39 protein-coding genes and 3 pseudogenes (2 of these 42 running past the window's edge) are annotated in these 57,671 nt (G+C 44.3%); 5 read left to right on the top strand and 37 right to left on the bottom strand.

The features are described 5' to 3' along the window. A protein-coding gene (locus tag MKY19_RS15805; protein WP_339795942.1) for a putative immunity protein crosses the window boundary here: on the top strand, nt 1-201 show its 3' portion. 330 nt of this gene lie to the left of the window's left edge; 201 of the gene's 531 nt are visible here — the last part of the coding sequence; its start codon lies off the left edge, out of view; it ends in the stop codon at nt 199-201. A gap of 689 nt (nt 202-890) precedes the next feature. On the opposite strand, the gene MKY19_RS15800 is transcribed toward MKY19_RS15805, so the two are convergent. The 11 genes and pseudogenes from MKY19_RS15800 to MKY19_RS15750 all read right to left on the bottom strand — a co-directional run bounded on the left by MKY19_RS15800 (nt 891) and on the right by MKY19_RS15750 (nt 11,795). Then, nucleotides 891-1,031, bottom strand: coding sequence for a hypothetical protein (locus tag MKY19_RS15800; RefSeq protein WP_339795941.1), 141 nt, complete (start codon nt 1,029-1,031; stop codon nt 891-893). 43 nt (nt 1,032-1,074) lie between these two features. After that, the gene (locus tag MKY19_RS15795; RefSeq protein WP_076298629.1) at nt 1,075-1,773 is read right to left on the bottom strand and encodes an SDR family oxidoreductase; all 699 of its coding nucleotides are present in this window, start codon (nt 1,771-1,773) and stop codon (nt 1,075-1,077) included. 239 nt (nt 1,774-2,012) lie between these two features. Then, nucleotides 2,013-2,591, bottom strand: coding sequence for a TetR/AcrR family transcriptional regulator (locus MKY19_RS15790; RefSeq protein ID WP_339795940.1), 579 nt, complete (start codon nt 2,589-2,591; stop codon nt 2,013-2,015). A 465-nt stretch (nt 2,592-3,056) separates the two neighbouring features. After that, nucleotides 3,057-4,928 (bottom strand): M56 family metallopeptidase, encoded by a 1,872-nt coding sequence (locus MKY19_RS15785; RefSeq protein ID WP_339795938.1) that lies wholly within the window; start codon nt 4,926-4,928, stop codon nt 3,057-3,059. Further along, on the bottom strand, nt 4,925-5,338 hold the full coding sequence (locus MKY19_RS15780) for a BlaI/MecI/CopY family transcriptional regulator (RefSeq protein ID WP_339264886.1): 414 nt from the start codon (nt 5,336-5,338) through the stop codon (nt 4,925-4,927). Before MKY19_RS15780 ends, MKY19_RS15785 begins: the two co-directional genes overlap by 4 nt. A 75-nt stretch (nt 5,339-5,413) precedes the next feature. After that, complete coding sequence (locus MKY19_RS15775; RefSeq protein WP_339795936.1) at nt 5,414-6,145, bottom strand: hypothetical protein; 732 nt, start codon at nt 6,143-6,145, stop codon at nt 5,414-5,416. Nucleotides 6,146-6,555: 410 nt separating this feature from the next. Next, a complete protein-coding gene (locus tag MKY19_RS15770) occupies nt 6,556-6,951 on the bottom strand; it encodes a BlaI/MecI/CopY family transcriptional regulator (RefSeq protein WP_076283655.1) in 396 nt (131 codons plus the stop codon). A gap of 418 nt (nt 6,952-7,369) precedes the next feature. Beyond that, nucleotides 7,370-9,571 (bottom strand): M1 family metallopeptidase, encoded by a 2,202-nt coding sequence (locus MKY19_RS15765; protein WP_339795933.1) that lies wholly within the window; start codon nt 9,569-9,571, stop codon nt 7,370-7,372. Nucleotides 9,572-9,900: 329 nt separating this feature from the next. Further along, nucleotides 9,901-10,044: pseudogene (locus MKY19_RS15760) on the bottom strand (MFS transporter); the annotation flags it as partial. 26 nt (nt 10,045-10,070) lie between these two features. Then, a complete protein-coding gene (locus tag MKY19_RS15755) occupies nt 10,071-10,481 on the bottom strand; it encodes a hypothetical protein (protein ID WP_339795931.1) in 411 nt (136 codons plus the stop codon). A 234-nt stretch (nt 10,482-10,715) separates the two neighbouring features. Beyond that, a complete protein-coding gene (locus MKY19_RS15750; protein ID WP_339795929.1) occupies nt 10,716-11,795 on the bottom strand; it encodes a DUF418 domain-containing protein in 1,080 nt (359 codons plus the stop codon). 526 nt (nt 11,796-12,321) lie between these two features. Between MKY19_RS15750 and MKY19_RS15745 the strand changes: the two are divergent. Continuing rightward, nucleotides 12,322-12,607 (top strand): annotated as a pseudogene (locus MKY19_RS15745) (IS3 family transposase); the annotation flags it as partial. Between the two features lie 144 nt (nt 12,608-12,751). On the opposite strand, the gene MKY19_RS15740 reads toward MKY19_RS15745, so the two are convergent. From MKY19_RS15740 to MKY19_RS15640, 21 genes are all read right to left on the bottom strand, one after another. Then, nucleotides 12,752-12,907, bottom strand: a complete 156-nt coding sequence (locus MKY19_RS15740; protein WP_339795927.1) for a hypothetical protein — start codon at nt 12,905-12,907, stop codon at nt 12,752-12,754. A 22-nt stretch (nt 12,908-12,929) separates the two neighbouring features. Beyond that, the gene (locus MKY19_RS15735; protein WP_339795924.1) at nt 12,930-13,898 is read right to left on the bottom strand and encodes a glycoside hydrolase family protein; all 969 of its coding nucleotides are present in this window, start codon (nt 13,896-13,898) and stop codon (nt 12,930-12,932) included. Nucleotides 13,899-14,108: 210 nt separating this feature from the next. Continuing rightward, entirely contained in the window at nt 14,109-16,403 is a 2,295-nt protein-coding gene (locus MKY19_RS15730) for a chondroitinase-B domain-containing protein (protein ID WP_339795922.1), read from the bottom strand. Between the two features lie 142 nt (nt 16,404-16,545). Continuing rightward, nucleotides 16,546-17,598 (bottom strand): glycoside hydrolase family 88 protein, encoded by a 1,053-nt coding sequence (locus MKY19_RS15725; RefSeq protein ID WP_339804343.1) that lies wholly within the window; start codon nt 17,596-17,598, stop codon nt 16,546-16,548. 99 nt (nt 17,599-17,697) lie between these two features. Then, entirely contained in the window at nt 17,698-18,573 is an 876-nt protein-coding gene (locus MKY19_RS15720) for a carbohydrate ABC transporter permease (RefSeq protein WP_339264868.1), read from the bottom strand. A gap of 12 nt (nt 18,574-18,585) precedes the next feature. Continuing rightward, the gene (locus tag MKY19_RS15715; protein WP_042188470.1) at nt 18,586-19,539 is read right to left on the bottom strand and encodes an ABC transporter permease subunit; all 954 of its coding nucleotides are present in this window, start codon (nt 19,537-19,539) and stop codon (nt 18,586-18,588) included. A gap of 103 nt (nt 19,540-19,642) precedes the next feature. Continuing rightward, nucleotides 19,643-21,313: an extracellular solute-binding protein gene (locus MKY19_RS15710; protein ID WP_339795920.1), complete on the bottom strand. Its 1,671-nt coding sequence runs from the start codon at nt 21,311-21,313 to the stop codon at nt 19,643-19,645. 173 nt (nt 21,314-21,486) lie between these two features. Next, on the bottom strand, nt 21,487-23,841 hold the full coding sequence (locus MKY19_RS15705) for an AraC family transcriptional regulator (RefSeq protein WP_339795919.1): 2,355 nt from the start codon (nt 23,839-23,841) through the stop codon (nt 21,487-21,489). Between the two features lie 21 nt (nt 23,842-23,862). Further along, nucleotides 23,863-25,044 (bottom strand): polysaccharide lyase 6 family protein, encoded by a 1,182-nt coding sequence (locus MKY19_RS15700; RefSeq protein WP_339795917.1) that lies wholly within the window; start codon nt 25,042-25,044, stop codon nt 23,863-23,865. 282 nt (nt 25,045-25,326) lie between these two features. Continuing rightward, nucleotides 25,327-26,037, bottom strand: coding sequence for a metallophosphoesterase family protein (locus MKY19_RS15695; RefSeq protein ID WP_339264859.1), 711 nt, complete (start codon nt 26,035-26,037; stop codon nt 25,327-25,329). A 973-nt stretch (nt 26,038-27,010) separates the two neighbouring features. Then, complete coding sequence (locus MKY19_RS15690) at nt 27,011-27,937, bottom strand: VanZ family protein (protein WP_339795915.1); 927 nt, start codon at nt 27,935-27,937, stop codon at nt 27,011-27,013. 817 nt (nt 27,938-28,754) lie between these two features. Next, nucleotides 28,755-30,503: a S41 family peptidase gene (locus MKY19_RS15685; RefSeq protein WP_339264855.1), complete on the bottom strand. Its 1,749-nt coding sequence runs from the start codon at nt 30,501-30,503 to the stop codon at nt 28,755-28,757. Between the two features lie 1,031 nt (nt 30,504-31,534). Next, nucleotides 31,535-32,089 (bottom strand): CPBP family intramembrane glutamic endopeptidase, encoded by a 555-nt coding sequence (locus MKY19_RS15680; RefSeq protein ID WP_339804340.1) that lies wholly within the window; start codon nt 32,087-32,089, stop codon nt 31,535-31,537. 172 nt (nt 32,090-32,261) lie between these two features. Next, nucleotides 32,262-33,029: an ABC transporter permease gene (locus MKY19_RS15675; RefSeq protein WP_339795912.1), complete on the bottom strand. Its 768-nt coding sequence runs from the start codon at nt 33,027-33,029 to the stop codon at nt 32,262-32,264. Beyond that, the gene (locus tag MKY19_RS15670; RefSeq protein ID WP_339264851.1) at nt 33,026-33,799 is read right to left on the bottom strand and encodes an ABC transporter permease; all 774 of its coding nucleotides are present in this window, start codon (nt 33,797-33,799) and stop codon (nt 33,026-33,028) included. Before MKY19_RS15670 ends, MKY19_RS15675 begins: the two co-directional genes overlap by 4 nt. After that, the gene (locus MKY19_RS15665; RefSeq protein WP_339795909.1) at nt 33,796-34,509 is read right to left on the bottom strand and encodes an ATP-binding cassette domain-containing protein; all 714 of its coding nucleotides are present in this window, start codon (nt 34,507-34,509) and stop codon (nt 33,796-33,798) included. Before MKY19_RS15665 ends, MKY19_RS15670 begins: the two co-directional genes overlap by 4 nt. 92 nt (nt 34,510-34,601) lie before the next feature. Continuing rightward, nucleotides 34,602-35,609, bottom strand: a complete 1,008-nt coding sequence (locus tag MKY19_RS15660) for a HAMP domain-containing sensor histidine kinase (RefSeq protein WP_339795907.1) — start codon at nt 35,607-35,609, stop codon at nt 34,602-34,604. Further along, the gene (locus MKY19_RS15655; RefSeq protein ID WP_339795905.1) at nt 35,606-36,283 is read right to left on the bottom strand and encodes a response regulator transcription factor; all 678 of its coding nucleotides are present in this window, start codon (nt 36,281-36,283) and stop codon (nt 35,606-35,608) included. Before MKY19_RS15655 ends, MKY19_RS15660 begins: the two co-directional genes overlap by 4 nt. 107 nt (nt 36,284-36,390) lie before the next feature. Beyond that, a complete protein-coding gene (locus tag MKY19_RS15650; RefSeq protein ID WP_339795903.1) occupies nt 36,391-36,519 on the bottom strand; it encodes a hypothetical protein in 129 nt (42 codons plus the stop codon). A gap of 14 nt (nt 36,520-36,533) precedes the next feature. Then, nucleotides 36,534-38,414 (bottom strand): penicillin-binding transpeptidase domain-containing protein, encoded by a 1,881-nt coding sequence (locus MKY19_RS15645; RefSeq protein ID WP_339795901.1) that lies wholly within the window; start codon nt 38,412-38,414, stop codon nt 36,534-36,536. Then, nucleotides 38,408-38,650: a hypothetical protein gene (locus tag MKY19_RS15640; RefSeq protein ID WP_339795899.1), complete on the bottom strand. Its 243-nt coding sequence runs from the start codon at nt 38,648-38,650 to the stop codon at nt 38,408-38,410. The genes MKY19_RS15645 and MKY19_RS15640 overlap by 7 nt, the downstream gene beginning before the upstream one ends. A 306-nt stretch (nt 38,651-38,956) precedes the next feature. Here MKY19_RS15640 and MKY19_RS15635 point away from each other — a divergent pair, with 306 nt between their 5' ends. From MKY19_RS15635 to MKY19_RS15625, 3 genes and pseudogenes are all read left to right on the top strand, one after another. After that, nucleotides 38,957-39,088 carry a hypothetical protein gene (locus MKY19_RS15635; RefSeq protein ID WP_339795897.1) on the top strand — a complete coding sequence of 44 codons (132 nt, stop codon included), beginning with the start codon at nt 38,957-38,959 and terminating at the stop codon, nt 39,086-39,088. A gap of 554 nt (nt 39,089-39,642) precedes the next feature. Further along, nucleotides 39,643-40,809, top strand: a pseudogene (locus MKY19_RS15630) (glycosyl hydrolase family 8); the annotation flags it as partial. Then, nucleotides 40,786-41,502, top strand: coding sequence for a discoidin domain-containing protein (locus MKY19_RS15625; protein WP_339804338.1), 717 nt, complete (start codon nt 40,786-40,788; stop codon nt 41,500-41,502). The pseudogene MKY19_RS15630 and the gene MKY19_RS15625, both read left to right, overlap by 24 nt. 374 nt (nt 41,503-41,876) lie before the next feature. Here the strand turns inward: MKY19_RS15625 and MKY19_RS15620 are convergent, their stop codons facing one another. From MKY19_RS15620 to MKY19_RS15600, 5 genes are all read right to left on the bottom strand, one after another. Then, nucleotides 41,877-48,650 (bottom strand): putative Ig domain-containing protein, encoded by a 6,774-nt coding sequence (locus MKY19_RS15620; RefSeq protein ID WP_339795895.1) that lies wholly within the window; start codon nt 48,648-48,650, stop codon nt 41,877-41,879. A gap of 109 nt (nt 48,651-48,759) precedes the next feature. After that, nucleotides 48,760-49,701, bottom strand: coding sequence for a hypothetical protein (locus MKY19_RS15615; protein WP_339795893.1), 942 nt, complete (start codon nt 49,699-49,701; stop codon nt 48,760-48,762). A 344-nt stretch (nt 49,702-50,045) separates the two neighbouring features. Next, the gene (locus tag MKY19_RS15610; protein WP_339795891.1) at nt 50,046-55,652 is read right to left on the bottom strand and encodes a hypothetical protein; all 5,607 of its coding nucleotides are present in this window, start codon (nt 55,650-55,652) and stop codon (nt 50,046-50,048) included. A 297-nt stretch (nt 55,653-55,949) separates the two neighbouring features. After that, nucleotides 55,950-57,158, bottom strand: a complete 1,209-nt coding sequence (locus MKY19_RS15605; protein ID WP_339795889.1) for a GDSL-type esterase/lipase family protein — start codon at nt 57,156-57,158, stop codon at nt 55,950-55,952. 17 nt (nt 57,159-57,175) lie between these two features. Further along, a protein-coding gene (locus MKY19_RS15600) for an FAD-dependent oxidoreductase (protein WP_339795887.1) crosses the window boundary here: on the bottom strand, nt 57,176-57,671 show its 3' portion. Its footprint extends 1,721 nt past the window's final position; 496 of the gene's 2,217 nt are visible here — the last part of the coding sequence; its start codon lies beyond the right edge, outside the window; the stop codon is at nt 57,176-57,178.

The following is a 57,671-nucleotide window of genomic DNA, read 5'->3' as shown; positions in this document are numbered from 1 at the left end:
TCCACAACCGAAGCAAGTAAGTATGCTGCTCGTTCTTTTGCACAAGCCATTGCAACTGGACATATGAGAGGACACGCTATGGTAAGCAGTGACTATGCTGTTAAAATGATAAACATATCCAATAATTCCTCAGTGGCCGAGTCTGCCACTAAAGAACGGGAAAGACAATTAAGGATAGCTAAAGAAATGTTTTATAATTGAAGCTATAAGACTGAACGGTATGAAGATACTGATATAAGTTAATTAATGGTAATGATTAGCTTTTTTATTTAAGAGGTACGTAAAGAACAATCAGCAATAAACATATAAATATAACTACACAAAGTTTAATCCGAGATTCTGATACACTTTAAAGTTTAATACTCGTTAGAGACAAATCAATATCTAAAAAGAGATTCAATTGTTCATGAAAGGGAAGCTAGTATGAACAATTTTGAATATTGTATAGATATCAATTATGGACAGCTAATTGGCATTAGTATGGTTTAAATTGGCTTGTTCCATTAATTTATGTACTACTTTCTCACAAAACCCGTATTTTGTACATATGTCTTTGAGTTGGAATAAGCCCTGTTTACATCTAGGATGTTGTACATGTACAATGACAAAAAGTTACCTACATAAATATAAATGTCACCCTCCCTATAATGATAACAAAAAATCTATCATCAAAAAAATTTTTCTTCAATCAAAAAGACTATCTCCATTAGGTAATAGCCTTCGGTATTTAGAAATCATGATTTTGCCAGGAAAAACCCTATCTAACATATCACGCATTTCTTAATGGATATTCTCTTATGTAGCGGTACTTTAATGTTGTTCTAATTCAGTCAATTTATCTTCGAGATACAAGTACGAGTCAATCCCTCGATGGAATTTTTTACGAACCGTTACACGCTAGATTTTAGGGTCCGAGCCGTACTCTCGTCTAGTAAAGGTTGTGGCTGATTGGGATCCAATTCGCTGGGTAACCTTGTTTTGTTCTCCCCCATTCGAATCCGCCATCTCTTGAAATGGACGAATTTGTTCATTTTGTAGTCTCCTCTATAAATTAAGTTAGAAATGAAATTGTTATTAAGAAAGATGAGGGTACAGTGCAGGAACGCCACCTGCAAGTCCACCTTGTATCATTCGGCTGTTATCATCAGCAATAATTTCAAAACTGCCAGATTCTATGCCATCAATAGCTATTTTTGCGATATCTGCAGGGCTTACTTTGGGAACTTCTAAGCTGGATGTCATGTCTGTCTCCATAAAGCCAACATGTAATCCTGCTACTCTCACATTATGTGGATACAAGTTTATACGTAAATCGTTCGTCAATGCCCATGCTGCAGCCTTCGCGGCTGTATAAGCACCCGCAGTTCCGGAACTAAACCAAGATAATGCGGAAAGAATATTTAAAACCGATCCTCCCCCGTTTTTCTCAATGATCGGTGCAAAAGCACGAACCATGTATAGCGTACCGAAGAAGTGCGTATCAAACTCCAACTGTATTTTGTCCACATCACCTTCCAGCAATGAAGCGCCAGTAGATGATCCTGCATTGTTGATTAAAAGCGTAACGTCCTTAGCGAGGATAGCAGCTGCTTCAACTTCTTGAGTGTTGGTAATATCAAGCTTTACAGGTATAACGCCTGGAATATCAATGGTTTCCGGATTTCTTGCACCTGCATAAACCTTAGCCCCTCTGGATAAAAGTTCAAGGGTGAGATGGCGGCCAAAACCTCGGTTTGCTCCAGTTACAAATGCCACTTGTTCAGAAATTATCATTTTATTTACTCCTTTTATTCATCTTTTAACTACTATACGGGAATGATCATTCTAAAATGAACACAAGAATAGATCATTCATGAAAGAAAACTAAAGCAAGGAAAGAAACATATTTTGAGAACGATCATTCTAAAAAATATTCAAGAAGGTTCGTTTAAAGAGATCTATAAACGAGACAACACTCAGTTATGAGAACAATCATTCTAGAATATGTATAAGCAATTATTTTTAAATAATAATTACTTATGTACAAGTTTAATTGATAAATCGGCTATTCGATGTAATTTTTCTTTAGGCACTGAGGTCCTTGTCATTACCCTTAACCCCACACAAACAGAATGCAGATGTTCCGCTAGATCGTCGGCATTGTAATCCGAGCTAAATTCTTCATCCTGCTGCCCCCACAAAATAATATCTTTGAGCAGCTTCTCTGATAATGTGAACGATTCAGTGGACTTCAAATCCACATTGGCATCGCGCATTGCTAGTTCCACCGCTGAATTCACCATCAAACAGCCTGAGGGCGAATCTTCTTCACCATTTATTATGAAACTAAAGATAAGCTGAAGTGCCTCAGTTGCAGTCTTGGAACGTTTAACTTCCCTCGTAAGCTCAGCATTCACTTTATCGCGAAAACGGTCCATGGCTTTCAAAAACAGCGTATGCTTGTCGCCAAATGTGTCATATAAACTTCTTCGATGAACTCCCATATGCTCTACAAGATCTGTCAAAGATGTCTTCTCGTAACCCTGTTCCCAAAAAAGCTTCATCGCCTTATCTAATACTTCGTTCTCTTCGAATTCTTTGCTTCTTGCCATTCGATCCCCTCCCTAATAGTAAATGTAACATATTGAGAACGATCGGTAAAGAATAGATTTTCTAATCACTGTTAACGATGTGCTCTCTTAGCTTTCTTCTTTACTCCTTCCGACTGGTCTGTGGTGCCTTACCTCCGAGCGGATCCCTTCCCTGTCCTTTTTATTTATCTTAGACTTTTCATACAGGACATTTCTTAGTGCATAAATCATCATAGCGCGACTATGTAAGTAACTTTAAGTCAATAAACCACAATGTAGGCACTTTTCTGTCATTGGACAGTAATAGTTCGTAACTTCATCCATCGAAGCAAACCGCAGTGTTGCCGTCCACTGCCCATCACTCACCTCACTTTTTATATGATAAGCATTTTACTAAGATAATCATTCACTTATATCAATTGTTCCAACATAAAAAGCCCATATCGACCCTAGTTCTAGGGTGATATGGGCGCCTGCCTTGAGATGTTATTTTTTAATTGCAGCTTTCAGAATTTCGATCTTCTCTTGTCGTGATAGATCCGATGAGGTTGAAATGCTATATCCAAATTTACCGCCATCTTGCCAAAAAACGTATTTCGGGAAAACATTTTCCGGTAAATCATCGTCAAAAAATCCATTATTCTTAGTTCCATCGGCGTCCACAGTATACTTCGTAATCGCAAGCGTATCTTTCCCGTTCGTGTATTCCAGGCGAATATCGTTGGCTTCTTTCCAGTCCATTTTTTTCGTGAAGACCGGTTTGCCGCTCTTCTTCCCTTCAGCTCTCAAATCATCGATGAACTTGTCTCCCAAGGGTCCTCCGATTCTCGCTTTGGAGAAAGTGTAGCCTTCTGGCAGGTTGGAAGGCTCTTGCAAGACAGCGCCTTTTAAGGTTGCTGCTTTCTGAAGATATTCATCAAAGGAAGCATATTCCTTCGTCAGCCCCCAATAGCTAAGATCAAGTCCGCTGTTCAACGCGTTATATTTATGATAGATGACATACGTGTCTCCCGTCTCTTTAACCAATTCCTTCACGCGATTGATTTCATCGTCGATATATTTTTTATCCTCTGCAGGAAGTGCCTTAGCTGCATCCGCCGCTAGTTTATTCATTTTATCCATTTCTTGCTTATACAACGCACGGTCTACCTTAGACCCATTGAATTCCTCAGGATAGGTGATATCTAATTGACGATCCCCAGCTTCTGATTGTACTGAAACAGCTATCGTTGCGTTCCCATCATCTTTTTCCTTGGCATTGACCAGCGTCACGCTGCCAAGCGCGAGAATGATTGTCATCCCTAAGATAGAAATGCGATATGATTTTTTATTGAATTGTTTGATCATGATAAGTCTCCTTTTCATTTGTTTATGTGTCGCAGATAGGCCGGCAAGTCCCGGCAGGCGATGGTCTCCTGAGAAATGTTCCAACACTTGGATGATCGTCTGCCCATACGCATTATTTTGCTGTGGTCTCATCCGATCCAGCACGAAGGCATCACAGGCCATCTCTTGATCTTGTCGCGCTCTGTTCACTGCAAGCCATACAAGTGGGTTGAACCAATGGAGAATCAGAACCAGGTGCATGATCCAATTCACGGCTACATCCCTGCGACGGACATGAGCGAATTCATGCGCCAAGATATACTGAAGCTGTCCTTCATGCAGCGACATCAGTAGACTTGGAGAGATGACGACTGTCGGCTTACAAAACCCAACGACGGCCGGACCGGGAATACGCTCGCTGGCAACAAATTCAACTTTGCGCTTCACGCCGAGCTGCTGCCGTGTATCATGGAACAAGGCCAATAACAAAGGCGTTTCTATACGGCTACCAGCACGCAGGGCATGTTGCAATCGCAGCTGATCGTATATGGTTTTCGCGACGAGAAGCAGTACACCCGTAAGCCAGATCAGTACCAAGACTGGAACAACGCCCATGGCTGTAATTTCATTCCACCAGAAATGGTTCTCCGGCTTGCTTCCCGATGTATCCGTGGGTGCGGTTAATTCCGTTATCCTAACGACAATTCCATATTTCTCCGCCACAGAACCCTTTACTTGTTCTCCTGTCTCGCTTGCACTTATCGATGGATCTTGCATTTGCTGGTGAATGCCAGGCATGAAGGATTCCAGAGACAATACATTATAAAGGCTAAGAGAAGACTCTGGTGCCCAAGGAAGCAGCAAGCGGATCGCCACTGGTATCCAGAGCAAATATTTCCATCTGGCTTCCAGTTTGTTTTGGAATAAGAATTGCAGAATCAAGATCAGCATGACCAGAATGCCTGCCATGAACGATCCCTGGATCACCCAGCCGAAGAATGACACAACAGTTTCGTATAAGCTTGGACTCATTTAGATTCTCTCTTTTCTAGTTCCCCAATTCTGCCGCTATTGTCGAATAACGTCTTCAAATCCTCAATTTCCTGCGTATTCAGCTTCTCATCTTGGAGGAAATTAGCCAACATCGGCATAATGGAACCACCATACATCTTCTCCATGAAGGAAGTAGTCTCGGAACGCTGATATTCTTGCTCGCTGAACCGAGGATAAAATAATTGCATACGCCTCGAACTCTGCTCCAGCTTCACGCCCGCCGCTTCCTTCTGTACCAGTCGGCTAAGAAGCGTTCGGGTCGTATTCGGGCTCCAGCCCATTCGATCCGTCATTTGTTGAACAACTTCACTAGAATAGCAATCTGGATTTAGCCACAATACCCGCAAAATTTCGAGCTCTGCATCCGTTATGGATGGTATTCGGTTCATATATACAACCTCCAAATCTAACTTGCGCAGAATGCATAGGATGGGTGAACTGCTGCGCATGCTCAAGGCAACCTATCACTTCTTGACCGCCGCTTTTAGAATTTCAATCTTCTGTTCTCGGGTGATATCGGATGAAGTTGAAAGGCTGTATCCGAATTTGCCGCCATCTTGCCAATAAATGTATTTTGGGAAAATGTTTGCTGGAAGGTTATCGTCAAAATAACCTTTTTTCTTCCCTTCCTTCGCATCCACCACAAACTTCGTAATCGCAAGCGTATCTTCCCCGTTCGTGTATTCCAGGCGAATATCGTCGGCTTCTTTCCAGTCCATTTTTTTCGTGAAGACCGGTTTGCCGCTCTTCTTCCCTTCGGCTCTTAAATCATCGATGAACTTGCCTCCCAAGGGTCCTCCGATTCTCGCTTTGGAGAAAGTGTAACCTTCTGGCAGGTTGGAGGGCTTTTGCAAGACAACGCCTTTTAAGGTTGATGCTTTCTGGAGATATTCATCAAATGAAATGTATTCCTTCGTCAGCCCCCAGTAGTTAAGATCAAGTCCGCTGTTGAGTGCCTTGTACTTATAATACATGACATAGGTATCTCCAGTCTTGGCGGTCAAATCCTTCACTCTCTTAATTTCTGCGTCAACCACCTTTTTTTCCGCTGCCGTTGGAGCTTGGACGACTGCTTTTTTAGCCGTCGACTTCTGGGCTGACTTGGAAGAAGCCGCGTCTACCTCAAGGTTCATCGATGAACCCAATAGTAGAACACTGCTGAGGGTTGCGATGGCTAATTTTGATGCTGCTTTCATGTGAAAAACTCCTTTCTGTGATCCTGTTTTAAAACTACACGTGTAGTTATAATTCAATACTACAGTTGTAGTTATATTTTGTCAACACTATTTTATCGGACCCTTTTCTAGTATCCATGAAATAAAAAAAACTCCTCCGGAGAGCAGTTTGATCGTACGATGGATTCGTTATTGCTGTTTTTTTCCACCCCAAGGTTCCGGTTCCGGCGTATCTGGCGTTGGAAGCAGTCCTAGATCATGGAAGATTAAATCGGCGATGCCGATCTTTACATAAATTGGTTTTTAATTAGGGGTTGTTGCATCGTCTCAATTGTATGCTGAGTAATTTTGTGGAATTATACTAATAAAAAAACCGCGATTTACGCGGCGGTTCGACGTTAGGCTAAATGGTTCTACCTTTATCAATTTTCTTATCGATCATCGTTGTTGCGACTCTCGTCAAACAAAGCTTTCAAGTCATCAATTTCTTTCTCGTTCAGCTTCTTATCCTGCAAAAAATTAGCGAGCATGGGTTTCAAGGCGCCGCCATACAGTTTCTTCATGAACGATTTAGTCTCCGACTTCAAATATTCTTGTTCGCTGATGAGTGGATAGAACAAAAAGTTCCGTTTGGATCCCTCTTCCTGTGTTGTTCCCGCCGCTTCTTTCTGCACTAAACGGTTCAGGAGCGTCCTTGTCGTATTCGGGCTCCACCCCACTTGTTCCGCCAATTGCTTGACGACCTGGCTGGAAGGACAATTCGGACTGGCCCACAATACGCGCATCACCTCGAGCTCCGCATCCGTGATGGGTGGTATTTTTGTCATGCCTAAACCCTCCAAAATCAAGTTATGACTACATCTGTAGTCACACTTAAATAGTACAATTGTGGTCTGATCTTGTCAACCTGCATTGTGTTTCATTCTAAAAATAAAGTTTTGCCGAGCTATTATCAATTGATAAACCAGTCAAATGCAGGTTAATGGTTATATTCTCATCTTGTCCTCGCTTGTCCATGAAAACATAGCCTCCTCTTCTCCATTCTCTTGCTCAACATATTCCTCTATGTTTAGTGTCAATTAAAAGTCACAGAATTTTCTCCAATTTTAAAGCTCGTAAAAATAAAAAAGAACACCGGTTAACTTTGAGCAAGCCCAAATTAACCGGTGTTCTTGAAATTATCCAAGTTCGCTACGTTTTGGCTGCCATGGAACTCCCTCGGGACTAAGACTGCCCTGTGATTTATTATTCTGCAAATAATTTCGCATACGGATTTTCGATCTTTTGTTCGCTGCTGCTCTTACCTGTGTTATTCAGAACATAATATTGATAGAAATGGTTTGAAAAATTCAATGATTCCAATGCTTTAGCCATAAATGGATCTTCCGTCTGATCACTCAATTGGTCCCCTGTCCAAAAATGATGCAACATGAGACGATTCTGGTTATACGGATGTTTGATAATGTAGGCTCCGGATTGATTAGACTTATTCATGATTTCCTGCCATTTAAAACCGACTTTATCAGCACGCTTGATGATGCCGGACTTCAAGGCTTGTACAAACCCATTCGCATCCGGTTTGCCGATGACAATGATATTACTGTCCCCTAGCTCCTTCTTAAGTTTGTTTTTTAATACTTGACGTTCCGTTATAATCGTTGGCTTTATTCCTGCTATTTGGAAGAAGCCTTGAAACTGGTTGAGCAGTTGATCCTGTTGTTTTGTTGCTTTGTCCGATGTCAAACGGTCGCTCAAGATAATCGTTAGCGGCTCGCCCTGCAACGTTTTATCGATAATTCGGCTCATCGTTTCAGACGGAACCTCTGGAAACTGTACAAACACCGAATGGTAAATTGATTTAAATTGCTCGTACATATAAGCGGCTTCCTCGTCCGCTGTTAGACGATATTCAGACTTCAAAGAATAATTGGGCTGGCGCAAATCCGCTTCCCAATCATCTCTGATCTTTTTGCCCGCTTTGTTCTCAACAACCTGAAGCAGTCCTTCGATCGTCGCATTTTTGTATACATACTGGTCAAAATATGTCTGCATCAACTTATCAAACTTCTCTTCGCCAAGCGTACGATACAACTCATAGATGGCTTGACGGCCTTTTTTATAGAAAATGGCGTCGGGAGAATCGCCAACCTTATCATTGGTCGCATCAAGCGGACTATCTAACGATACTTCATTGAATTGAATCACCTTGAATCCATTTAACGGATTTCCTTGTTTCTCATAGAAATATACCATAGAGAAATCGGCAAATCCTTCATCTAGAAATGATTCCTTCTCGGAATTATTTCCAATTAATGCGTGGAACCATTGATGCGCAATTTCATGGACAAATGCTGAATGGTTTGAAATATCTGGCTGACCCTCGATCATACCCATCTGAATCATTCGCGAATATTCAACAGCGATCCCTTCAACGTACGATTCAACAATTCTGAACTCCGGATAAGGATATTTACCATATTTTTCGCTGAAGAAGTTAATGACTTTAAACGCTTGATCAATATATTGATCGATAATCTGTTTTTTGTCTTTCTGATTATCAAAGTAATAGTATTGTATGGTCAGACCATCTCGTGTAACACTTTCTACTTTAAAATCTGGACTCGTGAAGAAGACAAATTCTCTCGTATTATTCGCAGTGGCCGTTACCATCTTGCGGCCTGTTTCGGCATCCTGTACGTTCAGTGTTCCAGGCATGGAAACCTGATAATCGGCGGGTACATTCATGGTTACCTGATAATCCGCAGAATCATAATAATCGGATTCAAATGTAGTGCTGTAAGGAGTTTTGTCCCACGTATGATCTGCAGGGTTATAGACCGAAAGCACAGGGAACCAATGAGCACCATTGATGATATTCTTGTAATGGGACAACCGCTGTGAGCCATAAGGAATTTTTACGTCAAATTCAAGTTCCAGTGTGATAGATTGCCCGGGCTGCAATGCTTGTCCTAATGCAACCTTAAGTGCCTGATTCGTATTATCGAACTTCAAGGGTTGACCTAACGACTTCACATTGTTGATGTCAATGCCGCCCAGGAAATCTTCAGGTTTTTTATCCGGATTTTCCTTTGCCATTCGTTCATTTGAATTTTCGAACATACCCGACTGTGTTTCCTTTGAACGGTTTGCATCTGCAAAGGTGTGAAACACAATATTGTCCAGTGTATCCTTCGTGTTGTTTCGATAGGTCACAGTTTCTGTACCGTGAATTGTCATCTTCTTCTCATCAAGCCTTGCGTCTACTTGATAGCGCGCAAGCTGATGAACAGCCGCATCCGCTTCTAGCAACGAATCGTTCTGAATCGTTGGTTTCGCCGCCATCGCTATCCCCGTCCCGAAAACAGGGCCTGTACTTAATGCGACAACAAGACTGCCGGCAATCATGCACTTCGGTAGTTTAGTATTCCAATGTTTAAGTTTATTCATGTTGCTCCTCCTAATGATAAGTTCCTAATCATGATCGTAGATTCTCGAGTATGTACAAAGACTAGTATAAAGCTCTTACTTTACACGAGTTTTAAAGGAACCTTACATTAACCTTAAAAGGAATCACTTATAGTTTTTTAAAACTGATACTCTGCACAAGTGTATTGCACTAACACGACTGTTGAGAGAATAGAAAACGGCCCATGTATGAGTGGGTAAATCGATAAAATAGCGTTCCAAGGAGGTCCGCTCCCGCACTTGGCTTGACAATACATCTAGCCCAACAGGCTGCCGATACAGTAGCGCCTGTAGGGCTTCAAAAAAGGGTCTTATGTGGCTCTTGAACTAAAAGCTTTAATTTTTATCATAATTAACATGAAAGCAAGCAAAGCGAATATGATTCCACTCCATATGAGCGGATGTATTCCCCATTGATAGATAAACCAATCTCCAATGGAAGCTCCCAACGTAATGCTTTTAGCCTCACTGACACGGAACTCTATAAACGAAATGATGATCGATTTGAGCTGCTATATTTAAAGGAACGGGAAAAGGTACGCAATGACAATTTGGAATAATTCAGCTTCCATATATGCCAGGATTCGAACTCGGAGAAAGCCGCCTCATCTTGCTCGTTTAACCAGTGAAAGTCTCTTTTCAGGTTTTCTTGCAGCAAGACGTTCTCATCGGCTTCTGAAAAATAAAAAAGATAATCTCCACCATGCAGAGTGACTCCCGCTTCATTCGATTTTCGGCGAATGATCTTCACAGACAGGTCTTGTCGTTGATAAAGGCTTACCTTATCGGCCATCGCATGCATCAGGACCGCCATAACCAGACTGTGTTTATCCAGGTTCGTGTTGATGGCAACAGTAGCGACTTCATCGGTATAGAGGATGTCTCCGTTCAAAAATTGCGTCCTCCAAAAGTCAGTTATCGTTTGTGAGAATAAAGACATACTTCTTCCCCCCCCCTCGCTAACTTCATTTTACTACTATGGCCATTGTACCTTCTTTGCTAAAAAAGCCTCCTGTTGGACCGTCCAAGGGAGCGTAGCTAAAACGATAACAATGGACGGCATCTTCCCTCGACGTTCATTGAATAATAAGTTGTCACATGTTACTTTTCAAGCCTCTTACACCACTCAGCACCATTTTCTCATGATCAGCTCAATCGGACCTCTTTTCATCCACTTTCTCCACAGACTCGAAAAGATAATGGAGATAATGAAATAAACGGTTCCGTATGCCATTGCAAAAGAAAGACTTCCGTTTTCCAAATAACCCACTGTCATAAGAAAACCAATTCCGATCACTACGTGCCCGATATAATGGGTTAACGATAACTGTCCTGTATGGATCATCGCCTGTGTCAGAAGGGAATTTTCAAATTTATCGACCACATAAAGACAGATCGCAATGATGGCGACAGCTGAACAAATGCCAGAGAAAACATACAGCATTGTGGGCGGCATCGGTTTTGTTCCAAAAAGATAAGTTGCTGCTTCTTTACTCAATATTGGGGAGGTCCATTTAACCAAGAAGAAAGAAATCGATTCAAAAACAACCGTTCCTGACAACGAATATACTAGTAATTTCGAACGGTTTTCCTTATTCAGCCAACGCTTCCTGCCAATCCACATGCCGATGAGGAAGAAGCTCAGCCAAGGAAAAATGGGATGAAATCCGTTAAATAACAGATTGCGAGTAAACCCTTCTATCGTCCAAAAGCCCATGTATTCCTTAAAACTCGAGTCCCATCCCTTGCTGTAATCGAATACGACTAAAAACAACTGCGATGCTATCAGGATTATCGAAAACAAAACTAGTATTATATTATCGGATACGGTGATCAAGACTGCAGCTACAAGCATAAATACCGCATAATAATGCAAAATATCGGCACTCCAGCCTATTAGCAATAAAAGCACGCCAGAGATAAACAGAAAAGCAGCTCTCTTGTACAAGCTGTTCCGGATTTGAGGAATGAGTTCCCAGCTCATTGAGTTACGGGCTTTCGAGGTCATTAATGCCACCCCAATACCAGCCAACACGACAAACAAGGCGGATGCTCTCCCCTCAAAAAGGCCCGCTATCGCTTGCAACCATGCAGGTCCGCCACTCTCTGCCTGCATCGCTAGCTTATAGTTCACCATTACCATGCCGAAGATCGCCAATGCTCTTGCAAAATCAAAGGCAGTTATCCGCTCTTTCGCTTGACTCATGCCGCATCCTCTCCCTTAATACATTTCGCTTTATGACATGACATCGCTCAATAGATAGCAGCAGCTTTTCCCATAGTGAACCGAGTGAGTATCCTAATCCGATAAAACTAATACACCAAAATAAGGCACCTCTATAAGCATAGACTTCAATGGTTCAGAACGAAGAACCCAAAATGCCTGTGAAGTATCCGGTTAGCGTCACTCCTAAGGAATGCGTCTTGGAATACCTAAACAATAAACCCTAGGTCTGACCTAAGGTCAATTGTTTTGTTCAAAATTTCAAGAAGTATGTTCTAATTTCCTGATTTTCTGTATTGAACAACAGGCATGCAGGACGCCTCTAGATCACAAGCACGATGCAGCGGGGTTGTGGTGCATAGCTCAAATTAATGATGATTGAACTGAAGTTAAGGGATGGGGCAATTATTTTGGAAACAGACTTAGATTTGTCTAAATGGAAGCGTTTTGAAGCAGAGATCATCCTATTAAGCGTAGATGTTATTTAAAATATAGTTTAAGTTATCGTGATAGATTATCAGATGAAGATAAATCTCTTATTCATTCTGACCAAGGCTGGCACTATCAGATGAAACAGTATCGTCATGCTCTCGAAGAACGCGGCATCAAGCAAAGTATGTCCCGTAAAGGTAACTGCTACGACAATGCCGTCATCGAGAACTTCTTTGGTATCATTAAATCTGAATTTCTATATTTAAAGGAATTCGAAAGTATCGCACATTTTAAACAAGAGCTATTAAATAACATCGATTATTACAACAACAAGCGAATTAAAGCAAAACTAAAAGGCCTGAGTTCAGTACCGAACTCAGGCCCAACAAGTTGCCTAATTATATAACCTGTTTAACTTTAAGGGAAGTGTTTAGTGCTTGAACAGTCTGATTCAATCAGAAAAGCCATGATTATTTTAAATATTTCCCTGTGAAAGAATGTTTCGCTTAAATGAATTGTATGGGTTTCGCCTCAAATATAATTTGGCCACCCCTACTGCCGCCATCAGGCCCCATGTCGATAATCCAATCCGCCTGACTGATGACGTTAAGGTTATACTCGATAACGATAACTGTATTGCCCTTGTCCACGTGCCGGTTCATAATCTGCCACAGCCCCAGTGAATCATTGCTTCAAAGGTATAACCATGTTCCACGTATCGGAAGCGTCCTTAAAACCATCACTGCCGTCCGAGACGGCCGCGAACAAATGAGTCGGCTTGCCGTTCTGGAACAACAGGAACGGCCGCTCCAGATTGCCCAGCGTCTGCACCGTGCCGTCATCCCAACGCACCGTCCGGGAATAGCCTTGCGGCTGCCCATGCAAGCTCCATTTCAGTCCGTCCGGCGACTTGGCGTAGATGCCGCCGTATTTTTCTCCGCATAGATGCCCTTCCATATCTTTGGCGATCAAATGGTATCCTACGTTTGTTTGCCAGATAAAAGGGTCTTCGATATGGAACGACTCTGGAGGAAACACCGGCTCGTCACTCAGCACTCGGTACAGCCCCTCATAGTGATCCGCATACGCAACGCCAATCGTCATGCCGCCATGCAGGTTGCCTTCGTAGTGACGTGCCTTGTAGATCAGCAGCACGGAACCGTCCTCCCTGACACATGGAGCCGGATTGGAGGTCAGAAAGCTATCGAATCGGCCGGGACGTGTTGGCAATATCGGTTCGTCCGCTCTGCGCCACGGGCCCAAAACGCTGTCCGCTATAGCTAGACCTACCCGTTTGTTCGCCCGCGCCACGATGCATTGAGGATCTGTTAACCCGAAATTCCCGGGCGGCTCTGGATCGCTTAGCGGATGGGTCGAACCCGTATAATAAAGCAAATATTTGTTGTTGTGCTTGACGATATGGGGGTTGTGTGTGCAGCGTCCGTCCCAATATTCCGCTCCCCTCGCCGGAAGCGCCACCTCGCAGAATCGGTACGGTCCCTCGGGGGTATCCGAGTCTGCCCTGACAATCTCTGAAGCCGTCATCCAGCCGGGATGCATCGGCAGTGTCTTCGGCCAGCGCGAGGCAAACATATGGAATTTGCCGTCCTCGCCCTGCACGACGGAACCGCACCATACCCAATAACCTTCCATACGGAAGCCGCCGCCACGCGGAGCCGGCAACATTGTGCTAGTATGCATGTGCAGTCACCTCGTTTTTTCCCGCTGCTCCATAATTGCTGTGAAACATGGTCTCCCATCCTTCCAAATGAAGTGAATAACAGGACTGCTCCATACATCAATGGATCGACATAGTCATGCCGGCGAACCAACCGCCGGCACGCTTGCACATATATATCGATCCTAAGGCGTATTCAGCCCCACATCGTCGGCCGCTAGCGGGCGATTCAGTAGAGGCGCGTCGGAATATTCGTCCGCCCCCACATCTGCTGTCGCCCGCATTTGACCGTCCATATCCGCCAGCACGAACGCGTATGTCCCCACAGCTGCAGCAATTGCCGGGCTGCTCGCGGACAGTTTCTGAATGCCGTTCACCGCAGTCAGCAGAGGATTGATATTTAGGATCTGCTCCGAGCTGCGCGATATGTTGCTAATAGTGCTGCCAAACCCGATGTTACCTTGGAACAGCGTATTTGTTGTCGCCGCCTCGTAATAAAGCGTGCCGGTGTTGTTGTATACGATATTGTTCGCCACGACGGAATCCTGCGGAGCATACGTTTTACCCGAGCCGATGACGATACCGGTTTTGCTGTTTACAATCGTATTGTTGACGATAAGCGCCCGGTAAACTTTCCATTGTTTGCGCAATTGTTCGACCGTCGGATTTGGAGGTGAGCCTCCAGTACCGCCGTCGAAGTCTCCGTTAGGCAAGTAGATTGCTTCGCCAGTCAAATTCTCAAAGTAGTTGTTATAAATCTTATGGTCATTGCCGAACATCCGGATGCCTTCCTGATCCGACTCCACACCGTCCCCGAGGAAGAAGTTACCATATACGCTGTTGTTATGGCCATGCCGCAGCGTCAGGCTGCCCTTGGACGTGCGGAATGTATTGAAGCGCACCGAATTGCTGCTACTCTTGACCGATATGATTTCCGGCTCTCCATCGCAATTCTGAAATACATTGTATTGTATCGTATTATAGCCGTGGGAGAGCGTAAGACCCGACAAGCCGAGACGGATTGTCTCTTTGCCGTTAGCTACCCATGGGCCTACATCATGGAAATAGTTGTATTCGATAATATCGTATTGCGAAATTTGACCTGAGCCATCCTGTCCTTCGTAAGCGATCAGCGGTTCGGTGTCACTCTTCAGTCCGAAGTCGTTCCGGTCGATGCGGTTATGATGGCTGTTCGTGCCCCGCACTTGCAGCCACATCAAGCCGCTCCCCGAGCTGGGAAGCGCAAACGTATTACGGGTCAGCCGCGCATGGTGCGAGCCTTCCAACACCACTGCGCCATTGCTTGTGTTCGTAAACTTTAATCCGTCCAGCACCACATGCGAGGAGTTCTCGATGCGGAAGCCTGACGCTCCCGAGATGATAGCCTGACCGCGGTTTTTCGCTTTAATGACGATTGGCGCGTTGGGAGTGCCGTTTTTGTTTTGAACAGCAAACGGGCTTGTACGCGAATACGTGCCGTTTGCCAACACAATCGTTTTACCCGCCGTAGCGATTGCAAGCTCGGCAGCCAACTGCGTGGAAGTGCTAACTTCGACGACCGTCCCCTCGCTACCGCTGCCGCTTGAATCGCTACCATAAATTTCGACCTCGGCAAAGCTGTTCCAGGCGTTCACCGAGTTGCCATGGCCAACAATACGAACGTAGCGGACGGGGGCAACATCGGCAAAATCAAACGTCTGCAAGCTGTTGCTCAGACTGCTGACCGCTCCCGAAAGCACTGTACTGAAGTTGTAGCCATCATATGAAGTCTGGATATCAAAAGCGAAAGTTCGCTCCGCCCCGTTGGTGAAGGCGATCTTCACGTATTCCACCCGCTTGCTCGATCCAAGGTCGTATTGGACCCACTCCCCTTCGCCACTCGCTGACCAGCGTGTGTTAAGATCGCCGTCGATTGTATATGCGACGATATTGCCGTCATCTCCGCTGGCCATAAGTTGTGGCACGGTAATCGCCAACTTGCTTGCACCTGGCGGAGATCCGTTCGCGGTGCCGTAGAGTTCAACTTCAGAATAACTGTTCCACAGGTTGGAGGAATTGCCGTGCCCAACGATCCTCACATAGCGGGTAGAATCGACATCCGGAAAATCGAACGTTTGCAGACCTTCCACAAGGCTGCTCACAACTCCGCTGCTGACGGTCGTAAAGGTGGAACCGTCCATTGACGTCAAAATATCAAAAGTAGAAGTGCGGCTTGACCCATTCAGAAATGCAATTTTGATGAAAGACAATTTGCGATTTACGCCCAAATCGTACTGGATCCATTGCTTGTCGCCATTCGCCGACCAACGTGTTAAGAAATCGCCGTCCACCGTGTTGGCTGGAACGTTGCCGTCATCTCCGCTCGCCGTCACGTCGGAGCTGCCAATTGTGAACTTCGTATCAGCCGCACTTGCCGTTCCTGGTATTAACGCAACCAGCATACAGATCAAAATAATGAACGTCATACTTTTGGTTCCCATAATTCATTTTCATCCTTTCCATTATGAAATGATGGTTATTGAATCATTCCCTTCGTTCCGTCCGGCACCTCCTCTCAAGAATACGAAAGCCGGGAGGAGCTTCCTGTCCTCCCGGCTTCGTGATTACGGCCTTTGATCCCGCTTAAAAAACATTCTGGCTCCAGCCTTTGCTCTTCGCCAAAGCTTCAATATAATAGTAATCGCCGTAAATCAGCGATACGTTGATGTTGGTATTGACTGGCTTATGACCGGTTGCACCGAGCAGGATGCCTTCATACTCCGGCTTGTCGAGCGCACTGTAGTTGTTCGACAGCGAGCGAAGAATGCGCGTGGCCGCGCGCTGATATAAAGCGGCTTCCTCAGGAGCCACCTGCGACGCGATATCGATCAAGCCAGATGCTGCGCAGCTCGCCGCTGAGGTGTCGCGCGGCTCGTCCGTCAAGTCGGTCGCCGCACGGAAATCCCAATGCGGCACATCGTCTTCCGCCAACGCGCTGATGAAATAATGTGCCACCCCCTTCGCCGCAGTCAAGTAACGTGCTTCTCCCGTATAGCGGTAAGCGCAGCTCATCCCGTAGAGCGCCCAAGCTTGGCCCCGCGACCAGGACGATTGCGGCGCGAAGCCCTGTCCGCCGTCATAACGCTCCACTTCGCCCGTCTCCGGATCGAAGATAACGATATGATGCACCGAGCCGTCGCCTCGGATGAATGAGCGAAGCACCATATCTGCATGGGCGACCGCAATATGCTTGAAGCGCGGATCATCGCTTTCTTCACTCGCCCAGAACAGAAGCGGCAAATTCATCATCGAATCGATGATCGACCAACCCGTCTGGTTACGGGGCCAGGCTCGAATGAACTGTCCTGCCGGGTTGTACCTGCCCGCCAGATAGTTGGCGGCGAACAGGCCGCGCCGCCGAGCGTCCGGGTCGCCGGTCAGCTTGTAGCGGATAACCGATGTCGGCAGGAACTGAAAGCCAACATCGTGGTGGAAATGGTTGTCCCGCAAGTAACATTGCTCCATGCGTTCGTCCCAAGGCTCCGCCTCTTCCCGATAACGTTGCTCGCCGGTCATATCGTACAGAATCCACAGAATGCCCGGCCAGAAGCCTGAAATCCACTGATCGACTTTGATCTGGTCATATTTGCCCGCCGCCGAAACATGTGGCGCTTCTGTCCAGCCCGCTTCGATCATATGATCAACTTTAATCTTCACTTTATCCCACCAAGCCGTCAGCTCGGATGGTTTCAGTTTCACATTTTCATTGCTCATCTCTGAAGTCCACCCCTTCTCCTAACCTTTAATGGCACCAATCAAGGCGCCTTTCACGAAATATTTTTGCAATAGCGGATAGACCAGAAAAATCGGAAGGGTTGCTACCATAATCGTGGCGTATTTCAATGTCTCCCCCAATATGATGATCTCATCTTGGGAGGCTCCTTCCGCCATGGAGTTTGCCTCGCCAATAATCAAAATTTCTCGCAGGATCAACTGCAACGGATACAGCGACCGATCCTGAAGGAAGATCATGGCGTTAAACCAGGAGTTCCAGTGGCTTACTCCGTAATACAGGCCTACCACTGCAAGCACGGGTTTGCATAGCGGTAGGAAGATGCGGAACAGAATGCCAAAGTCGTTGGCGCCGTCAATCTTGGCCGACTCTTCTAGCGCATCCGGCACTGCCTCGAACGATGTTCGCATGATAATGAGGTTAAATGCGCTTATTGCGGTAGGCAGGATCAGCGACCACAGTGTGTCCGTAATGCCCAACCCTCTGACCAGCAAGTAGAACGGAATTAATCCACCGCTGAAAAACATGGTAAATACGATAAACAACGTAAGCTGCTTGCGATATTGCAATGTTTTTCTGGACAAAGCGTATGCGGCAAAAGAAGTAAGCAGCAAATTGAGAGCCACGCCTACAATGACAATAAATAATGTGTTGCGGTAGCCGAGCAGGATCATCGGGTTGCTGAATACCGCCTCATATGTTTCAAGCGAGAAGCCCAGCGGCTTCCAAAGAATGCCCTTATGCGCCATCATCAGCGCTGGTTCGCTGAATGAAGCAAATGCCACGTATAGAATTGGGTACACTGTTACAATCATGAGCGCGGACAAAAACAGCGTATTGCAAACCCGGAATATATGTTCACCCAAGCTTACTCGCATGCGAACCCTCCTCTACCACAAACCCGTATTGTTCAACTTCCGGCTTATCCAGTTGGAGCCGATAACAAGCGCGAAGTTAATCACGGAGTTGAACAATCCGACAGCGGAGCTGAAACTGAATTGAAAATCTTGAAGCCCGATCCGGTACACATACGAGGAAATGACATCCCCTGTCACATAAGTGGTCGGGTTGTACAACAGAATAACTTTCTCGAAGCCAACGCTCATAATTCGGCCAATGTTCAGGATGAGCAATATAACGAAAACGGGAAGCAGACCGGGTAGGGTAATATGAAGCATCTGCTTCCAGCGTCCACCCCCGTCGATCTTGCAAGCTTCATATTGCTCGAGATCGATCGCAGACAGCGCGGCCAAATAAATAATTGTACCCCAGCCTATATGCTGCCATATATTCGACGAAACGAAGATTGTCCGGAAAAAAGACGGCTCCAGCAGCATCGTAACCCGCTCACCACCGAAAAATGCGATAATATCGTTAATGACGCCGTCACTGCTCGTAAAATCTTTGATCATGCCGCAAATAATGACAAGCGAAATAAAATGCGGCAAATAAGTAATCGTCTGAACCGAACGCTTGAACAGTGCATTTTTCACCTCATTAAGCAACAAGGCGAGAATAAGCGGAGCGGGAAAACCGAAAATGAGATCGTACAAGCTAATCATCAGAGTGTTTTTTAACACCCGCCAAAAATACATACCGCCAAAAAAGTCTTTGAAATGCTCAAGTCCTACCCACGCGCTGCCCCCGATTCCAAGCCGGGGGTTAAAATCCTTGAACGCAATAATCGAACCGTACATCGGGAAATAATGAAAAATAATGAAATATAACAAAACAGGAGTAAGCATCATGTACAAATACTTGTTCTTAACCATGTCTTTCGCAATATTAAGCGGCAGACGACCGGCATGCGTGACTTTGCTGCGTCCCAGCTTCAATTGAGCCATCTCCTACTCCTCCTATCCAAATCCAGCATTATCGGCAGGGGATGGCTGCACCATTCCCTTGCCCCACGGCAGCCTGCAGCCAGCCGTGGGACGATACATGGAGTTATCTGTTGTTGTAGCGATCCAAAGCGCCTTGATAGATATCGATTACATCACGAATCCCCATATCTTCCAGCTGCTTCACAAAGCTGTCGAACTTGTCGAGCGGCTCGTTGCCCATTACAAATTTGATGAACATTTCTTCCAGATACGTGTTGATTGCCGTCATCGTCTGCGCTACCTTCTTGCTCTCATCTACTGTAGGCGTAATGAACGCGGGCAAAATATGTTTCGCCGCATCAGTCTCCGACCAAATCTGGACCGCCTCGTCCTGTTGTGGGAACGTGTTGGTCGTTTTTTGCTCATGCATCGGAAATGGACCGTTCGGAACCGTATACTGCGCCAACATCTGCTGTGAAGTGTACTTATCGTTTTTTACGATCATATCGGTAAATTTCGGAACGCCGTTGTCCATTGTGTAGCTTTCGCCTTCAACGCCGAAGTTGTACATCATGGTTCCTTGCTCGCTAAATGCGAAGTCCAGCCATTTTACGATCGTTTCTAGGTCTTTTGCCGATGTCGTCACGGCCGCGCTTGCTTTCGGGTTATATTTGAAATCGCGCTGTCCGGTGAACGGTTTTTCGCCTGCTTTCAATACCGGATAAGGAGCCGCTACAAGATCAAAAGCCGGATTTTGGGCTTTACCGGACTCCAGCCATTTGCCCATGCCGCCGCCCAGCAGGAAAACAGTCGCGCCGGACTCACCGTTCAGAAGCCGCTTATCCAGCGTGTCGCGTTCGACGATCGGGAAGTCTTTATCAATCAGCCCTTCGGAATACCACTGGCGGAACAGCGTCATAACATCCTTGTATTGCGGATCTAACGGACCGTATTTCACTTTGCCTAGGTCGTCAATATAGAAGCCGTGCGATGTTTTGTATGCGCCGAAGAACGCGTCCTGCAAATTCATTTTGTTCGCGTATAGCGCCGTCAGCGGTGCTACGGCGCCTTTTTTCTCTTTGAACGCCGTCAGAACCTTATGCCAATCGTCTATCGTTACAGGCAATTGCAGCCCTAGCTCATCCAACCAATCTTTGCGCAGCATTGGTCCGCGGAAGACTAATCCTTCCTCGTTTCGCACCATCGGGAAGACGTAATATTGGCCACTGTCGGTCTTCACCATTTTATCCAGCTCTGGATTAGCTTCCAGCATCTTCTTCAGGTTAGGCGCATATTGGTCGATCAAATCGTTTAGCGGTACGATAACCCCGTCTGAAATCGCCTTTTCCGGTCCACCCGGATAAATACTCCAGTCGTACTCCAGCACATCCGGCAGCTTGCTGGAAGCCAGCAACAAATTAAACTGCTCTTCAGCTTGACTTTCGGTCGGATGGATGTAGTTCACTTTCACGCCGGTAGCTTCTGCAATCGCCTTCCCGATCGGCGCTTCCGCCAGATTCGTTGTAAATGTAATCAGGTTTCCGTTGATTGGAGCCCAGTATGAGAAAGTATCTTTCGTATCCAGCGGATACACCGGCATATCCGATCCCTCGTTGCCTTTGCTTACGCCATCGCCGCCCTTATTGCTGACGGCGCTTTGAGTCGGCTCTGCCTTATCCTTGTTTCCAGAGCCCCCATTACTGGAGCATGCGGTTAACAACAATGAAAGTACCATTGCGATCCCCAGTGTGAGCTGCAGCCTCTTATGAGTCTTGACGTTACGATTTTTCGCCATTGTGCCCTCCGTTCTTTTCGTCTCGAATAAGTTGGTGTGAATACGCTTTCAACATATCGTTAATCCGGTGCCGCAAGCTATCGTTAAAACCTAAAATATACTGCAATTTCTCAAAAATGAGGGTAACAAAACCGTATGTTTGCTACTTTTTCTTGAAAAGAAAAGCCCTAGAGCTACTTGACTTCCCTGTAGCGCCCGGGCGTTATTCCTTCAAATTTTTTGAATATGCGGTGGAAGGTATTCACATCGTTGTAACCAACCTTCAGCGATATTTCGCTGACCGTATATTTCCCGCCGATAAGCAGCAATTTGGCCTGCACCAGCCGGGTCTTGTTAATATAATCGAGCAGAGATTCGCCGGCAAGTTCCTTGAACAGTTTGGAAACATACGACGGCGTCATGGAGAAGGCTTCCCCGATCATCGAAATGTTCAGGTTCTCGTCCTGGTAATACTCGTTGACATATTTCATGACCTTATCGATTAGCGGATTGCTGCAGTATTCGCGGTTGTTATTAACGTAGCCGCACAGAAGCTCTAGCATATCGTAAAGCTGGCTGCGCATCTCCCCTACCGTCTGGCATTGCATCAGGCGTTCGATGGCGCGCACTCCGTCAGGCATATCCGGCTTGCCCGCGATGCGGATTTCGCCGATTACTTTTTGCAGCGTAGCCATTAGATCGAACATGAGACATTTGGCAGTATGAAAAGGAAACGACTCCTTCGTCACATTTTTCTGAATGATCTCCCCGACGAACGCTTTTGCCTTATCGAGCTGCCCTTCGCGAACCATAACGATCAATTGCTGCTCGACCTTGAGCGGATAAAAATAACCACCTGGAGCAGCCCCTAGGTTGTCGTTACCGCTCAGGTCCCCATAATGAATAATGCCCCCGCTACCTACAATGATTCGGTATTCCATCGCCTCGATCGCTTCCTGGAACGCCTGGAAGATGCCATATTCGCCCTCCTGTTGCGCGCTGATGGCAGCGGTCAACTGTACATGAGCATAATTGGAGATGAACGACATCGTTTCTTCCGCGATGTGCCCCAGCTCCCCCCGCTGTTCCGTCGGCGATGCAAGCTGATGGTTGACGATGCAGGCGAGCAACTCCTGGTCCAGCTCTACCGCATAGGCGTTTACTGACTTTCGTGCGACCTCCTCGACCACGTTGGCGATCAGGAAGTGCAGCAACCGCTTATTATGGACCTGATCCTCATCCTTCCGATGGAACTTGCCGAAGTGCTCGATGCGCAGCAAAATAACAGAAAATCCGCCCAGCGGGAAACGCAGATCATAGGCTGAGAAAGATTCGTGCAACGGGATATGGCTGTCGAGTTGCCCCTTCAGCAGCCGCTGCAAAAAGTGCGATCTGAGTGTATTGTTATGCTGATTCAGTTTGTAATGAAGCTCCTCCTTCTCATGGAAGGTGCTGCTCAGTGCCTGCTCCAGAAAGGAGTATTCATTGGAGCCGCGATCAAAGGTAAAACCCGCCTTGAACGACAAGCTCTGGATCAGTGCATGGATCGGCAGGTAGTTCCGTTTGAGGAGCCAATACGTCACGCCACCGCCAACAATAAGGCAAAGCAAGATGCTGGCGATCGTCAATTGCTCTACCACGTTCATTTTCTGGTGATATACGTTCGCCGGCAGCGTCATCACATATTTCCATCCCGTAATGGATGAGGTTGTGTAGGATGCAACAAGCCGGTGACCGTCAGTCTCGATCTCAAGTTGCCCCGATTCTTTCGACATATCGCTGTATAATAGAGCAGGTTCCGACAGCGAATCGCCCGTAGACGCAATGAACCGGTTGTCTTTATCCAGAATAAAGATCGTACCTTTCTCAGGCGCCGAAGCTTGCTCTAGCAGCTTACTGCGGTCAATCATGAACAGCAAGACAGCTCCAGGTTGATTCATGATTGTTGAGTTCACATTTTGGGCATACATGACCGTTGGCCGCCACTCATTCTCTTCAGACACAACAACGGAGTGGTAGCCTTTAATGTACCCTTGGTCAAAATATTCTCGTAACGACTGGAACGGCATATGCTCTTCAAGGCGAATATGTTCGTATAACGCTTCGATGTTCATACGGTTGTTGCGGGCGATGACCGTATCGCTATTTTTGTAGTAAATATAAATACCTTCAAGAAAATCGTTAGCGATTTCGTATACGCGCAAATCATTAGCGATTTGGTATACATCGTAGTGGTCCGAATCAGACAGATTGGTATCGGCCGAAATAAATGCTGCGATTCGCCTGTTGAGGCTCACCTCGAGGCTTAGATTCTCGATTCCTTTGAACTGGCTATCTATGGCTTGCTCCATCTGAAGAAGAATAGATTGGTTGGCACGGTTAATTTCAGCCTTTACAACGTTCAGCGTCGCGCCGTATATAACGCCGCTGATCAGAATGGGCACGAGCAGCACCGAGACGTAGGAAAGCATCCAGGTCATGTATACACTGCGATTTTTATGCCGGAGCTGCTTCAGATAGATTGTCCACCGGTTTCGAGTTTGGGCCATAGATTCTCCTCCATGTTAGCTTTAGTCGGAGTCGGGACCGACGTCAATTCTTGTCAGAATAGCCGGACAACGAATATCCGCGACATCCGCTTTATGATTGTTAATACAAACCGCCGGAGACGGCCGGTATTCATAGATGGCCGGCTGCTCCTTGCCGCATATTATATTGTAAGCGATTACACAATGCTCCGGCGCATAAGGAATCCGCTCGCCGAGCGTAATGCCGTGACGACAATTGACAATCGTATTATTCACTACACTGGCGCGATAGACACGCCAATGTTTCCTCAGTTCCTCCTGCGTCGGCGCCTCGGGATAGCCGTCCGATCCGCCATCGTATGTACCGCCGTCAATGAGCAGCGCATCCAACGTCAAGTTTTCCATATAGTTTTCAAAAATGTGATGGTCGTTTCCGTAAATGCGAAATCCGCCCATTTCTTCCTTCACGCCATCGCCGATAAATACATTATTATGAAAGCGATTTCCATGTCCGTGACGCGCTGTCACTTGGCCGGCGGAGTTAAGGAACGTGTTGTACCGAACTGTATTATAGCAGCTTTTTACCGAAATAATCTCGGGCTCTCCGTCGCAATTTTCAAACAGGTTGTGTTGAATGGTAATATAGCCGTTCGAGAGAGAGATGCCGGACAGGCCGAGCCGGATCGCTTCAAGCCCATTGACGACACGCGGGCCTATATGATGAAAATAATTATATTCAATGACATCATGCTGCGAGATTTGTTCACCGTCGCCATCAAAAACAACGAGCGGTCCGTGGTCGGCCTTTGGCCCGAACTCGTTGCGTTCGATCCGGTTCCAGCCGCTGCCGCTTCCCAGCACTGACAGCAGGCTATACTCCGCCCCAACCTGTCGCGGCTCAAATCTATTCCGCGCAATCCTCACATGCCGCGAACCGTCCAGAATGATAGATTCGCGCTGCCCGACCTGGAAATGCAGTCCCCATACCTCTACATAAGCAGAGTTCAAGATGCGTATACTTGATTCTCCAGCGATCGTCGCTTTTCCTTTATTTACAGCGCGAATGCTTAATATTGCGGTGTCCGATCCTACTTTGCCTTCAATAATATAATCTTCATTCCGTTCGTAAACGCCGTCTGCCAACAAGATCGAAGAACCAGGTTCTGCCCGGCCAATGGCTGCCGCCAACTCGTCGCTACTCGATACCCAATAAATAGTAGTCATTTTCCCACCTGCTTCCTATAGAATAGGCGGATATGAACTGCAGCCTCTTCAGGATCATATCCGCAACTTCACAACCTCTATTATGAAAGATACGTTTCCCATGCCATAGTGTAAAAAAATGAAGCAATCATAAAAATGTAAACTGAGGCGCAAAATGAGTGGGAATTACCGCCTTGCCAGCTGTTAATCGCAACCTGCCGGTGTACTATAAATGAGAAAGGACGTATCCCGACACCAACTCGTGGATACGTCCCCATTGTTGTTGCTTGCTCTGCCGTTCGCTTACCCAAAAAAGAAGTACGCAACCTTCATCTCTTCTTCTTTCAACAGCAACTTTTGTGCCGCTTCGAGCAAAGGCGTGCGGTCATAGACAAGACTTTTCATCGCTATTTTGCCATCAGTAATCGTGAAATAGTGCGCTTCTTTCGATGGATCGTCGCGACGGCGGTAGGACACGCTTCCCGGATTCAGCCACAAACTGTCGTCACTCAAATAATGAATGCATCTGCGATGTGTATGTCCCAAAATAATGCGGCGATCTTCTTTGGCCCCAATTGTCCTGACGTTGCGTTCCGCCCAGAAAGCATCGTACTTGGGCAAGCTATCAATCGTTAAATAGTTTTCGTACAGATGTTGCATTGTATAGCTATAGCCGTCCATCTCGAATGTGCGGTAGACCGGTATGCTTTCGAGGAAGGAAATTTCCGCTTCGCCGAGCAGCCTTGCATTGTAATGCGCCCACTTGATCTCATCCTCCGCCACATCGTGACCGCTATTGCCGTTTCGGTACAGGTCGATAATAATGTCGTCATGGTTACCGCGAACACAATTCGCATCGTTCTTATGCACCCATTCGATAACTTCCCGCGGGAAAGGCCCGTAGTCTACAAGATCTCCTGCGCAATAAATCACGTCACAGTCGGATTCTGCCTTGCGGATCGATTCCAGCGCTTTGACGTTGCTGTGAATATCCGAAATAATTAAAGCTTTCATAATCGATTCAACTCCCTAAGATTCAACATTCTCAGCAGTACCGTCACCACATCCGCCACGTAGCTTTATCGTCTGGCATGAAATGGTCCCGCGGCAGACGCCAAGGAAACAGCCTGTCTTTCCCAGTCGGGGGTGTCTCCACTGTCCTCAAACCACTGCGGCGCAGGGGCGCCGTCCACAACATTGGCCGGGACATAATTGGAGGCTGGTTGCGACGAATTGGCCGTAACGGAACATGCGTGTAACCCTATTTGATCATTCCCGTCAATCGATAACCTTCGGACAATATTATGGTTGTAGACATTGCGTATCAGGCTGTTCTCCCATTTGTCGAGTGCACTCTCCCTCCTTTATATAAAAAGATGGAACCTTGATAAATCGTCAAAAGCTAAAATCGCCATCAAATATTCCAACTTCTTATCTCCAATTTTTGGAATGAACATCAAATCTTAAAAAAGTCACTCACATCTCACGAATATGCATAGAAACATCTTTGTAGCTATTTTTATATACAGCATTCAATGTTCTTAAAACAAAAGTATCAACAACATGATCCTTTTTATTTGGAGAAGTAAACAAAACGACATCCGACCTTAGATGTTTTAGCAAGATTTCATTTTCGCAACTCCCTATGATCATTTTAATTATTATGTTTCTTGCCCTGGTCATATATTGCTTGAAGCCAATTTTGTAGGTCAGATCTTATATGCACAGAATCCTATAGTTGGGAACCCGCCAACATTTTAACGAAAATATACGCTTAGCCCTGAATCGCGTCCAGCTTGGTGTACTCTCATACTCTTAGGTGGTCCGGGACGTATCACGAGCGGACGCAACGAAACGTATTGGACAATCATTCAGCAACATTAACGCGGTACTGTATTAAATGATTACGATATAAAAAAAGCTGTCGAGACTTTCTTGACAGCCTTGCCGCAATTATCGCGGTTTCTATATGTTGCGTGTTTGTTCTTCACTCCCACCAATGCTTCATTTCACTGAATCCAACATCCCATAGTTTAGCGTTCCCGGAAACGATAATCGTAATTTCATTCACCTTGTCATAAAATGGTATGTTTAAAGGTTCTGCTCCATTATTATATTGTTCATTGTACTGATAATGAACTCTTTGGTTTCCATCTACCAATATAGTGAGTTCTCCCTTGGAATCTCCCTTGTCTGGAATGCCAAAATAAGAATAGAACGTCACATCTTTTTTGTTCCCTAAGATGTAGGTGTATGATTTTCTTTTATCCCCTTCACTGTAATACACGTTCATTTTGGGTTCTATTTTCTTGTCTGCTACGGTGAAACTTGGAAGATTTTCAGTCATAGGCATGGTTCCATTCATTTCTTTCACATCGTGTAATGCTTGAATTGGGCTTTCTCTTTTCGCTACAACATAATTGATGGTTTCCGAGATCACGATTACTCCAACTAGAAGAACACCAATAGATAGGGCTGAAACAATAAGCTTTTTATAAGAAATTTTAGAAGAACATCCAACTTTATAGGCGATAAATCCTATCGCTGCACCTAATGTATTGGATATAACATCATCTACATCAAAGCTGCCAAGATGAGTTAAAGCCTGCATCGTTTCCAGAACGAGAATCGTCAAGACAAAAAAGGATATGAACTTCCCAAAACTGGAACGATACAACAGAGGAATTACTACTCCAAAAGGGATAAAGGCAGCAATGTTTCCAAAGTTGTATACCCATGAAAAAGTTAGTTTTGGAAATCGAAGTGGAACTCCTTCTGGAACAAGTATAAATGTGTATCCATAATCGCTGTTCCAATGATCTAATCTACTGAAAGCAAAAAACATAAAATATAATATCAACAGCGTGTACAAAAATGTTCCTACAAAGAGGAGTTTCCGTAATTTCACTTCCATAATATCTCCTTTAATAATTCATCAATGGGTTTAGTATATCTTCCCAAAATGACATTAAAGTGACATTGAAGTGACATTTTAGTCACTTAAACGCTCATTAAATGATTTGTTTGTAAAATTGAATCCGAAATCATGCCTTTATTCATCCACTCTGGACATGAATATCTCCATCTTTTTTGGTTTAATGCTGTGAGCCATCGTAAGACCAATGCAAATGCTACTCTCTCTAGCATTCTTGTCTTATAAAGCGTAATAGAACAATTTTAATCTATCTATTGGAAAATGGAAAAAATTCTTAGTCTCAAGCGTATTCGGGAAATAATCTTGACAATGAGAAATGACAAGAATATATTCCGATAATACCGCGATTATCGCGGATATTATTCGTACAACATTCTTGTTAACTTACATGCTTTTCTTAGAAAACGCCGAAAAATTCTTCAGTATTTGATGAAGTACTGGTTACGCCTATTTGGATATCGCTCCAAAATCTCTCGTACCAATTCGTGATTCCCATAGGAATGGTTTAACTTTACCAAACTAAGGCTCGTGGCAATAGGATCATGTTCTTGTCCATTTTCGGCAATAGGTACAAGTTCTTCTCTCGAGCAAAGGACAAGAACTTGTACCTATAAATTAATAAAACCGCGCTCAGCGTGGATTTCAATAGGCATATGTTCTTGTCCTCTTACATCGGAACAAAGTATAATTAAGCTGATTAATATGACCCGTCTACTCTTCAACTCATTCCTCCCTAAAAAAATCAGGCCCCGGAAGTGTATAGATGTTCATTTATATTCCAAATACACTTTCATAATTAATAACCACCTTTAATTAATTCAACAGCTCTCTCAATATACTCGTCTCTGCCTTCCATAATCCCTTCAATGGTAGGATCAAGACGAATATCTGGCTGCAATCCTATTCTTTGCGTTGGGTTTTTATCTGGATTAAATATGCCGAGTCCACTTATAGCGGTTTTTATTTTTCCTGGAAGCATAATGATACGTATATCACCATCAGTTCCAGCAGACGGCCTACCGAGAACTATGGAGTTATCTGTATTTCTAAGAGACATCGTTGTAAACTCGCCTTGACTAGCAGTATGTTCATTGATTAGAATCACTACTTTCCCTTTATAAACCTCGGCATTTGTTTCTTGGGGCTTCCCTGAAACCATAGGCTCAAGGTAATAAAATTCACCGGGTATTGCACGATTGGGGACCGATACTGTGGCAAACTCTTTTTCAGAAGCGATCAGATATTTGGCTAATTCATAAGTAAGTATACTAGAAGGGTAGTTTCTAAGATCTACAATTAGCCCTTTAGTGTTCCACCACTTTTTCATGATTTTATCAATCTCTCCATCTTTCAAAAGACCAGCATTAATATAGTAGATTTCTCCACTCTCCATTGCTTGTGATTTCGTATCAACCAGGAAATTAATGTCTTCTTGATTGCCTACTGCACTAATGTTCATCTTATTTCCCTGCCGAATTACAGTAACGTCCGTATTCTTCTGTTCAGTTCGGAATAAATCAAGAAAAAATAAGCTGGCCGTGTCTTCTCGCGACTGTGATATATATTTTCTTCTATCTTTTAATAATTCATCTATATTTTTGTCTCCTACTTTTAATACAATGTCTCCGACCTCAAGTCCACACTTGTTAATTACTTTATTTATAACAATCTGATTGTTAATTTCGATAAAGTTTACGGGAAGCCGATACGTTCCAAAATAATCAGTAATCGTCTCTCTATCTTTGCCCACCAAATATGCATGAGAATCATGTATTCTAGTTGTCAGTTCTGCTAAAGTCATAAAATAGGAGTCATAATCCGATCCATCTATCATTTTAGGGATAAACTCCAGAAGCACTCGATCCCAATTTTCTCCGATGACATCTTTATACGGATAGTAATATTCGATAATATTCCAGTAGCGGAATAAACCTAACAACCTGTAGCCTGTATCATCGAAATTCATATTAGAGTACGGGTTTTCATTTCCCATAGACGGAAAGAATGAATCTTCCTTAAAACTAACATATGCATATTCTCGTTCTGAAATATTAGAATCCAGAAGCTTCGATAATTCAAGACTCAAGTCTGTTCCGAGATATTCTTCATCCTTGGACCAATCTGTAGATGGACTGAGCTGTATGGAATCTTTGGAAAATTGATATTGATCATCAAGCTCTCCAGAAATGGACTCGCTGCCTAATGAATGAACCCACTCATAGAGAATTGAATTCACATCTGAATTTTCTTCTAAAATAGAGGGCACCACCCGAAACAGCTCATAATCCCAATTTACATCTCCAGATACAACCTTAGGATGATGGTATTTCACCACTCCCCATACCTTACTGATCTTAGCTAAATCCACGATCTTTTGTTCAGAAAGGCTGGAAAATTTCATTCCACTTCCTTGGTCAAATTCCTGCTCCTTCTCTCTCCCGAGTTGATGAGTCTCTTGGGATGTAGAACATCCTGCAATAATAAAAATAAGCAACACACTGAAAAACACCAGGGAATTCCAGTTCCTTATTTTTCCTTCTCCCACCTTTTTTCCACCTTTCAGCTCAACAATTTATCTTTTTGTAATTCTTGCAAATCTAGGATCTGCTTCACCTATCTCTGCAAATCTACATGTCGTTTTTTAAATAAAAAAAACCAGCCTTATAGCTCTTATCGTAGGCTGGGGCGTATGTTGTCTGAGCTTTCAACCTGATTATACATCTAATAAACATGAAGGTGATAACCCAGCATCAAATAATGACAGATTAGATTTGCGTGTTGTTCATTCCGGCATTAATGTTCCTCATACAATTCATTCATAAATTTCCCCGCACTAATGATCCCTTCTTTCGCTTCCTCCAGAAAGGAATGACAGCACAGCCAACCGTGAAACAATGTCTCTTAATGATCTTGCGCTTAGTCCCATAGAGTTTTCCATTCTCATTCTTTACCACCGTTGGACTATATAGAGGTGCCGACAGGCATCGCATTATTCCATGCAGATATTTTGTTGCCGCCCAAGGAATGGGCTGTACGTAACCTAAATTAATTATCCACACAAATTAAGGCGACTTTCTTTGTGTGGATTACAATTTAAGTCGTTTAATCATTTATCAGCGTATACACTATTTAGCCATTTCTGCCCGCGTGACTTTACCTTTCGGGTCAAAACGAAGGTTAGCTTTGCCCTTGATTATCCCAGCCCATTTCCGTGCTCGACAGCTTATTTTGCCCAAGAAGATACTTGGTCTTGGTCAGAAAATATACTGACTTGCCCGTTAGATTAATGAAGAAAAGTAAGCAGTAAATACTTATCTAATCGGAAATCGGGACAAGAACTTGTACCGATAAAACAAAAAAAGCCACTAAAATAGCGACTTTCATTGGGACCATGTTTTTGTCCCTCGACTATTGTTGTCTGATGCCAAGAATATAGTCCGATTACCTCTATATCTCTTCTTTCTCTGCATACAATAAAGGCTGATCTTTAACAAATAAAAGATAGCCTTTTTCTAATTGCCCTTTTTAAGAATTTAATCCGAATCTATGTTTAATCGTCGTCGTAGTATACACCCGCTAGTAGAAGAGCAACACTAATAAATTATACAAAGAATGAATAATAATTACTGACCAAAGAGAATTACTTTTCTTATATACAAACCCAAATATAATACCCAACACAAAAACTGTTAATATGGAACTTAGTATATAAGGGAATTCAAACAGACCTTTATAAAACCAAATAGGAAAATGAATCGATACAAAGAGTAAAGCTGTAACTGTATTTGCTATCCAGAATCTAAAAGAATCCATAAGCTTTCTTAATAAAAAACCTCTAAAGACAATTTCCTCAGTAATACCAACCAATAGAATAGTATTAAGCCATCCGTTAAATCCTATTTGAAAATCGATATTATTATTTAAAACGATAAGATTTATTACAAAATAGAATAGTATCAAGGCTAAGGATACCCAACCTGTCCATTTTAGACTTTTTCTAAAGTTATGATGTAACTGTAAATAGGAAAAAGGTTTACTTTTTTCCATAATTATAACTAATAAAATAACAGGAATGACCCAAATAACTATTTTAATAGTGGCTGATGTTATAGCTCTTGGAACGGGTTCCATCAAATCTAAATATTGAACTAACCATAATTCTCTGATACACCATAGGGCGTAAAATATTATGAAATATACCCAAATATAATTTTTATTTACTTTGAATTCTATCAGAAACTCCTCCTTTACTTCTTCGACAATCCTGCCCCGTTAGTTGAATAAGATATAATTATTTAAAAAACTAGGCATCTCGTTTACGGTAAAATACAATAGCTACTGTAATAAAGCTCAGTGTCCATAACATTGAAATACCTGTCCCTTGCATTGGTGTAAGGACACTTATTTCATCAGAGGAAGACGGCATATACATATAAGATCCTGCCGTATCCGGAAAATAATTTAAAAAATTTTTATTACTAGGTAGAAAAACTCTCGTCAATGGACTGACAATGAAATAATAACCAAGCAGTACCACTAAAGCAGGAGTGGTTCGTCTTAATAAAGCACCTACAGCTGCACTGAGAAGTGTGGTTAATGTTAGATAGCCCGTTGCACCTATTAATGTTGTTATCATTGTGTCTATTTCTATCACTACTGTTCTGTCTCTCATCATAATAAAAGTATAGAGTACACCAGATGCAGCAATAATAAACGCCACAGGAATGGTTATAATCGCCAATGCCAAATGCTTCGTGGATAATTGGAACCCACGCCAAGGTATCGTAATTAAAGTAGTTCGAATCTGTCCACCAGTATACTCCGAACAAGTAGCTAAGATTCCAAGAATAATGAACCCTGCTTGAAGATATCCCATAGAAGCAAGTCCTATATTCAGTATATTTTGCGTACCTGTTGCCCCTTGTACACCAACAGAAGTAAAAGCTGCGGCTAAAACTAAATTTAGAATGAATGTACCCATAAGAGTGAACCATATCAATGGTAATGTAACTAATTTATCCAGTTCAGCACCAAGGATTTGTGTTAACTTTCTACCAGATGAGACACTCATGCTGCAACATCCCTCCTATGGAATACAACAGCTGCAACAATGAAAACAACAAGTACCCAGGCAAACATGACTAAACCGCCTGTGAAGGGGGTGTGAAACCCGTCGAATAAAGTGCCTGTGGACGTGTTGTCCGTAAACATAAACATTTCAGCGCCAGCCCTATCTGGTAAGTAAAACGCCAACTTTGTAACCCTATACAACAGGACACTAAATGATACAACGGATGAATTTATTATGAGCACAGCAAGCGGGAGGATGCCATTCTTAGTTAGAAAAGTAATTCCAAGTGCTAAATGAGCAGTGAATGTCCAGTAACAAACTGCACCGATAAGTCTGGACCATTCAAATGCGGGGGCATATTCACCAAGGATAAGATACGTTGCTGACACAGTTGTCATAATAGCAACAATACAAAGCAGTATGCTGATCACAGTCACAGCACCTGCTTTTGCCAGTAAAAAATGAAACCGGGATGAAATAACAGTTAAACTCGTTGTTATCTGTTGTCCTCCACCAGATTCACTGCTCTCTGTCAAATACTCACTGCTGACAGCAAGCACACCAAGAATAATAACGCCTTGCACACCAAGAGCTAACCCGATATAGCCAACTTCCGATAGCCGTGTGCTAACTCCAGCTATAATCTCCTCTTTTTGTGCTATGCTGTCCAAGGAAGCAATAAGCGCTGGTGCAAACGCTCCAATGAGAAAAGCAAGCCAAATACCCGGTAAGGAGAACAATTTAGATAGTTCCGCGTTAAATGCTCTCATACAACATCACCTGTATTTTCAGATGTCAGGGCAAAAAAGGCTTCCTCCAGCGTGGAATGGTTACCTATTACTTCATCCAATGTTCCATCTGCAACGATGGTTCCATGCTTAATAATCACCACATCATCAACCGTCTCTGCAAGCTCTCCCATTAAATGACTGGATAATAACACTGTATTTCCAGATTCAGCACGTTCACGTAAAAATGTCCGAATCCACCGAATTCCTTCTGGGTCGAGCCCATTTACGGGTTCATCTAAAATCAATATTTTTGGATCACCAAGTAGCGCAGCTGCTATTCCCAGTCTTCTCCCCATACCAAGAGAATACTGCCCAACTCTTTTCCCAGCGGCATTAGTAAGACCTACTATTTCCAGAACTTCCTCGACACGTGAGTTAGACAATCCTGCGGCACGAGCAATCCAACGCAAGTGTGCCCGTCCTGTTCGCATACGATGAGCTCCGAAGCTATCAAGTGCGGCACCTACTGTTGCTAGAGGATTATGTAATTCTGCGAATGGCTTTCCATTAATGAGTGCGCTCCCTGAGGTAGCGCGGTCTAATCCAAGCAGGATGCGAAGTGTAGAACTTTTACCTGCCCCATTTGGACCTAAAAAACCAGTTACTCTACCTGGTCTAGCTTTAAAACTGATACCTGATAAGATTTCCCTAGTTCCGCGATGTTTGACTAAGTTATTAATTGTAAGCAACCATAACACTTCCTTTCTGTTATGGTTCTAATTATAAAGAAGCAAAGTTACATCTCGGTTATCAAGCTGTTTACTTCTGGGTTAACTTTAGGTTAAGATCTTCCGATAGCTACTCTTGTGCCACTATCATTTGATGTAAAATCAGCTTTCAGCTTCATTTTTTTCAACATATAATTTGAAGTCGATAAACCAATCCCCGCCCCACGCTCATAGGAAGAGTTATCCATACCTGGACCTCTGTCTGCAACAATGATTTGTTCTTTTTCTATATCAACCACAATATTTACATATTTCCCCTCTACTGCATGACGAAGAATATTCTGAAATAAATTATCCAGAACCCGTGTCATCCATTTAGGATCTGCTTCCCAATAAAAAGTCGCCTCTGTCGGTAAATCAACCTCGATCTGGATTTCTTTTTCTTCAAATACAGGATACCACGCAGCAACAGATGCTCTTACTAAACGTCCAATATCTGTTAAAGTGGGCCTAAAAGGATGTTTCCCTGATGTAAGCAATGTATAGGAAAGTAAATCATCCATTAGATCCCCCACTCTTGTAATCGTATGATTCATTTCTGTTAATGAATTTTGTCCTTCTAGACTCATTGATTCTTTATTTAATCGGGTGACATGTCCTCTCAAAATGGTAAGTGGCGTTCGTAAGTCGTGAGATAAATTCGCTATGAGTCGATGTCGTAACAATTCCTCTTCATGTTCTCGCGTGCGGCTGTCTTCAAGCTGCTGAATCATCCAATTAAAAGAATTGCCTAACTGGTCTATTTCATCCATACGATCACTTTGAACAGATATTGGTCTAGGAAATGAGTTATGATTAGCTGAAAATGACATGGCTTCCTGTAAGCGGGTGAGACGTTTACGAAGTCTTAAGAAGAAAATCCAAGATATTACAACAAATGCGACAATAATAAAACCAAACAAAAGTAGTACAACGTAAAATAGATTTAACGCATTCAGCTCTTCACCATTAATTGGAGATTCAATGAACGCAGATAAGAAAATAAGTATAATTGGAGGCAAAAAGATAAATAGAAAATGTCCTTTTAGAAAATGACGAAATAATGATTTAGTCTGTTTCATAGTTTCACCCGATAGCCTATTCCCTTCAACGTTTCAATAATCTCTGGGGAATCTGGATGACGTTCCAACTTTTGACGCAGTCGATGGATATGTACCATTAGTGTTTTATCGCCAGTTATATATGTTTCTTCCCAGATGGCTTCATAGATTTGTTCTTTTGGTAAAACTTGATTAGGGTGGCGTAAGAAGTACATTAAAATATGATGTTGCTTCGCTGTTAATAAAATTTCTTCTCCTGTGCGTTTGTCAAATACCATTTGGCCTTCTGAATCAACTTCAATATAATTCCCTAATGAAATGCGTTCGGAATGTGTTCCGCCACTTCGACGGATTAGTACTTCTAATCTTGCAACTAATTCATCCGTATGGAATGGTTTCGTTAAATAATCATCAGCAAATTGTAAACCTTCTACCTTATCATCTATCGATGCTCGAGCTGTTAACAGCAAAATAGGAACAGCAGGAGCTGCCTTTTTTAATCGTTTTCCCACAGTAAATCCGTCTAAACCGGGTAACATGATATCCAAAATAACGATTTCATGTTGATTTACTTCTTTTTCAGCTCCTTCACCAGAAAGCAGCCACTGAACTGAAAATCCCCGCTGTTCCAATTCTTCTTTTAGAAAGCTGCCTATTTTCTCATTATCTTCAATGTATAATACATTTCTTTTCAAGTAACATCCCTCGCTCTAAATTGAATTCACTATTAGACAGATTAACACAATCTAAAAAATATTTGTTTAGATGCTCATGAAATCGGCAATGGGATCAAGTTCTTATCTTAAGCAAAGGACAAGAACTTGATCCCATAAAACAGAAAAACCGCGCCAGGCGCGGATTCTAATGGGACTATGTTATTGTTCACCGACACCAATCCATAGTCCAGATATTGAGCCTCCGACCGTTTCAAAATAAAAGCCCTAATCAATCAGCAATTTTCTGGCCGCCTGCATTATTTTTTTCGGTCAGATCGGGTGCGGAGCGCTGCGCGGATGGTGCATTCTTGACGGATATGGAAACACTGCCTCCATCGCCCAATGTAACTTTTGGCACACCCATATAAGACAATGCTTCGGATACGATCTCTTTAAACACCGGCCCCGCCGCAGCACCACCGCCAGCAGCATTAGCAGGCTCGTCAATGCCGACATAGACCACAATCTTCGGATTATTAGCCGGTGCGTATCCGAGAAAGGACGAGTGCACCTTATCGCGGTCATACCCTCCCTTACCGTCGGGTTTAATCGCCGTACCGGTCTTACCTGCTACACTATAGCCTTCAATGTATGCATGGCGGCCGGTTCCATGGACCAGGTCTGCAACGACCTGCTCCAGATAGCTGCTGGTTTCCCTGGCGCTTTCCTCGGAAATAACCTGACGTACCACCTGGGGCTGGGTTACGGTAGTCTTGCCGGTATTCGGATCGGTGGTCGCCTTGACCACGTGCGGCACCATCAGTTTTCCGCCGTTGGCGATGGCCGAGATGGCGGTAAGCTGCTGAATCGGAGTAACAAGCACTTTGCCGTGCCCGAATGCAATCGTCGCGTTCTCTGAAGCATTATTCGGAGTCGGATTGACAATTCCGCTGATTTCGCCCGGCAGGTCAATACCGGTAAGATCGTTAAATCCGAAATCATCCACGTATTGCAGCAGCCTTTCCGGACCGAGCATTTCATAGCCAAGCTTGACGAAGGCCACGTTACTTGACCGCTTCACGCCTTCCAGGAAGGAGATTTCGCCATAACCGCTTCTCTTCTGGTCATACAGTGGCTTGCCGTACCCCTTGATGCGGATAGAACCGGACATGAAGGTTGCGTCCGAATCGAACAAATTCTCCTCCACCGCTCCGGCAAGAGGTACAATTTTGAACGTGGAGCCTGGTTCAAATCTTGTTTTGATGGCATGGTTGAAGAATACCCCTGGATCAGAGGCATATTTCCAGAACTCATTCGGGTTAAAGGTAGGCATATTCGCTAGCCCCAATATCTCCATGGTGCTGGGATCCGCGGCAATTACCGTAATACTCTTGGGTTTATATTCTTCATAGGCTTTCTGCATTGCCTGCTCGATATAATACTGGATTGTGCTATCAATCGTCAGCTTGAAAGTACTTCCATTGACCTCCGGCTGGTAAGTGTCTTCCGAGTCAGGCAGCTTGATGCCTTTGGCGTCGCTCTGGTAGAATAGCTTACCATCCGCACCCTTAAGCTGCTTGTCAAAATACTTTTCGAACCCCATCACCGCGTTGCCATCGCGGTCCGTATAACCCAAAATATGTGCGGCCAGTGTTTGTTGCGGATAATAGCGCTTCTGCTCCCTAATCAGGCCAACGCCAGTCTCCAGAGTGTCATGTTCATCCTTCAGTTTCTCAATGAACTCGTTGACCTTGTCGCGCAGCTCCTGGTCTATCTTCCAGCCTTCATTACGGATCTCCCGGTTCTTCAGATACTTTCCGTTCTCGTCTTTGGCTTCCACGAGCGCCTTAAGCTCATCCTCAGGCTTGCCGAGCAGTTCATGTAGGCCGGTGATAACTTCTCCCCCGATACTGAGAGCGTTAATCGCTTCCGGATTGACCACTACCGTGTAGGCCGGCACATCGCTAGCCAGCATCCTGCCGTTGCGGTCCTCGATCGTGCCACGCACCGCTTTAAACACCGAAATATGGGCCCATTGCTTTGCGGCCTTGGTTTGCCAGAAATCACGATCCAGCACCTGAATCCAGAACACTCTGCCGAGTAAAACAAGAAAAAAGAGGGTAATGCACCCTCCTATAAACAGCGTACGAAGTTTTATTCTCTTCACCATAAGCAAACCCCACAAACATATATATTGCAATTTTCGGCAAATCGCTCGTTAATAGTCACCGCGTTTTGTTCGCTGATATGAATGGTATCGTCGGCATTCGCCTCCTGATATCCCATATCCATGGCTAGCTGAACAACCTTGTCACGGGATTGCTGTTTTTCCTTGTCCCAGGAAGGCTCATTATTGTAGGCATAGGTAATGCCAGGTTTTTTATTAGTTTGATAAATGATCACCATAATGAACACCAGGCTCGTTACACATTGTACAATGTATAACAAGGTAAAAACAACCATTTTTGTGAATCCTTTGTCACTACGCTATTTCGCGAACTTAGGCTACATGTAATAGACAATTGGAACATCTTTGTGAATTCTCCATTTCACTGTATGCGGTCATTCAGATAAGGAGCGCTGAGCCAGCATGAGGTTGAGCAAAAATAAATTCAACGGCTGCCTGCTCGGCTTTATCAATGTAATCAGCTCAAATTCCATAGTAATCTGCTAGAGTTATTCCTTTCCTTCAAGGGTGAAGGATTTAAAATTGTGGCGGCTTTTATCTTCTCAATTACCGCCATTTATGCCAAGAGATTAACAGCATCTATTGATGTCCTGATCGTATCCGGCGCCAGTCTGTTCACCGATGGACTGATGCTCAATTTTCTGACTATGCTATGAAACCGTATGAATATTTCTTTTTCTTTTTGGATGATTTCAGAATGTTCCTCGTGCCAACTAATCCAGTATGACCATGTTGTTTACTATAATCTGTTTAGTATAAACGCTTTTATTTTATGAACATTACTTTTTAATTTATTTTAAAGTATCTAGACACGGCGAAAATAGTTGTGTTACATTTGTGTGAATAAAGTAATGCTGTTTGGCTGGTGATTTGTAACCTGTAGGTGAAAAGTGACGTTGAGGATGCGATGATTTCCTATTGAAGCGCGTACCTTCAAATCTCTTCAGCATATATGTAAAATGTCACTTCCGCCCCAAAGTTAAAGCGCTTAAACTTTAGAAGTGTGAATAACACTTATTGTTAAGCGGTTTACTTTGGAGATCAGTCTAAAGGGAAGGAGGATTCATTGACGTTAATTAAACTAACCATCACTAAAGGAGGAATTTTTGTGTACTCATTGAAATCGACCTCAGGCACAATGAAAGTGATGTTACTTGTCATGCTTTCGGCGGTTATGCTTCTAGCGACATTAGCCGCCCCTGCACCGCTTCAACGGAAAGCTCATGGAGCGGGTGAATTGAAACCGTTTCCTCAACAAGTCAGCTATCCGGGTATCATTAAACCAAACCACGTCAGTCAATCCTCGATGAACAGTTCTGTATCTTCCTACTATGACTATTGGAAGGCTACTTATCTTAAAAACAACTTGTCCTCGCTGCCAGGAGGGTACTATGTAAAAGGTGATATTACTGGCGAAGCGGACGGCTTCGATCCTCTCGGCACATCGGAAGGCCAAGGATACGGTATGGTTATTACCGTGCTAATGGCTGGATACGATACGAATTCCAGAACAATCTATGACGGTTTGTTCAAAACGGCTAGAGCGTTCAAGAGCTCTAATAATCCGAACCTGATGGGATGGGTAATAGCAGATAGTACTGGGGCTCAAGGGCACTTCGGTTCAGCAACAGATGGGGACCTCGATATCGCTTACTCCCTTATTCTAGCTGATCGCCAATGGGGCTCGACTGGAACGATCAATTATTTGGCTGAAGCCAAAAAGATGATTGGCGCTATTAAGCTTAGCAATGTGACAACTAACAACAGGCTGAACCTTGGTGACTGGGATACGAAGAGCGCCTTGAATACGCGTCCCTCCGACTGGATGCTCAGTCATCTACGGGCTTTCAATGAAGTTACTGGAGATTCAACTTGGCTAAATGTCATCAATAATCTGTATAACGTATACAGCCAATTTACAGCAGCTTATTCGTCTAGCACAGGTCTGATTTCGGACTTTGTGGTAGGCAACCCGCCTAAGCCGGCCCCCCCAAACTATTTGGAAGAGTTCCCTGAAACAAATGAATATAACTACAATGCAAGCCGTGTACCACTTCGTATCGTAATGGATTACGCCTTGTACGGAGACACCCGTGGTAAGGATATCGCTAATAAAATGGTAGTATGGATCAAAGGAAAAACAGGCAACAATCCGAACAATGTGAAGGACGGTTACCAACTGAACGGTTCGAATCGCGGTACTTATGCGACAGCGGTATTCGTAGCGCCTTTTATCTCCGCAGCGACGACTACCAGCACGCATCAAGCTTGGGTCAATGCAGGATGGGACTGGATGAAGAACAAAAAGGAAAGTTACTTCAGCGACTCCTTTAACATGCTGAACCTACTGTTCATCTCGGGGAACTGGTGGAAGCCTACCTACAGTGCAGCGGATACTCAAGCTCCCTCGGATCCAACGAATCTGAACGCAACAGCAGCTTCAAGCAGCCAAATTAATCTGAGTTGGACTGCTTCTACCGATAATGTCGGTGTAACAGGCTACCGGGTATTCCGTGGCGGCGTGGAAGTAGGAGCGCCTACAGGCACATCCTTCAGCGATACCGGACTTACCGCATCGACAGCTTACAGCTATATGGTAAAAGCTGTCGATGCCGCAGGCAACCTGTCTGCTAACAGTAATACCGCATCAGCAACTACAAGTTCAACTCCTGCTGCCGGTATCAACCTTGCGCTGGGCAAGACAGCGGTAGCCAGTTCTATCGAAGGTGTAGGATTTGAAGCTTCCAAGGCAACAGACGGCAACTCTACTACCCGTTGGGCGAGCATCGAAGGAAGCAACAATGAATGGATTTACGTCGATCTGGGCGCAACCCAAAGCGTAAACCGCGTCAAGTTGAATTGGGAAGACGCTTACGCTAAAGGCTACAAAGTTCAGGTGTCTAACGACGCAACAACATGGACGGATACTTACGTAACAACGACCGGTAATGGTTCTATTGACGATATTACATTTACCGCAAATAGCGGACGTTACGTCAGAGTGCTCTGTACTGCTAGAGGGACCGTATACGGATATTCGATATTCGATTTTGAGGTTTACAGCTCTTAATTGAACAAATCCTGGCGGATATGACTCTGTCAGGATTTGTTTGTCTAAAAGAGCAGAATGTAACTTCTCGGGAGGTTCGTTAGTAAACGAATGGCCTCTTTTTTGATCTCATTTGAGATGTCTTAAACTTCTACCCTTTAATCTCCATAAAAATGCACCCCCTAGAATTTCATCGGACAAACCAGGGGGTTTATCCAATATCTATTCTAAGGGGTGCATTTCAGTTATCATCAAGACTTTTTTGATGATAACTGAAAATGAAATATTCATAATTATTCAGCGATTGCCTTTTCAACGTCCTCGAAACGAATCTTTATGAGACGCTGCAGTGCATGTTAGAGGGTTTCGTGTGTAGCTGCTATTGTTAGCGAATACTACTTCATGATACTAATGGATTTCGAAGTATTATTGAAGAATACATCTGCACCAAAATATTCAGCAATGAAGCGTAACGGGAGCATAGTACGTCCGTTTACAAGTTCAGCTGCAACATCCATTCCTGGTGCAAGTTCACCGATCGCAATGGACAAAGTCTGACCTTCCAAGGTAATCATTACGGTTTTCGTAATGTTATCCCAGCCTACATTTGCTCCTATGCTCTCCGCAACGAAGCGCAGTGGCACTAAAGTTCTGCCTTTAACTACCATCGACTCAACATCCATACTCATTTCGATTCCGTTTAATTTATACCCTTTCTTACCTAGAGTAAGTTCTAATTTCACAGGTTCAGGCTTGATTGTAACAAAGATATAGCCTAGTCCTTTTGCCGTGAAGGTAAATTTACCTGTCTTATGGTCATATTTGCCGCCTAAGCGTTCCATGTTACCGTCCAATCGAAGCATGACACCGCATAACATGCTAATATCGTTAGTCGACAACTTCTCTTTTGTCAGATCGAAGGTTACTGGTATAAGCCCTGTATAATCCGTTACTTCCCGGCCATCTGCGAAGATCTTCAACTCATATCCCCGCCCTATAACTCCGTCTCTATCATTTACAGGTTTAATGACAACCTTCATACTCTTGCCTGTATTCAACTGCTTCAACAATTCAGGGGACAATTCAACAGATACGGTGTCATTCGTAACGATTAGCGGTTTGTTGGCTTTAATAATCGCACCGATCGTATCGTTTTGAATCTCAAGCTCATCTTTTCCGGCTGACATCGTCAATGCAATGGAATTGCCTTTCATCAGCTGCTCTTTGATTGTAGCATCAATAAGATCTGCTACCGGTGATTCTGGAGAAGGAGTCGGCGTGCTGATTTGGCCACCTGATCCTCCGCCGTTATTATTTGCAGTAATTACGATAGTTAACTCTATCGTATCCATGCCAGCATGGTTAGAAGCCGTAACAGTGAATTTGTATGTTCCCGCTTCATTAGGCACCCCTGAAATAACACCCGTAGCTCCTTCTAATTTCAACCCTGCAGGTAAATAATTATCTCTCACTGTCCAGGTAATCGGTTCGTCGCCGTATACCGCTAATGTTACCGTATAAGGTTCTCCAACTTTGCCGCTTGGCAGATTCTTAGTGATAATCTCCGGAGCTGTTTCCACTGGCTTATCCTCATTAATCTCGATGCTCAATACTCGCTTATCTATACCAAAATCATTCGTTGCGCCAACAGTGAATTCGTAATATCCTGCCTCTTGAGGCGTACCCGAGATAACGCCTGTTGCTTCATCTAGGTTCAAATCTACTGGCAAATCTCCTCCCTGGACCTTCCAAGTAATCGGTTCGCTGCCGTATACCGCTAATGTTACCGTATACGGTTGTCCAACTTTGCCACTCGGCAAAGTCTTAGTGATAATCTCCGGAGCTGTGTCAACTGAGACATCTTCAGTGATCACTATATTGAACGATTTCGAGTCACTGCCTGCGTCATTGTTAGCTTGAACTTTAAATGTAAATTGACCACATTGATCCGGTGTACCCGAGATAACACCTGCATCTTCCTCCAAACTCAATCCTGATGGCAATTGACCATCTACAACAGCCCATTTGATCGGCTTATCGCTGTCAGTGGTAAGAACTGCCGAATAAGGTTGTCCTACCTTGCCATCCGCAAGTGATTTCGTCGTAATCATTGGCGCAGTACCTGCGTCTTCAACCCATTTCGCATATAATTCAATATCCCTTGTAACAGGATCAGCAACGAAATCCCAGACATCGTTTAATTCTGCATCTTGATACCAACCGCCGAAAATAGTGTTTTCTTTTGTCGGCGCTGTTGGCTCGGTAATTGTCCCGCCCATATCTGCGAACTTCATCACCACTTCGCTTCCACCGTTGGAATCAAAAGTTACCGCATAAGGGTTGTGTGCGCCGATGGAAGGCGTTCTGCCGCTAAGTGGATTGCCGAAGAAGTCTATTCTCTCCGTCATATGAGGCAGAGCGTTCGCGCGATCCACATATGGGCTTACAATCTCGGCACCTGCACTATAGGCCAGGTTATTACCGTCAGCAAGTCGGAACCCGTTCATCGCACTGTAATCAAGCTTGGCATCCACTGTTCCGCTGTTGGTAATCCAATGTTCCGGCGCAGATTTATAATCATTTAATATAGAGTTAAGTTCCTCTTCCGATACATAGCGGTTGTCTGTTGCTGTTACGCCTGCACCTAGATACCCGCCTCCGCCTGCGTTCATGCTACCAAAAAGATTAGCCGGATATACAATGTTGTTCGTAAAACGTCCGGCTGCAAATGAAGCTGATGTTCCCCCGCCTTTCAGACCAACCTGGTTGTTTGCCCCAGTGTAGGCAAAAATATTATTTTGGAAATAAATATGCAAGTTGGAGGCCGTCGGATCAAATACTAACGAATTGCTATTCTTCAATGGTGTGACGATGACATTGTTATAGTATAATCCGCTTAATTCCTCGCTCGTTGAAGAACCTCCCGCAAGTAATATAAGACTGTTAAAGCTCTTGTTAAAATCCGGGCTGCGACCGTCGTTCACGCTAATGTTATAGCGAACGATATTGCCCTTGGCAGCATTCATCTGTAAGTACCAACCGCCATAGTTATTTCGGCTGTAATTGTATTCATACACATTGTCCTGACAATAGTTGTCAATGTCCCATGCCATACCGTCATTACTTGCATGATAAGGGTTGTCCACGGCTTCATTATAGCGGAAGATCGTGCCTTTACTTGCCATAATCCACGCTGCCGCATAGTTTTGCGAACCTAGATATGTTGGCGTTGTATTATTTGGCCCCCAGTTCGTAACCAGGTTGCCGCTCTTATCGCTTAAATAGCTGTATCCGCTGTCTGTGACCACATTTCGTTCCACAAGGGAGTTGTTCCCACCGGACATGACAATGCCATCTCCAACCGAACTAGAAATCCAGTTGTTTCTAAACACAGCGTTTGATGCCCAAGGATAGCTTGAGTTACTCCAAGTAATGCCTGTGTTATTCGTCCCAGGATTGCTTGGTCCGTAGGCATTGTTACGAATACCTTCGTTATCGCAGCGAAGGGTTTTATTTCCTTCAACCAATATATCTACATAACCATTAATAATGATGCCGCCGGATACCTTACTTGCTCCATTTGCTTGGTGCAGCCCATTAACATCATGAACGTAGTTATCTCGAATGACGATGCCTTGCATACGAGCATCAGCATAATCTTGAATATTAAACTGACCTTGTCCCAGCTTGGAAATCCGTGACATTACAGCGATACCGGAACGGCCATCACCTGCTTTATTGCCGATGTTCGTTACTTCAATTCCACTGACTAACCAATAGTTAACGTCATATAACTCAATTGTACCGTTTAAGGAAATGCCTGATGGGCTTGACGCTGTTCCTCCACCATTAATTATCGGGCGTTGGTTAGGGTCGGTCGTATTATATTTTGTAAGCGTAATCGGATTTCCTTCCTCACCATTGCCGCGCAGTCTGATTTGTTCGTTCCATACACTATTCGCATCCAGATAAATGGTTGAACCTGGCATAAATACATATTCATTAACCTTGGAGATTGATTTCCATGCCGTAGCCGGTGTGCGTCCATCTGCATGATCGTCACCGTTATTGGAGAAATAATAATCACGGACTTCAAGTGGTAGAATGTTCAACTCGAATGTGATTTCGGCAGGATTCAGATCCAGTCTAATGGTATATTTTCCTGGCACGATATTATTTCTTGCGAATGATTCTTTGTTAATTTTCAATACATTACCGCTAACCGTATAATCCACATCCCGCTGCAGTGTTACATCGCCGATCTCCACTCCAGCTAGATCTGCTAAATCAGGATTTACGATGATATTATAGTCGTCCAGACCAATAACATATGTGCTGTCTTCCAAGTGGCTATACTCTTTGGGCATGAGCTTTAGCGTAATAGAAGATGTTCCGGTATGGGCTGTTATTCCACTATCGATAACATATACGTCATCGATAAAGTGCCTTTTCTGTATATCCTTAATCGTTCCAGCCTTGTTGCCCCAGTTCGTAGCAAGCTGCAATGCATCAATCTTGGAAATATTGTTCTTAACTAGGGTATCAAAATTTCCGCCATCTGTTGACTGCCTTTGAATGTCTTGTCCATCGATTTTATAGGTTGTTCCCGTTGATGTAACGAACCATTGAAATTTATGCCAACCTTCGCTTCGCTTGACATCTACTGGATAGAATCTCCCGGATGAACCAGGTCTGACTGCGTAATTGGTCAGATTTGCTGCCCAGTCGCCATCTCCATTGCCATAATTGATTGCGATATGTTCATTGGATGATGGGGTTAAGCCAAAGACTGCGTGATCATTGGAAGCCGCTTTGCCATCATCATAGTACCAAGCAGTAACGATTGTTGTCTTACCGGTTGCAGGGGCGTAGTTATAGGTACCTGGAACAGTAGCCACCTGACCGGCGCCGCTTGATGTCGCGGCCTTTCCTCCGGTACGGGACATCACATCACTGTGAACATATCCGTTCGCACCATTTGAAAATTTCTTCTCCCCTTCAAATCCATCGTAAAACTTAGTGTCAGCCTTATTGAAGTAATCAACGCTCACATGTACAGTGACCTCTTCGTTCCCTGTCGGAACATAACCTTTCTTAACTGTCACGAATCCGGCATCATCAACTTCAATTTTATTCTTGTCTTGATCCGCCGGGCTGAAGCTGATGTTATCAGCAACGAATACATCTGCAGTGTCAACGATTAACCGCGTTTTATCTCCGGCCCGTAAAGTATCATTCTGGCGAATTAGCGCAATGTTAGCTGAATATTGTGCACTCTCCGCTGATTCATCAGAGTCCAAGAATCGTGAGGTTGCGTCGCCGTTTGCTTTTACTTTAAATGTATCATCTAAAGTCGGGGATAAAGCCGCATCATTGCTTGTTACTGCAATCGGGCTTCCATTAGCCTCTCCATTCCTGAAGAGTTGAACCGAATAGGCAGCTGCGTTAGCGATGCGATCCCATGTAGCGTATGTGCCATTCCATCTGACATTTGCCGGTGCAGGCAATTTCTCGATCTTCAATATTCCAGATGCTGCAACTTCTTCACTGATATCTCCCGCATTATTAATGACAATGGCTGTAACAGTGTAGTTTCCCACTCCCAGTGCTCTTGCATAGGGCAGAACATGATGCCTTTCATGATTGTTAGGCTGGTCGGGTCCTCCATTTTTCGATAAATAATAACCAACAGGTCCACCGTCTTTGAACAGTGTTACAAGGGTGTCACCGTAATTGGAAGCGCCACTATAAATGCCCGTGTCCGAGTCAAGCGTCGGGTTAATTGGCGCATTCACCTGTGTATTTGTGGTTATCAACAACGGTGCAGCATTGGATTTCACCACAATTCCATCTGCCGAAGACACTTCGCAATAATAGAAATTGCCTTGTTGTGAAGCTGCGTCCACATTTGGAAGCGTTAATAGCGCCTTATCAGCTCCGCTGACTTTTGTCCCGTTCAAGCCAGACTCGTCGTCAGATACATACCATTGATATGCTGAAGCAGCGGCTGATGCCGCAACGCTAAATGTTGCCGTCTCACCTTGTTTCACTTCTGCCGCTGTTGGCTGAGTGATTATTTCTAAATTTGGCAATCCACCGGGAGGTACCAAATTCAATGTTAATGTTCTGGTTCCTGTTGTTGTAGCCACATCTTTAACAACATAAAAATCGTCGATTAGATGTTTATTTTTAATATAAGCTTTGTTGCCTGACTGGTTGTTCCATCCTCCAGCTATTTTAGGCTGAATGGTTGTACCGCTCTTCATAGCTTTGTAAATATTACTTTGCGCTGAATCGGATATTAATGTTCCGTCTATTTGTAAAGTCGCACCATTCGGTGTAATGAGCCACTCGAATTTATGCCAGCCTGTGGAACGTAAAGCCCCGCTATCTTTCCAACGATTGCCTGCTGTACCCGCTGATGATGGTGCATATGCCCAAGTATATCTAGTCGGGTTATGAATAACATCAGCCTCTGAACTTTGATAGAATGTCCCGGCAAAGGTGGCATTTTTGCCATCTACAATAGCAAATTGAGTTCTATCCGTCGCTGTCTTCTCCTCATCAGGATACGGGTCAAAATACCATGCCGTCATCTTATAATTGCTACCTGCCGGCAATGCCACGTCTTGGGCTACATTTTCATTATTCGTATCATTCGAAGGTGTAATCGCTTTCAATCCAGAACGGGACTGAGCCTCGGAAAGCGTGTATGACGAACCTAATTTGCCAGTTGATGTCATTGGACCATTGTTGTTCTCGAAATCCTCCATGAATAATACATCTGAGTCATGGTAATAACTCGCCGCGGCCGTGATTGTCACCGGGATGCCCGGAGCACCTGGCAACGCAAATGTATAACCGCTAGCTAAAGTAATGTTCCCCTGATTATTAACAGTTAAAAGATTCGCATTGCTGGAATCATAATTAACCTGGTCAATAACCGTTCCTTTCACGAGACTGCTTAAAGGCGAACCTTTATAGGTAAGATTCACCCTGCCTGCCTGACCTGCCGCTTGTGTCAATTCTAGTACAACAGAGTCAAAAGATTCGCCCCCTCCCGCAGCTGACACTTCAGATGAAGGCGCTAAGCCGAACAGACCAGGGAACACCAACGAAGTTGCCGTAATCATCGACAAAGCTTTTTGTATCCATTTCGATCGTATCATCCAAAAACTTCCTCCCTTTGAAATTAATAAATTAATACTTTATAAAAAATCTGCATCTATGGAAGCCTCAATAGACATAGATTTTTATAAACTTAAAAGCATAACTATTCTAGTTCACTACTAATTCACTGAATCGATTACCGTTATATACAATCTTCAACTTATTCGTATTTGCAATTAACGCTCGCAAGTCAGACTCCGCCGATCCGTATAGAATGGAATCTTTCACTTCTTCCAGTTTAAGCTTGGTGATTTCCGGTTTTGTGGTTAATGTGGCAACGACATCCTCGCCCATATATTTACCGATTACTGTCTCACCTACAGAAGCAGCAGCTAAAGACTCCCAGAACTTAAGAGACTCGGTTTCTTCTTTAGATATATCCAAACGGTTTAGCACTTTCTCTTCCTTGGCCTGTCCCGCTGTCGCTAACGCAGCCGTCAATTCATTTGCAACATGAACATATTCCGCACTTTTTGATGCATACTCAACTTGCAACTCTGCTTTGCTCATTTTCGTTTTTTTAACCTGCGTTTCTACCAAATCCGGCCAACGGGCGCCACTTAAATATTGCATGTATTGATTTAAATCAAACTGAGGCAATCCATAGTAAGTCCCTTCTGAATCATCCATCTTAGCTCGCTTAACATTTTCATCTTCCATGTCGGATTTTAGCTCATCAAAGCTTTTGTAAGGGGCGATCCCCCGCTCATCTGCAATAAATTGCTCCTGCTTGGTCTTTAGCAATGCAGTCATTGCAGATTTTTTGGCGTATTCAGTTGGGGTTTCATGATTTTCTCCGTATTGACGTGTCCAGAAGCCCTCATCTACTTGGACCCCATAAGTTCTGAAGAAATAGTCTGCCGTTATAGCTCTATGCTCCTTGACATAAAATTGAAATTCGTCCTCTGTTACGGCGTATCCATCTACTGTAAATATCCAATCTTCAGGTAGCTCCGCCTTTTTGTTAGTTAAACTCAACACGAGTAAAGCAAGAACAATCAGAGTGGTAAACAAAATAATCACGGTTGCTTTTCGTCTAGTAATCCCCATGACGCCCCCCCCTTTCAAATATTAAACCTAGCTTTGCAAGAAAGCCTATGACAGTGAAATTCATCGCCGTTGCTGGAGAAGTTCCCGAATTTAAATGGTTAGACATAATTGTAAGTTTAGCTGCCCTCTAATGTAAGCGCTTATTTATACTGAATTAAAACAAATTTGACATGTTCAAAATACCACGTTTGGTTGAAAACACCCTGCTGATCTAGCATGAGCAGTATTATGTAAATATCACTCAGTTGTGAGCCTTGAAAGATTTGCATTTTACATAGTTCAATACTAAATTCCAAGAAATAAAAAAGCCGAATGGATTGTTCTCATCCACTCAGCTCATAGGTTTATTTTACAATAATCTGTATAGTATCACTTTCCGTTGTTCCACTTCCATTCATAAACTCACAGCGATATTGATAGATGCCAGGCGATTTCCCTGAAATTTGTGTAGTGGCCGATTGAGCACTTGGTGTTTGTGAAGATAAAGATTGCGTTTCAATAAGTTCGCCATTTTCATATAATCGATACTGTATTGCGTTCGTGCCCCACCACATATTAGCAGTAATGTTATAGTCCCCATCTTGATCCCAGTTGTCACTAGACAAAACAGGTTTGCCGGGCTTCGCATCAGTCACGGTGACGGTGTGTGGATCACATGAAGTCGTTCCATACAAATTCGATAACTCACATGTATACACATAGGTTCCATTCGGCTTTCCTTGAATAGGCATAATGGAAGTCTGAGCAGCTGGCGAAACATCGGCGAGTGACTTCGTTTGGATCAATTGGCCATTCTCGTACAGCTTATACAGTGTGCCATTGTTTCCCCACCACATATTCATCGTAACCTCATAATTGCCATCATGTAAGCCTGTCGCAACACCGCTATTATTCGATAGTGTCGGTTTACCTGGCACCCCATTTGCAAGCAACGGCAGACTACTGGAATGGCGTTCGAACTTGACTGCATCAGCCCTGGTATAAATCATATCGGCAGGTAGAGTTGGCGGATCTACCGTTGTCGGAGTAACCCTTGTTAAACGAACATACTCGCTGCCGTCTCCAGTAAAGTCGAACGTTCCTAGATTAACCCAACCCGACGAGCCAACGGTTGCATCGATATACGTGACCTCGGTAACCGACTGATGCTTCACTTCCACTTTGACATAATTGTCATTTGCCGTCGTATGGACGAGCTTGTAGATGGAGACCGTATATTTCCCCTCTGGAAACTGGCCTTTCCACGTCGCTGAGGATCCTTGAACGGTAGAGTAACGGGACTTCACACCAATTTTGTATCCGGCTAAATTGCTTTGGCTCCAAGACCCTTCTGTCGTGTACAACCCAGTCGTATTCGTGCTGTCGACAATAACCGTTAATTCCCTGATCGCAATTGTCAAAGGCGGTGTTGTTAAGGTCACACCGTCAATCGTTACAGTGGCCCATACCTCAATGTGATCCTTTTCCCCGTCGAGACTTAGAAGGGTCAACAAACCGCTACTGTCCACTTCAGCCAGATCGGTTCGATCAACGAAATACTGCACATTTGCCTGTGATAGATCACCAATCAGACCATTATCCAAATAGCCGGTTACGCTTAGTTGTGCGGTTTGAGTCATCTGCAGTTCGTTCCGATTCGACAGGATCACCGCAGACTCCAATTGCGGTATCTTGTTCGGGTCCACCCACATCATCGCATCGGCAACTACCCGTGACTTATTGGCCTTATTGGTTAATTCCACGTACCCACTATCGCCTGCTGCAAAAGGATAAGCACCCAGGTACACCCAAGTCCCATTGGCCGTTGTCTCATCTACGGTAACCGTCTCGGAGCCTCCGCTATAATAAACGGTAAATGAGGCATTCATTGCCCAATTTTCACTAGCAGCGGTTATTTGCGGAAGCTTATAGTACACACTGTAAGTAACACTTTCCGGCAGCTCAGGTCGCCATTTAATTCTACTTGTCGCTGTGCCGGCAGTCGATTTGGCATACACATAGTTATCATAGTAATAGTCGTTAGCCGTTGTATCCCGTATCCAGATCCCTTCTGTCTCTGCCTCCGTATTATCCACAATGATGGATGAACCCTCCTGCCAATCCGGTTGAGCTGGAGTTTCGGTTACCTGATCAGGCAGAAAGAGAGTCCGCTTGCGAGTCTGTTTCCCGTCCGATTCCACATAATAAGTGAAGGTTTGGGATAAATCGTTTACCCGTATCGACCATTCCATCGGATAGATCTTATCTGGAATAGTTGTATACGTAGCCCCGCCATCCAAGGAATAATGGATCGTCGCTGGTTTCGTCGTTTTTGCCTGCACATAAGCATCGTAAGCCGTTTCGTCGGGCTTGACGATCAGCATGCCTTTAACCGCATCTATTGGACTGTGGATATCGAAGAAATAGCTTGCTTCCGATGTTTCAGCAGTTCTGACCTGGTGCAGCGGCACTTCAATGTTGAGTCCTTCCACTATGATAGCGGTTATTCCCTTGCTTGAAACCGTGGCTTGAATGATTCCGCCACTCATAACCGCTTGCTCTGGTGTGCCATTGTCGCGGATGATGGTTACGGAATAATCTTGTGCCGGGTTGAACCCAATGATTTGCGCATTCAATTCGATCGGAGTCTGAACTTCAGCTGCCGATTCGTTGCTTAACCCGATGTAGAATTTATTCCCGCTCTCTCCCGTTATCCAATTCAATTGAGAATGGTTGGTCTGAATTATCCCCTTAGGCATCCAGAGCCAAACGTTGGAATTACCGTAAAAATGACCTGGTTTATTTCCATAGAGGTGATATTTGAACCATAGAAAATTAGTTTCAAATACAGAAGGAAATGTAATACTTCCATTCGATTTCAACGATTGCTCGCTGATCAAATAATCCATCGTTTGCCCGAGCTGTCCCGGTATATGGTGATAATAGATGGATGTAGCCCCGCTTGGGCCTTCCAGAGGAAACTCCGGTTCAAGTTGACTAACGGCGAAGCCCTTATAGTAATAACCTGGATAGCTCGAATATCGTCCGATGACTGCATTATGAGCAATATCCTGCAGCAATTTATCGCCTGTATAGAGCGACAATCTCAGCATGAATGGAGCTTCCTGAGCATTCATCCGATAATAACCAGTTGTACTTCCCGCTTCAAACGTCAATCCATTGGGAGAGACAAGCAAACTATCCGCTTGTACGCCTCCGGCTACATCTTCTGGGAGCTTGATCCGAGGATATTGATATTTACCACTTTCCGGCCAATGGAACGACTCCGCGTAATTATACGTCTCAGGCTGCGGAATCGTAACGGCACCTTCAGGAACCGGACGAGCAACGAACATAGTTGCATACCGTTTGGCTTCTTTATAAGCAGCATTCAAGTATTTGATATCCTGAGTTTCCTCGTAAAGCTCCAAGATCTCCATCCACAGCTTGCTATAATAATAAATGAACTCATTTTTACTCACATTTACGGATGCAGGCGTATCAATATGCTGCATGATATAGCTGTCGGCTGCATCCTTGGCAGCCTGTAAATACTGCGCATCTCCCGTCATACGATACATCATCAGGGGCTGAATGACAGGACCCCGGTCTTTCTGGTCAGGATCACGCACGAGGTACTCTTCCTGTGCCAGCGCTCCAATTCCTGCCGTAGTCCCCATCATCTGATTGACAGCGGCTACGCTTGAAAAATCAAACGGCAAGGTTGCCATTTTCCATAACGACGGCACACCGTATACTGGCTTCTGCGTCGGCGACCAGCCTATACCATTTCGCGATAAGCCATACTGGACGGACGGCAATGCTCTCGTATCGTAAAGCTGGTCATCCCCAGTCAAATAGTAAGCCCCCAAAAGAACCCCATTCGAGCTTGTTCGAACACTATCCTCGTTTTCGATGTCAATAAAGCCCTTGGCACGGCTCCACCATCCGCTGGGTGACGGGACATAATCAACAGAGTCATCCCCTTGCGGCTCTATCTTAAGTAAATCGATCATATTGAACATCGCGTCAGTAAGCGACTGATCTGATACATTTTCCCGGTATGCGGAATAACCGTACTCATTGCGAAGAATATCCGCGTAGGACTCATACAAATTGCTTTTTTGAGCGATTAGTCCCATATGAAATTGATAAGTGCTTTCTGCGGTCATTTGCGAATAAGTCCCTAATTGAGGAGCATACAAGATTGGCTGCACGCTGCCTTCGTTGTTGACAAGGCTCATGCCAAGCCTTTGTTTCGTAACACCTCCCGTCGGTTCAAATTCAACCGGGAGCTCATCCGAAGGTACAAATACCCCATACGTCAATGGATTCCCCGAACCGTCATTCTTTTCAACCAGACTCATTGGAGCGCTTAGCTCCCTTAAGCTTGTTGATTCCACCGAACCTACCATTTTGGCGTGTGACCTGAAACCATTTAACACTTCATTGATGCCAGAGATTTGCTCAGTTGTGAAAGACTGATAGCCGATCACGTAATTGCCATCCCGGCGGGGTGTAAAAGCGAAGGAAACATCAGGTTTGTCCCCTAACATGGACCAGTTCACTTGTAAATCGTAATCGCTTCCATGTGAAGAATCGGTTAATATCGCCGTGTGGCTGTCAGGGAAATCAATCTCGTCGAATGTAATCCAGCGTTTGTTCATCGTATCGTAGTAATTGGTTAGACTCCCCGCATTTCCATCCATTAAGACCCATTGCTCTTCAAGTCTTTCCGCCACATTATTGACAGGCACCCAGTTCCCCGTATCCGTGTCCTTGTAGAACATATCACGAACGATGGATTTGCCACCATCCCAAGCTGCTTCATAGAAGGTTACTTTGTAGCTGGCATTCACGATGCTGCCTTTTTCCGTGTAACTGAGATTCGCCAATGTACGGCTGCGCAGCGGAGGCAACGGCGGAGCTTGCTGCCGGATATTCCCTTCAAACTTGACCGCATCGGCCCGCGTAATGATCTTTCCGGTCGTAGGTTGCGTTCGAGTCAGTCTGACAAATTCGCTATCATCACCACTGAAATAATAGGACCCCAAATCAACCCATCCGGCCGATGGGCCCGACGAGGGCCTCAGATCCATGAACATGACATCCGTAATCCCATTGTGAACAATTTCAATTTTAACATTACTGTCTGCTTTATCCGCCCAATCAAGCTTGTTGAATGAAATTTTCGCCGTTCCTGCTTCCAATCGCGGATTCCATGTGATGCTTCTTCCTACTGCATCGGTAAATTTGGAACTGGAATTATTATATCCCTTCACTCCCGTACTTGTAGTCCAATAAGGAGCGGAGAACCCGTTATTTGCGTTATCTACATCAGTGGTGACGACATCATCAATCGTGATGCTTCCATCATCAATGATGATCGTCTTATGCGGCTCTTTTTGCTGAATATTCCCTTCGAACTTGACCGCATCAGCTCGCGTAATTATCGTGCTGGTTGTGCTGGTAGACCGAGTTAATCTAACGAATTCTTTACCATCTCCGGAAAAATAGTACTCTCCCAAATCAACCCATCCCGCAGGAGCACCAAATGAAGGCCGCAAATCCATATAGAGAACATCAGTCGTTCCATTGTGGACGATTTCAATTTTGACATTGCTATCTGCTTTATCTTCCCAGTTAAGTTTGTATAACGAAATTTTCGCCGTTCCCGCTTCCAATCGTGGATTCCAGGATATCGCTCTGCCGGCTGTACTCGTATATTTAGAACTGGAGTTATCATATCCCTTCACCCCTGTACTTGTGGTCCAATTCGGAGCTGAATATCCGTTGTTCTCGTTACCCACATCAGGTGTCACAACATCATTGATCGTGATGCTCCCGTCATCGATGATAATCGTCTTATACGGTAAGGGCTCCGCGTATGCGGTCCTTATTCCGACTAGGCTGAAAGGAACTAATATCGTCACGATGAAAACGATTAAGAAAAACAGCTTCCTTTTTATCATACAACTCACAGCCTCCCTTTTGTTGATAACGCTTTCAAAATAATGTTGCCCTCCTTTGTTCGAAGATCGTATAGAAGCAATTAGCCTTATCCTTCTGACTAAGCCCGCTCTGTCGGTTTTATCATAGCATGTTACAGAACTGTGAAATTTCTTTAATTTTAAGAATTTCTTATAAGATTTTAAGCAAGAAGAAACGACTTTGTCGTCCTTTAAAAAAGAGACCTACATGATAACTGCCCGCTCAACTGCAGTCAGTTATCATGTAGGTCTACCAATTGTACAAAGCCTAATGATTAATTATAATGGCGGCTGCACTAATAACAACTTTCCAAGCTGAATCACCGTTTGATCATACCAATCTGGATGCTGCCGAACATGCTCTCTACTTCGTTCATTGCCGCATGCTTCAAACACGGCCGCTTTGTCTGTCTTCTCGGTATCGATTTCAAAGCGAACCGTATGTTTTCCATTCGAAAGCTCCGGCAAGAATACATACTGATTTCGATTATGATCGTTGTGTAGTGTGAATCGATCGATAATAAAGGGTTCCCCACCATCCACCGACACCTTCAATCTGCCAGAATCAGGCCCACCGATATCGAATAAACCGATATGGGTGCCCTCGAACTGCACCGTGATAGCCTCTCCAGGATCGACTGCTCGCCATAGGCCGGGGAACAACCAATTGTACTCGCGCACTAAAGCAAAATCATCGGGCGTCATGTAAGACCATCCTGCGGAAAAAGTAGTAAGACTATCCAGTGACAGCATGGTCGCATACTCCCAAGGATTAGCCGGAACCAACGGATTCTGAGGTAAGTGATGTACTAACCTTCCCTGTTGACCTCTGAGTTCGATAATTGCCTCAAATGACCGGGTGATCGTATCCGTGTAAATCTGGTGTCCTTCGGGAATAGTCGGATGGATCGAATCATGCGTAAAAACAACGGCTCCAGAAATGGACACGTCTTCCCTTGAGGTAAAAACGAGTTTTCCCTCCGAAACCAAGTGACTGACCGCTACGCCCAGATGAATCGAAGGAATACCATAATAGTCGGCCACTTCCTCTTGCATTAGAGCCCCCTTCTGGTATTCCCCAGACTGAAATAAGGCCACATCCCGCTCCTTCAGCGTATAAACGAACAGGATATCGGTAAACCGGCTCCGCTTGCGGATCTGACGGACAATCCCTTCGATCCGCGCCTTGGATTCGGGATCTCCGCCATCGTTACCGACAAATTCAACAAATACTAGATCAGGCCGATGACGCAGTACATCTGTCTCCAAACGGGCACAACCCAAATCCGATCCTGTCCCATTAATGCCTGCATTCACAGTGCGGATATCCGCCTTAGGATATTTCTCACGAAGCCAATCCGCCGTCATGACCCTGTAGCCTTCAGAACGGGTATTACTGCCGCCGAAATAGACGATTGTTACGGTATCCCCATTTTCCAATTTCTGAATTATATTGGGGAGCCCATTACGTGGGAATAATTCCTTCATCGTTACTTCACCTGACCTCATTTATCAATTTTAGGAGCAAACAATTTTACTGCAAACACTTCAAAATAAGGCGAACCATACGTTGCGCAGAAATTAATCCGGATTCGGGTTACATGTTTCGCATCCACCTTATGTTTATTCAACGTGAGATAATTCCCACGAGTTATGATTGTCCTCTCGGTTCCGTCTTCTAAGGTCAAGGTCATATCATAATCTTGGATAAGGGACTCGATCGGGTCGTTGAAATGCTCCAAATCCAACTGTGAATTGAAAACAAGATGGATTTCGTCTACATTTTTGGGGCTTGCAAAACAGAATTCCAACCATTCCTGTTCTTCCGTACGTTCAGAAATCCAGCCGTTCGGTAGACCATAAGGTCTGGAGAAGCCGTTGACGACATTCTCGGGATTATACATACTCTGGGACGGTAACAGATCCTTGAAGCAAATGCTCTTATTGAATTTCTTCAGCCTGGACGGCTCTTCCGGCCTATAATGGAAGCTGACCGCTCCT

It is taken from the genome of Paenibacillus sp. FSL R5-0744, assembly GCF_037972555.1.
Taxonomy (GTDB): Bacteria; Bacillota; Bacilli; order Paenibacillales; family Paenibacillaceae; genus Paenibacillus_AQ.
Note: the sequence above shows the minus strand (reverse complement) of the source record. Positions and strands in the feature narration are given on the sequence as shown.

Coding starts and splice junctions, on each gene's coding strand:
- MKY19_RS15710 (WP_339795920.1), bottom strand. CDS start 21,313: ATGGCGAAAAATCGTAACGTCAAGACTCATAAGAGGCTGCAGCTCACA.
- MKY19_RS15610 (WP_339795891.1), bottom strand. CDS start 55,652: ATGATAAAAAGGAAGCTGTTTTTCTTAATCGTTTTCATCGTGACGATA.
- MKY19_RS15735 (WP_339795924.1), bottom strand. CDS start 13,898: ATGGAAGGTTATTGGGTATGGTGCGGTTCCGTCGTGCAGGGCGAGGAC.
- MKY19_RS15645 (WP_339795901.1), bottom strand. CDS start 38,414: ATGGTGAAGAGAATAAAACTTCGTACGCTGTTTATAGGAGGGTGCATT.
- MKY19_RS15675 (WP_339795912.1), bottom strand. CDS start 33,029: ATGAGTGTCTCATCTGGTAGAAAGTTAACACAAATCCTTGGTGCTGAA.
- MKY19_RS15715 (WP_042188470.1), bottom strand. CDS start 19,539: ATGGCTCAATTGAAGCTGGGACGCAGCAAAGTCACGCATGCCGGTCGT.
- MKY19_RS15790 (WP_339795940.1), bottom strand. CDS start 2,591: ATGGCAAGAAGCAAAGAATTCGAAGAGAACGAAGTATTAGATAAGGCG.
- MKY19_RS15795 (WP_076298629.1), bottom strand. CDS start 1,773: ATGATAATTTCTGAACAAGTGGCATTTGTAACTGGAGCAAACCGAGGT.
- MKY19_RS15640 (WP_339795899.1), bottom strand. CDS start 38,650: ATGGTGATCATTTATCAAACTAATAAAAAACCTGGCATTACCTATGCC.
- MKY19_RS15780 (WP_339264886.1), bottom strand. CDS start 5,338: ATGAACCGAATACCATCCATAACGGATGCAGAGCTCGAAATTTTGCGG.
- MKY19_RS15605 (WP_339795889.1), bottom strand. CDS start 57,158: ATGAAGGAATTATTCCCACGTAATGGGCTCCCCAATATAATTCAGAAA.
- MKY19_RS15695 (WP_339264859.1), bottom strand. CDS start 26,037: ATGAAAGCTTTAATTATTTCGGATATTCACAGCAACGTCAAAGCGCTG.
- MKY19_RS15670 (WP_339264851.1), bottom strand. CDS start 33,799: ATGAGAGCATTTAACGCGGAACTATCTAAATTGTTCTCCTTACCGGGT.
- MKY19_RS15620 (WP_339795895.1), bottom strand. CDS start 48,650: ATGATACGATCGAAATGGATACAAAAAGCTTTGTCGATGATTACGGCA.
- MKY19_RS15705 (WP_339795919.1), bottom strand. CDS start 23,841: ATGGCCCAAACTCGAAACCGGTGGACAATCTATCTGAAGCAGCTCCGG.
- MKY19_RS15725 (WP_339804343.1), bottom strand. CDS start 17,598: ATGATCGAAGCGGGCTGGACAGAAGCGCCACATGTTTCGGCGGCGGGC.
- MKY19_RS15730 (WP_339795922.1), bottom strand. CDS start 16,403: ATGGGAACCAAAAGTATGACGTTCATTATTTTGATCTGTATGCTGGTT.
- MKY19_RS15740 (WP_339795927.1), bottom strand. CDS start 12,907: ATGAACCGGCACGTGGACAAGGGCAATACAGTTATCGTTATCGAGTAT.
- MKY19_RS15770 (WP_076283655.1), bottom strand. CDS start 6,951: ATGACAAAAATACCACCCATCACGGATGCGGAGCTCGAGGTGATGCGC.
- MKY19_RS15720 (WP_339264868.1), bottom strand. CDS start 18,573: ATGCGAGTAAGCTTGGGTGAACATATATTCCGGGTTTGCAATACGCTG.
- MKY19_RS15700 (WP_339795917.1), bottom strand. CDS start 25,044: ATGACTACTATTTATTGGGTATCGAGTAGCGACGAGTTGGCGGCAGCC.
- MKY19_RS15765 (WP_339795933.1), bottom strand. CDS start 9,571: ATGAATAAACTTAAACATTGGAATACTAAACTACCGAAGTGCATGATT.
- MKY19_RS15615 (WP_339795893.1), bottom strand. CDS start 49,701: ATGGGGATTACTAGACGAAAAGCAACCGTGATTATTTTGTTTACCACT.
- MKY19_RS15660 (WP_339795907.1), bottom strand. CDS start 35,609: ATGAAACAGACTAAATCATTATTTCGTCATTTTCTAAAAGGACATTTT.
- MKY19_RS15800 (WP_339795941.1), bottom strand. CDS start 1,031: ATGAACAAATTCGTCCATTTCAAGAGATGGCGGATTCGAATGGGGGAG.
- MKY19_RS15680 (WP_339804340.1), bottom strand. CDS start 32,089: ATGGAACCCGTTCCAAGAGCTATAACATCAGCCACTATTAAAATAGTT.
- MKY19_RS15775 (WP_339795936.1), bottom strand. CDS start 6,145: ATGAAAGCAGCATCAAAATTAGCCATCGCAACCCTCAGCAGTGTTCTA.
- MKY19_RS15690 (WP_339795915.1), bottom strand. CDS start 27,937: ATGGAAGTGAAATTACGGAAACTCCTCTTTGTAGGAACATTTTTGTAC.
- MKY19_RS15785 (WP_339795938.1), bottom strand. CDS start 4,928: ATGAGTCCAAGCTTATACGAAACTGTTGTGTCATTCTTCGGCTGGGTG.
- MKY19_RS15750 (WP_339795929.1), bottom strand. CDS start 11,795: ATGAGTCAAGCGAAAGAGCGGATAACTGCCTTTGATTTTGCAAGAGCA.